Genomic DNA, 57,671 nt, shown 5'->3' with positions numbered 1-57,671 from the left:
CTTCATTAATTGCTTCAACGGTAAATTCTTGTGCAAGATCGGGTAATGAAAGTTTCATATTCCATTCCTTATAATTTATAACACTAATAATCTTTTTTAAGCTATTGGTTCCAAAAGGGTTATCCACTAAAATAACATCAGGCATTACTTCCAGTCTCCAAACCCCATTTTCTATTTTATCAAGAAAATATGCTCCTTTTCCTTGATATGTTACCAGCTCTGAATTTCCGAAACCTGCAATCTGTGTTAGCTTTTCTAACTCCTTTGGAACAATATTATTCGAGTTGGTATAGAAAAAAGAATTCTCGGTATTATAAATTGCCAGATCCTTGGTGTAATCTATAGTGAAATCTTCGAATTTTAAATTTTCAGGATAGGTACCGTAATCTTTATTCATTGGTAATTCATGAAACACCTTTCCGCTAATCATTAGTGCTATGGCTTTTTGCGGAGTATAGGACAAATTCATATAATGGGTATTATATTCGGTATTATGGGCTGCTAAAAATGTAGGATCGTACGCAAAATGGGTGGCTATTTGAATTCCAGCTTCTCTAAAACTTCTTGCCATTGCAGGATACATATACGACTTATTCACATCGGCTGCATCAAATTCGTATACGAGTTTTGCTCCTTTTGCTTTTTTGATCTTATCATCAAAAGGGATGTTATAATCATTCACATTAGGAAGTAAATTACCCGCGAGTTCCTTTCTAAATCCTAAGCCGGTTGGATACCACTGAAAAGTCCCTCCCTGTATTCCTGCATCAAAATAAGCATCAGCCAGTTGTACGCTATGACTAATATTATAAAAAATAGGCTTTTTAGTACCCGTACTTCTCATGGCCTTCACCATTTTTTTTATAAATGAAGTCACCTCCTTAGGTGTTCCTCTATGATGTGGCTCATTACTCACTTCAAAAGCAATTAGGCTAGGATCATTTTTATATGCCACTCCTGTTAACGGATTTACATGATTCAAGAATTGTTTCAAGTAATTTTGCTGAGCTTTAATAGCTTCAGTATTGGTCAAGCTGGCATCTTTTCCATATTTATGCGAAAATCCCGGTGTTTCTTCGTCTGGTTCAGGCCATCCATTTCCCCAAAATGCAATAGGAGTGATCACATAATTAATCCCTCTTTCTTTCAACTTCATCAATAAATAATCGAACATTTCTAAATGTTCATTTTCCAATAAATTTCCTTCGGCATCACTAATTTCGGTATCCCAAACATGAATTCTATAAAGGTCGAAACCTAATCTGGAGAAGTGATACACGTCGTTATCAATAGCTTCTTTCAGGTCTATTCCCAGTTTACCTGCATTTCTATAAGCATGAGCAAAAGGAGCTGTATAATTCACTCCAAACCCCTGTACCTCTTCCTTAGTATCTCCCCAACGCATTATGCCTTGATTATCTACAAATACATCCCCTGTATGCTTATTTTTTTGAGCACTGGCAGTGAATGTCTGCAATAATAGAAATGATGCTATAATACAGGTATTAATTAAGGTGTTTTTATTCGCGTATCTCATATACTGGATTTATATTTTTAAATGTGTCGATTCTAAATTTTCACTTTCAGCATTTATTTCGATGCTTCCTGTTTTTGAGGTTGTTCTAAGCAAGATCGTGGCAATCCCCGCCTCTGCTTTTACAGGATTCTCTCCTATAAGTTCAGCTGAATTTCCTTTTACTTTGAACAACACCCGGTTTGTTGCACCCGGCACCAATGTTCCATTCTTGTCTGTTATTTTTGCATACACAAAAACAACATCTGGATGATTTTCTGAAATCGCGATATTTTTAACATCTGCGCTTAGTTCCAACTTCACGGCTTCTTCTGGAGTAATAATTTTATGTGTTGTAACCTCTTTTCCGCCTACATATCCAATTGCTTTTAACTGACCTGACTTAAATTCAGAAAGATCAAATTCGAAAGGTGGATGTGGTAATTTTTCAGAAATGCTATTAATCGTTGGTTTCTTTCGGGCGATTAAACTATCATTCAGGTAAAGGGCTACTTCTTCCGCATTGCTGAACACCTTTATTTTAGGAGTTGATTCTTCTGTCCAATAACTTGCTATAAATACCATGGGCTCACCGAACTCTTTCATCCCAATATCCTTCTGGCTCTTATAAAAGTAATAACTGAATTTTGGGATTCTGAAGATATCGGAAATTCCCGAAGTTTCCAGATCGTCGCTATAACCTCTATTATAATCGAACATCAACCAATTAGCGTGACCAATACTCTGTGCACCTTTTAAGTTTGAATTGAAGGCTTCCTGATAATTTAAAGCCTGTTGTAACAATCCTTTTTCACCTGAGTTTCTAGCCTGCCGACTACTGCGCTCAGATTCTTTAAGATCACTGAACTCCTTTTGATTAAAACCGGCATTTTGCGCATAATATTCCCAGTCGCCATATTCTGCAATCACAATTGGTCTCCCTTTCTCTTCAAAATTATTCCAGTAGAATGGTGGCTTGGCATGTTGCCTGGCAGGAATGAACAAATCGTAAGAACTATCGTTTATCCAACCCGCGCTATAGGTGTCTTCATAAGGTAGTTCGGCTTCCAAAACTTCATTTACCAACTGCATATATTCGTTGGTCATTCCCGATTCATTCAAAGAATTTTCCCAAAATATTACCGATGGATGGTTTCTATCTCTTCTCGCCAGATCTTTTACATCTTGAACAGAATTCTTTACAAATTCTTCTCCCCCAATAAACTGCCATCCCGGAATACAATTCATAACCAACAAACCTAATTCATCACAGGCTTTCATAAAAGCTTCCGCATGGGGATAATGGGAAAGTCTTACAAAATTGAATCCGGCTTCCTTAATTTTATAGGCGTCTCGATATTGAGCTTCATCAGAAAGCGCATATCCAACATAAGGATATTCCTGATGACGGTTGGTGCCGTTCAAAAACAACTTTTCCCCATTTAAGTAGAATGCGGTATCAGTCAGTTTTATATTTCTGATACCTATGCTCTCTATTTTAAAATCTATAGGAGTTTCCCCTTCTAGAATACTGACTTCAACTTTATACAAATTAGGTGCATTTGGCGACCATAATTTTGGATTAGCAACCTGTATTTCTTCTACATGCGAGATATCGGAGTTTGCAGCTATTTTAAGATCGGTAATAGAGGTGTGAACTTCATTCTTTTCAGCATCCTTTAAGGATACTTGAAGTTTAATAGCACGCTCTTTATCAGAATCATTTCTAAGATGCGTTTTCACAAAGCCTGAAGCGAGTTCCTTATTAATAGTATCAAATTTTACCAGCAATCCGCCTCCATTCACTTTATTAGCCGCAACTGCATCAGTAATATAGATTTCATTGGTTTCAATACTATACACATTTCTGTATATCCCGCCAAAAAGGTTAAAATCTAAAACAGAAAGTGCCTTTCCGGGCGGAATTGTAGCATCATCTACGTTAATAACCTTCACAGTAATAGTATTCTTAGCATTCTGCATTAAATAGTTAGTTGCATCTACTGTAAAAGGCAGATATCCCCCTTTATGATCTGCCACTAAAGAATCATTAATATAGACTTTAGCTTCTTGCATCACCCCCTCAAAATAGAAGAAACGCTTCTTCCCTTTCAAAGACTTAACCTCATAATCCTTTTTATAAGTAGCGGTACCCTGCCATTGATCGTTTACTACAAGAGGCTCAATTTTGGCGGTGTGGGGTAAACTAACCGTATCCCACGGGGAATTAGGCGCATTATCCAATTTAAATTGCCAGTTATCACCAAAGGAGCTTACCTCCCTTAATGTTTTAGGAGATTTGCCACAGGATAGCACTAAAGTGAGCATTGTAATAACTATCCCAAAAATTCTAAGATTTAGCATTCTTTATATTTTAGTAATTACTTGTATCATAAAAATCGAAAGCTGGTAGTGCCTTATCAGTATTAGCATCAAAGAAAGTAGCATTATCCCAGTGCGAACCCTGCCCCCACGGGGTAGAACAGTTGGTAGATATCCAGGCTGGCTCCCAGTAAACAACGCCTTCTCCGCCACCGGCGATGGTTTTCTTAACAAGATCTACCATATAATTTTTCTGCCCTTCAGGAGTTGCAGCATATCCATTAATCAAAGCAGCTTCTCCCAAGTTATTATTGGCAGCATCTGCATTCTCTAAAGTATGAGGATAAGCGGTTTCAACGATCATCACGCGCTTTCCAAAATCGGTTTTTAACTTTTGAATTGCTTCCGGAATTCGGTTTAAGCCATAAGTAGAATATTTTGGATAATAAGAAAGTCCTATCCAATCAAAGTCGGAAATTCCTCTGTCATTTGCTTCGTTGAACCACCATAGCGCATGCTCCGGTTGTGCGATATGCAGCATAATTCCCACTTCTTTATTTTCAGCAGTAGAAAAATCTTTTACCGCCTTGATCCCCGTATTCAGCAATTTGATATTTCTATCCCAGTTTATGTTATCTGAAGGATTTTCAGCAGGTTGTAAGATCTCTCTATTGATCTCATTTCCAATTTGTACTATCTCCGGTAGGAGACTTGCATCAGAAAGTTTTTTTAATGTTGAGTAAGTATAATTGTATAAAGAATCCTTTAAAATCTCAATATCTGTAATGTCCTTCCATGCTTTTGGAATGGTTTGATGACTGGGATCTGCCCAGGTATCGGAATAATGAAAGTCTAAAAGCACTTTTAAACCTTCATTCTTGGCTCGTGCTATAGATTTGCTAACATCTTGAAAGTTTGAATAATTGGTCCACTCAGGGCTGTGCCAGAGTCGAATTCTTACTAAGTTAGCCCCTTTATCGGTAAAAAACTCATAAGGATCTACCTCTTGGTCATTTTCATTTTTATACACTCCACCGCAGTCCTGCATTTCGTTCACATAAGAAAGATCGGCTCCTAAATATAAAGTTGCAGCGGGTTCAGGTTCAGGTTCCGGATTATTCGGACTTTCAGGATCAGGATTGGGTGGTACAGGTTCATTTTCAGGATCACTGGAAGAGCATCCTATTGCCACTATTAGAAAGCTGGAAAATAAAAAGGCACAAGTTCTTTTCATAACAAAAATATTATAAGCGTAAATTTTACAATTATTTTTTTAAGAACAAACTTTTTTCCTAATAATTTTGACAAATTATTAATTTAAGATTATAAAAATAACTGGTTATGAGATAATTAACTTTAAGATATTTCGAAGTTATATCCAGATTGCAGCAATTGCTGATAGGTATCATGATCAAATTTATAAAGAAAAGCACCTCTTCTCGAACTACTTTTATCCTTCTCCTCTAATTTGATGAGTACATTATGTGAAAGCACTTTCTTCCTGAAGTTACGAGCATCCAATTCCTTTTGATAGATAGCCTCATAAAGTTGCTGTAACTGTGGAATTGTAAACTTTTCAGGTAACAACTCAAAACCTATTGGTTGATATCTGGCTTTTCGCTTTAAGCGTTCTAAAGCATCAGCTACCATTTGATTGTGATCCAAAACTAGGTTTGGGACTTCTTTCATATCGTACCAGTGAGCCCCATGTTTTTCTACCAGCTCCCTATCGTAATCTTCTACTCTAATTAACGCATATTGGGCGATTGAAATACAGCGGTACCCGGGATCCCTATCTGCCACTCCATAGGATTTGAGCTCTTCCATAAAGACATTTTTAAGACCGGTTATCTCTGTAAGTACTCGTTGTGCGGCCTCACTTACATTTTCCTCCAGTTTTACAAAACTACCAATTAGAGACCATGCTCCTTTTTGCGGTTCGACCCTCCTTTTAAAAATGAGAAGTTTAAGCTTACCTGCATCAAAACCAAAGATGATACAATCTGTAGCAACATACATCTTATCTTGCTCTATATAAAAATCTTTAGTTTCGGCTTTCATTTTTCGGGATACTGATTTGTTCTACAAAAAAACTACTTTTTTCGGTATAATAAAATTAACGTATAAATTACATTTATTATCTTTGAAGACATTTAATTCCAAAATCTGATTCCATTGAGCACATCTAAATCAAATACCAACAAGGAAACAACTCCAGAAAAACAAAAGCATATTATAAAAGTTGCGTCCCCGGGAAGAATAAATCTTATTGGTGAACATACCGATTATAATAATGGGTTTGTAATGCCAACCGCTATAGATAAGAAGATTTACTTTGAACTTAGTAAGAATAGTTGTGTGAGTCAATGCAATATTTTTAGTGAAACCTACAATTCCTGGGTTCAATTTGATTTAAACGACTTCAGCAAAAGCAATGAAAGTTGGGAGAATTATATTTTGGGAGTAGTAAATGAACTGTTAAAAAGCGGTAAAGAACTGGATGGCTTTGATTGTAAAATTAGAAGCGAACTACCTATTGGAGCTGGAATTAGCTCTTCAGCAGCATTAGAATGTGGACTAGCCGCGGGGCTGAATGAACTTTTCAATCTCGATTTATCGAAACAAGAAATTGCTGAATTATGTCAGGCTGCTGAAAATAATTTTGTAGGCTCGCAATGTGGTATCATGGATCAATACGCCTCGGTAATGAGCAAGAAAGATCATCTCATTCTTTTAGACTGTTTAAGCCTTGATGCCGAATTTATTCCTGCAGACTTTAAGACCTGCAAAATATTACTTGTCAATACTAAAGTTTCACATAATCTAGCTGAAGGTGAATATAATAACCGTCGGAAAGAATGTGAACATGCGCTATCAATAATTCAATCGAGGTATACGGAAGTTAAGACCCTGCGCGATGTTACCATAGATTTACTTCAAGATTGTAAATCTGCTTTAACCAAAACAGAATACAATAGAGTACGCTATGTGCTGGAAGAGAACAATCGTGTACTTAATGCATCCCAGCTTATTAAAAGTGGAGAACTGCAAAATTTTGGAGCCTTAATGTATCAGTCTCATTATGGCTTAAAAGACCTCTACGAGGTAAGTTGTAATGAATTGGATTTTCTAGTAAAATTCACCGAGGAAAAAGACTACATCTATGGTTCCAGGATGATGGGCGGCGGATTTGGAGGTTGTACCATCAACCTAATTGAAGAAGCTGCTATTGAAGGTTTTATTGAAGAAGTTACCAATGCATATGAGAAAGAATACAATATTACCCCGGAAACCATTACGGTAGTGCCAAGTGAAGGCACTGTAGTGAGTTAAATAAAAATAATCGTACTTTAAAATTAAAGAAATGAATAAGGAAATCTATTCCAATCCACATAGAAGATATAACATTTTGACCGGAGAATGGGTGTTAGTATCACCACAACGCACTAAACGCCCCTGGCAAGGAAAGACCGAAAAAACCATTGAAGAAAAGAAACCTTCTTATATGGAGGATTGCTATTTGTGCCCGGGGAATACAAGAACCGGAGGTGCGGTAAATCCCGAATATAAGAAACCTTTCATTTTTGAAAATGATTTCCCAGCCTTACTGCCCGATGGACCTCATGCCCAGGTAAATGATAATTTACTAAGAGCTGAATCGGAATCGGGGATATGTAAAGTAGTTTGCTTCTCACCAGACCATTCGCTCACCTTACCTTTAATGGAAATTGAAAATATAGTTGAAGTAGTACAGGCCTGGAAATCGGAATATTTGGAATTAGGAGCCAAACAAGATATAAATTACGTACAGATATTCGAAAATAAAGGCTCGATGATGGGATGTAGTAACCCTCATCCTCATGGCCAAATTTGGTCACAAAGATCTATTCCTACCGAGATACTTAAAAAATCACAGCATTTAAAAGAATACTGGGAAGCTAACAAAAAAAGTTTATTGCAAGCCTATTTAGAACAGGAACTAGAATTAGATGAGCGAATCCTCCATAAGAATGAGCATTTTGTAGCGCTAATCCCCTATTGGGCGGTATGGCCTTACGAAGCGATGATCATTCCACGAAAAAATTATCAGCACATTGGGCAATTAAACCAAGACGAAGAGAAAGCTTTTGCCGAAATCATAAAGAAGTTATGCATTACCTACGATAATCTTTTTGAGACCTCCTTCCCCTATTCCTCTGGAATTCATCAACAACCAACAGATGGCAAGGAGTACCCGGAATGGCATTTTCATATGTCTTTTTATCCACCTTTGCTAAGATCGAAGAACATAAAGAAATTTATGGTGGGGTACGAGTTATTTGCGAGTCCGCAACGAGATATCACTGCCGAGCAAGCAGCAGATACCTTGAAGAGTCTTTCAGAAGTTCATTATACTAAACAATAACAATGGGGGGCAAAAGCACATTAAAAGATCTCGCCAAGATCCTTAACCTTTCGGTTTCAACCGTTTCAAAGGCTATAAATAATAGTCCGGAGATTAGCGATGTTACCAAAGATAAGGTACGCAGTATTGCCCTTTTAAATAATTACTCTCCCAACAAGTTAGCGCAAAGCTTAAAGTCGCAGAGAACTAAAACCATAGGAGTTATCATTCCAGATGTGCTCATGACTTTTTTTGCCATGGCTATTCACGGGATAGAGCAAACTGCAAATTCCTATGGTTATAAGGTCATCATCTGTTTATCGAATGAATCATTAGAGAAAGAAGCAGAGAGCATCAACACTTTGGTAAATGGCAGTGTAGATGGGCTAATTATGTCCTTATCGAAGGAAACTCAGAGCACTAATGATTATGCTCATTTTGAAGAAGCAATTAGGTATAACACTCCTATCGTTTTATTCGACAGAACTTCCGATTTACTTATTTGCGATAAAATAAAAATAGATGACACTCTTGCTGCAAAAGAAGCAACCGAACATTTATTAAAAATAGGCTGTAGAAATATAATTTTTCTAACCACTATCTACGGAACCAGTGTAGGTGAAAAAAGAAGACTCGGCTACTTGCAAGCCATAGAAAATACCGGAGTTGAAGATACGATTATCAATATTAAAGACTATGCTCAATTTGAATGCATTCTAATTGAGGCATTGAAACAGGGAAAAATAGATGGGATAGTTGCTGCAGACGAACTTTCAGCTATTTCTACAATTAAATATTCGATTAAACATTCGTACAAGATCCCTGAAGACATTTCTGTAATTGGTTTTACCAATGGTGTTCTGGGAGAGAATTTTGTACCATCTTTAACAGTGGTAGACCAGCATGCTACTATGCAAGGTTCTTTGGCTGCAGAAACATTAATTAAAAGACTAGAAAAGAAGATTCCCGTTGAACCCGTACACAAAGTCTTGAAAACTTCAATTATAGAACGAGAATCTACCCTTCCTTTATTTTACGCGAAGTAAATATAAATAGCTACCACCAATAAACATATTCCAACTCCCACAGGTTTGGCATATTTCCAAGAAGTAATATCAACTTGTTTTGTATAGTTCTGAATATAGAATTCAGGTCTTGGTTTCCATTTTCCAATAGCCATCATTATTCCAACATTTAGCACAAAGATAATTGCCATTACATGAAGGAAATGAGGAAGCGATTCTGGTCCAACCACAAAATATTTCAGTAATAAATAGAAGATATACAAACCTACCCCACTAAAAATTGCAACTTTAGCTCCTAAGGCTGGAATACGCTTATTAAGATACCCCATCACTACAATGGTTAGAATTGGAATACTGTAGCATCCATTAACTTCTTGTAAATATCCGAAAAGACCATGAGGCGCGTTAGCAATAAATGGCGCAATAAACATAGAAAGTACAGCTAATAGTACACCAAAGCGTTTTCCATACTTTACTACGGTAGCTTCAGAAGCATCTTTATTGAAATACTGTTTGTAAATATCTATACCGAATAAAGTTACAGAGCTATTTAAAGCACTGTTGAAAGAACTAAGAATAGCACCAAATAAAACTGCTGCGAAGAAACCTACTAAAGGTTTAGGTAAGACAGCATTTACTAAAGTTGGATATGCCTGATCTGGATTATCTAATTGTCCCTGAAACATATGAAAAGCAATTACTCCGGGAAGCACCACTATTATTGGTCCTAAAATCTTTATAAAAGCAGCCAGCATTAAACCTTTTTGCCCTTCTTTTAAATTTTTAGCACCCAACGCACGTTGAATGATAGCTTGATTGGTACCCCAGTAAAAGAGATTTACCAGCATCATTCCGGTAAAAATAGTAGTAAATGGAACCGAAGCGCTAGGACCACCTAAGGAATTGAATTTTTCTGGGTGTGAAGCAACTAGAGTTTCGAGTCCGTTTAAGATCCCACCATCGCCAATAGCCATTAGTCCGAATACAGGTATAAAAAGTCCACCAACCAACAAACCTATAGCATTAATGGTATCAGAAACTGCAACGGCTTTTAAACCTCCAAATATCGCATAAATAGAGCCTATTATTCCTATGGCCCAAATACATAACCATAATGCCTCAGTATCACCAATTCCTAATAGATTAGGAATATCGAACATTGTACTTAATGCCAAACCTCCCGAATACAATACAATTGGCAGCAGAATGACCATATATCCCGATAGGAATAAAGCAGATACAATGGTCTTGGTAGTTTTATCGAATCGTCGTTCTAAAAATTGTGGTACGGTAGTAAGCCCTCCTTTTAAGTATCGGGGTAATAAGAAGAGTGCAGTAATAACAATAGCAATAGCTGCCAGAGTCTCCCATGCCATTACCAAAATCCCTTCAGTAAAAGCCTGCCCATTTAAACCTACAATTTGTTCAGTAGAAAGATTAGTGAGAAGTATTGATCCTGCAATTACTCCTGCAGTAAGGCTTCTGCCCCCTAAAAAATACCCATCGCTGGTGGTTTCATCGGTTTTACGCGTTGCTAAATATGAAATAATTGCTACTAAAGCAGTAAACCCAACAAATGATAAAATACCAATCATAAAATGCTATTACTAATTTTGCGTTAAATATAGAATTTTATCTAATATAAGCGTAGCTTTTACATTTATAATTTTTTTCAACGTAGGTTAAATTGAAAAATGCTTTTATTTCTATACCTCTCATTGGGTGCCAGTATTGAATTTGGAAAATTATCATGATTAGGAGCATCAGGAAAATTTTGAGTTTCAACACATAATGAAGGAAAACTATCTCCTATTTCGGTTTGATATTCCCAAGCTTGAGATAAATGAGGCGGTACAAACACTACTGCAGCCGCTTGATTGGTAAAGATTTTTAGCTCAATTCCTGTTTCAGTAGAATATAAGCGTACCACTTCGTCCTTTACCCCCGTTTTAAAGATAAAAGTATCATCCAGCAAAATTGAATTGATTTTTTTTACTGCAGAAAAATCTTTTTCATCTTCTTTTAGTAATTGAAATTTTCCCGTTGGTCGTAGTTTTTCATCTACTTCCAGAATTGCTTCAGATGCAATGAAAAGATCATGATTGCTAACGCTTCCTTTTCCATTTAAATTATAATAAGCGTGATTCGTAAGATTTACCGGAGTGCGCTTGTCCGTTTCCGCTTCATATTGAATAACAACCTCATTTTCCTCGGTAAGTGTGTATGTTACCTGTATTGTTAAATTACCCGGATATCCTTCTTCTCCATCTTCGGAAACACAACTCAACACTATCGATGGATTTTTACCCAAATCTATAGATTCTACTTTCCATATTTTATGATGAATTCCTCTAAACCCTCCATGTAAATGAACTCCATCTTTTTCATAAAGCTTGTACAAGTTACCATCAAGAAAGAACTTACCTTCCGATATTCTCCCGGCATATCTCCCTATGGAAGCTCCAAAACATTTATTTTCATCGGTATAGGCTTTTGATATATATTCGTTTTTATCCTTTGGGCCAACAATCACATTTACCTCATCTCCATTTTTATCTTTCATAAATAAGCTGAAGATACTGGCTCCAAAATTTAGGATTCCCAATCGGGTGCCGTTGGAGTTAGTTAAAAAATAAACTTCTAAGTTCTCGGAATTCATAATAAATTATTGAATAATGGAAATTTCAGTATGAATTCCCTTTTGATGTTTTCAAAGAAAAGGATTTTTAAGAAAATTAAAAATTAAAATGCACAAATGGAGAATTATAAAAAAGTTGCTATTCTCGTAATTAACATAAAACAAATAAAAAGTCCGGGAGATACTAATCGTTCCGGACTTTTGTTTAACCAAAATTAAAAATTCACAAAACTATACTCTTGGAAGATCACCTTCGCCTTTAAGCGGCAAGTTGGAAACTCCCATTAGGTATTTATCTACATAGTGAGCAGCTTGTCTTCCTTCAGAAATTGCCCAGACTATTAGGGATTGACCTCTTCTCATATCACCTGCCACAAAGATTCCGGGAACATTGCTCATATAATTTTCTATTGAAGCTTTTATATTAGTTCTCGCATCAATTTCTAAACCTAGTTGCTCGGGCAAACTGGTTTCACTTCCCGTAAACCCTAATGCCAGTAAAGCCATATCGCAATCCCATCTTTTCTCGGTTCCGGGCACTTCCGATAACTGAGGGCGCTCGCCTAATTTATGTGTCCATTCCACCTGAGTTGTAATTAAACCTACTAAATTACCATCTTCATCTCCCAAAAACTCTTTTGTAGAAATACTCCAATGCCTTTCTGCTCCCTCTTTATGTGAAGAAGTAGTACGAAGCCTCATTGGCCAATACGGCCATGGCTGATTTTGGGGTCGGTCCAGAGTTGCTTTACCCATTATTTCAAAATTAGTAACGCTAAGCGCTCCCTGCCTAAAGGAAGTTCCTATACAATCACTCCCGGTATCCCCTCCCCCAATTACAATTACGTTCTTGTTTTTTGCTGAAATTTCTTTTCCCGAAAATGGTAAATTATCCACTCTCCTATTGTTTTGAGGTAAAAAATCCATCGCCTGATGCACTCCCTTTAAATGCGCGCCTTTAATGGGTAATGTTCGGCTTACGGTTGCTCCGCCACATAACATTATTGCATCATGATCCGCCTTTATTTCTTCTACAGATATATTTTCACCTACATGGGCGCCGGTAACAAATTTTATACCTTCTTCTTCCAATACTTCTAGACGCCTATCAATTACCGATTTTTCCATCTTAAAATCGGGAATACCATATCTTAGCAGCCCTCCTACCTTTTCATCTCTTTCATATACGGTAACAAAATGCCCTGCTCGATTAAGTTGTTGTGCTGCGGCAAGACCCGCAGGGCCCGATCCTATTACTGCCACTTTTTTACCTGTGCGGCTCTCCGGAAGTTGTGCTTGTACCCACCCATTTAAAAAAGCCTGCTCTGCAATATTCTTTTCAATATTCTCTATAGTTACGGGGTCTTCATTAATATTCAACACACAGGCTTCTTCGCAAGGAGCTGGGCACAATCTACCCGTAAACTCAGGAAAATTGTTAGTGCTATGCAATATTTTAGCAGCTCTCTCCCACTTACCTTTGTAAACAGCATCGTTAAAATCTGGTATCAAATTCCCTAAGGGGCATCCACTATGGCAAAACGGAACTCCGCAGTCCATACAGCGTGCGCCCTGATCCTTTATTTCTTTTTCTTCAAGTGGAATGGTGAATTCCTTATATTCTTTCAATCGCTCCTGGACAGGAGCATAGGCTTCTACCTTTCTTTCATATTCTAAAAATCCGGTTGGCTTTCCCATTTTCTCTATTCCGTTAAATCGATTAATTTTTCTTCTTCTAACCTTATCAATGCCAGTCTATACTCTTCTGGTAGGACCTTTATAAAGTTTGGTAAACATTGCTCCCAGTTTTCCAAGATCCTTTGAGCTAATCTACTCTGTGTGTAATTATAATGATTGGTAATCAACTTTTTAAGAAGTAACTTATCTTCCTCCTCCTTTACTTCTTCAAGGTTGAGATCTTTAGCAAGACAATTCTTTTTGAATGAATTCTTCTCATCAAAAACAAATGCCAAACCTCCACTCATTCCTGCCCCAAAATTTCTACCTGTCTCTCCTAAAATTACTGCTACTCCTCCTGTCATGTATTCACATCCATGGTCTCCAATACCTTCGGCTACGGCCAGAGCACCACTATTTCTTACACAAAAACGTTCCCCTGCAACACCATTGAAATAAGCTTCTCCACTAACAGCTCCATATAAAGCAACGTTTCCAATAATGATATTGTCTTCTGCTTTTAGAGTAGATTCCTCGGGAATCTTTACAATAAGTCGGGCCCCGGATAAACCTTTTCCTACATAATCATTTGCATTTCCATCAATTTTTAAACTGAGTCCTTTAGTAGCAAAAGCTCCAAAACTTTGACCTGCCGATCCCTTAAAATTGATCTTCAAAGTATTATCTGGCAAGCCTTGCTCCCCGTATATCTTAGAAATTTCATTACTTAAAATAGCTCCTACCGCTCTATCGGTATTATGGATTTCAAGATCCAGTACAGTTTTTTCCTTTCTGAATAAAGCTGGATGGGCCAATTCTATAATTTCAAAATCTATTGATCGCTCTAAATGATGATCCTGTCCTCCGGTATTATATACCGAAACATTTTTAGGAACCTTAATTTTATGAAGGATTGGACTAAGATCTACGCCGGCAGCTTTAAAATGCTCAATAGCTTTTTGTCTGTCTAATTTATGAACCTGTCCTACCATTTCATCTACCGTTCTAAATCCTAACTGCGCCATGATCTCACGCAGCTCTTCTGCAATGAAATACATGTAATTTACCACATGCTCGGGTTTTCCTTCAAACTTTTGCCGTAGCTCCGGATTTTGAGTTGCTATTCCAACCGGGCAGGTATTTAAATGGCAAACTCTCATCATTACGCAACCTGAGGCCACCAATGGCGCTGTTGCAAATCCGAACTCTTCTGCACCAAGAAGACAGGCAACCGCAACATCCCGACCGGTTTTCAACTGCCCGTCACATTCCAATTTTATCCTGCTTCTAAGATCGTTAAGCACCAACGTTTGCTGAGCTTCGGCAATTCCCAATTCCCAAGGTAAACCAGCATGACGAAGCGAAGTAAGAGGTGATGCTCCCGTCCCGCCATCATAACCAGAAATAAGAATGACATCTGCCTTGGCTTTTGCCACTCCCGCAGCAATAGTTCCTACTCCAACTTCAGAAACAAGTTTCACGTTAATTAGAGCCTGTCGGTTGGCCGATTTAAGATCGTATATCAACTGAGCTAAATCTTCTATAGAATAAATGTCGTGATGCGGGGGTGGAGAAATAAGTCCAACATACGGGGTGCTGTTTCTCGTCTTAGCAATTTGCTTATTTACTTTTGGCCCGGGTAAATGTCCTCCTTCTCCGGGCTTAGCACCTTGCGCCATTTTTATTTGGATCTCTGAAGCATTGGTAAGATAGTTACTCGTTACTCCAAAACGACCTGAAGCCACTTGCTTTATGGCACTATTTCGCCAATCGCCATTGGCATTTTTATAAAATCTATCAGCGTCTTCACCTCCTTCTCCACTATTGCTTTTTCCTCCAATCCGGTTCATGGCAATCGCCAAATTCTCATGTGCTTCCTTGCTAATAGAACCATAGGACATTGCTCCAGTTTTAAAACGCTTTACAATTTCTGTCCAGGGTTCCACTTCATCTAAAGGAATTGGATCGTAATTTGAGAATTCAAATAAACCACGAATGGTCATTAATTGTTTGGATTGCTCATTCACTAAGGCAGCATATTCCTTATAAGTAGCCGGGTTATTAGTTCTAACCGATTCCTGAAGCTTAGCAATGGTTAAAGGGTTAAACATATGCTTTTCACCGTTACGCCTCCATCGGTACTCTCCCCCAATTTCCATATCCAGATCACCAGGAATATGCTTGGTTTTAAATGTCCGCTTATGTCTTTTTGCAACTTCCTTTTCAACTTCATAAAGGCCAATTCCCTCAATTCTGCTGGGAGTACTCGGGAAATATTTATTTATAAGTTGAGAATTGAGTCCTAAGGCTTCAAATAACTGAGATCCGCGATAGGAGTTGAGAGTAGATATCCCTATTTTATTCATTACTTTTACTACCCCTTTTCCAACAGCTTTATTATAATTTCCAACTGCTTCCTTAAAATCTACACCATTTAAATTCCCTTCGTCTATTTGTTCTTTAATGATCTCATTCACCATATAAGGATTGATAGCACTTGCTCCATACCCAAACAAGAGGGCGAAATGATGCACTTCCCGAGGTTCGGCAGATTCTATTATAAAGCTCATTTTAGAACGTTTCCCTAGTTTGAATAAGCCACTATTTAAATACGAACAAGCTAATAATGCGGGAATTGGCGCCATAGTTTCATCTACACCTCTATCTGATAAAATAAGTATCGTCTTACCCTGCTCTATAACCTTGGCTGCCGTTTTCAACATCTCTTCCAAGGCTGCTTCCATTCCATTTAGTCCTTGATCTATTTTGTATAAAATAGGAATGCTGGTAGATTTAAAATCGGGATGGTCAAAATTCTTAATCTTGTCCAGATCTTCTTTTGAAATCACCGGATTCTGAATTCTAATCTTCTTACAAAAATCTGGAGTAATCTCCATTAAATTGGTATCTCCTCCTAAAGTTAAACTTAGATCTGTAATAAGCTCCTCCCGAATACCATCTAGTGGCGGATTGGTAACCTGCGCAAATAATTGTTTGAAGTAATTATATATAAGTTGTGGTCTTTCAGAAAGCACTGCGAGCGGAGTATCTGTCCCCATCGAGCCAATAGGTTCTTTAGCACTACCAGCCATGGGAAGGATAATGGTATTTACATCCTCCTGAGTATATCCAAAAGCATTTTTACGGTACTCTATTGGTGTTAGATCTACTTCTAAAGGTTCATTTCTATACGGAATATCCCTTAGATGAACTCTATTTTGATCCAGCCATTTCTCATAGGGTTTACGAGTAGCTATTCTTTCTTTAATCTCTTCATCATTAATTATTCTACCTTCATTCATATCTACCAGAAACATTCTTCCGGGCTGTAACCTCCCGTGAAATGCAATATTCTCTGGTTTTAGATCTAACACCCCAGTTTCTGAAGACATGATCACGTAATCATCTTTAGTAACTGAATATCGTGAAGGCCGAAGACCATTTCTATCCAATACAGCGCCTATATAATCTCCATCAGTGAAAGGTACCGATGCCGGACCGTCCCAAGGCTCCATGATACAGCTGTTGAATTCATAAAACGCTTTTTTAGCCTCACTCATTTCCTGATGCTTCTCCCATGCCTCAGGCACTAGCATCATCATTATTTCCGGCAAAGATCTGCCCGACATTAATAAGAGTTCTACTACCATATCCATAGAAGCAGAATCTGATTTTCCGCTTAATATAATTGGAAATAACTCTATTAGATCGTTATCAAAAAGTTCGCTTTTCAGCAATTCTTCTCTACTGCGCATTCTGGCGATATTCCCTCTTAAGGTATTTATCTCACCATTATGACACATATAACGAAAAGGCTGCGCCAGATCCCAAGTAGGAAATGTATTAGTTGAAAACCGCTGATGTACCAGTGCCAAACGTGTAACAACTTTCGGGTCTAAAAGATCTCTATAGTAGAATTTAATATCCTCAGGCATTAGAAGTCCTTTAAATATTAAGGTTTTAGTAGACAAGCTGGGAAGATAGAAAAATACGCGCTCAGATAATTTAGATTTAAGAATAGTATGTTCGGTAATTTTTCTAGCAGTATATAATTTAATTTGGAACAGCCGCTCTTCTAAACCTTCCTCCGGTTTCCCAATAAAAATCTGTTCAATTACAGGCTCTACATCTGCGGCTATAGCTCCAAGGTGGCTAGCGTCTACTGGGACCTTGCGCCATCCTAATACTTTCAAGCCTTTTTCTCTGATTTGTTGCTCAAAGATCGCCTTACAATACTCTCGTTGATTCTCCTTTCTGGGAAGAAAAACATTTCCCATTGCATACTCTCTTTCCGCAGGAAGATCAAAGTCACAGTTCTCCACAAAAAAATCATGCGGAATATCTATTAATATACCGGCACCATCGCCGGTCTTTCCATCACTACTTACCGCACCCCTATGTTCTAATTTTTGTAATATTTCAAGAGCCTTATGTATAATGTCATTAGACTTCTTTCCTTTTAGACTACAAATAAACCCTGCACCGCAATTTTCATGTTCAAATTCGGGTGAATATAATCCTTGTTTTTCCTTCATGGCACGTCAATTTTTTCGACTTAATATTCCTAAATCTATATAATAAAAAATCAATTGCATAATATTCAATAAATTGTTTTTTACATTTAATAATTTCTCAAAAAATAGATTTTAAGATATTAAATTCACAATAATAAGCTCCTTTTTTACCAAATTAGCAACAAGTTTTTAGTCAGTTTTTCTAAATAATTAACTTTTTCTACTCCTGTTCAAAAGATTAAAAATCAGAATCTGACGTTTTTGACAATTTTTGAAGGCGTTTTATCCGTCATTTTCACAAAAACGGATCAAATTTTATCATTAAAACAATAATTTCAAGCTTTTTTTTATAACAAAAAATTAACACCCCTAAAATTTAGGGGGTATTAATTATTAAATGTATAAATATTTATCAATACCCCCTATTTTTTAATAGGGGTGTTCAAAATATACATAGATTAGTACTCAACTAATTATCTGTATATCAATATGAAAAAAATCTATCTACCCTTCGTTTTACTTTTTGCACTCAATTCTTATGCACAAGAAGAAGATGCTCCGACAAAAAAATTCAACATATCTGGTTCAGCAGATGTCTATGCGCGTTTCAATTTAAATTCCTTCAATAGAAATTATGATGATATAGATGCACCGGCTCCCGCAACATCTTTTGCTAACCACCCCGGCTTTGCGCTTGGCATGGCCAATGTTATTATGAGTTATGAAACAGGGAAGGTAGGAGCAGTTGTAGATCTGGCATATGGTCCTCGAGGGGAAGATGCGGTTTTTAATTCTATAGGGAGTTCCAATATTATAAATCAGCTTTATGTATACTGGAATGTAAGTGATAAAGTAACATTAAGCCTAGGTAACTGGAACACATATTTGGGGTATGAGGTGATATCACCCACAGCTAACTTTAATTATTCCACTTCCTATATGTTCTCTTATGGGCCATTTTCTCATACGGGGATAAAAGCAGATTTTGCTTTAAGTAATGAGTTTAGTGCCATGGTAGCAGTTATGAATCCTACAGATTATACCGAATTCAACCCTGCAGGCACTTATACACTTGGAGCGCAGCTTGGATATGCTAAAGATGCGGGAAGTGCGTATTTAAATTTTCTTTATGGAGATCAAGACGGAAAACTTGACGGAAAAGGTAATAACGGTGGAGATGTTTCTGCAGGTTCTACATTTCAGGTAGATCTTACCGCAGGTCTAGATGTGTCAGATGAATTTTATTTAGGCTTCAACACTACTTACAACACCACCTCTACAGGCGAAACCTTTACAGATACCGGTATACAAGATGTTGATGGAGACGATTATGGATTTTACGGAGCAGCGGTATATCTACAGTATAGCTTAAGTGAAACCTTTGCGCTAGGAACCAGAGCTGAATATTTCAAAGAATTTAACGGCGGTGCTGGAGCTTTAGGTGTTTATGATAGTGATGGCGATGCCGGCGTTTTTGCCGTTACGCTTTCAGGAAATATTGTCTTAGGTGACCTTATGCTTATCCCGGAGGTTCGCCTGGATTCAGCCGATCAGGATATATTCACAAATACAGACATAGATGGAACTCAAGAAAGTCTAGCGTCTCTTCTTCTTGCAGCAGTGTATAAATTTTAATCTAAACATATAAATCATGAAAAAAATAGAAGCTATCATCAGAAAGTCTAAGTTTTCTGCAGTTAAAAAAGCTTTGCATCAAAAAGGTATCAACTTCTTCTCCTATTGGGATGTTACCGGTTTAGGAAATGAGAAACAAGGAAGTGTCTACCGGGGAGTGTCTTATAGTACGAGTGATATTCAACGCAGGTACTTATCGATAGTTGTGGATGATTCGTTTGAACAGGCTACTATTGATGCTATTCTTTCGGCAGGACGCACTGGAGAAGTTGGTGACGGAAAAATATTCGTTTCCGATATCGTGGAAGCTTATAGAATTCGTACCGGTGCGAAAGGAAAAGAAACTCTAAACTAATTACTAAAGAAAAAATATTAATTATATGGACTCAGGATTATTTACAGCAAACAATGTATGGATGATGATATGTACGGGGCTGGTATTTTTTATGCACCTCGGATTTTCATTTCTGGAAATTGGACTTACTAGACAAAAGAACACTATAAACATACTTTTCAAAAATCTATTTATCATTTGTGCCGGTTTACTTATGTATTATATAGGAGGTTTCAATTTGATGTATCCGGGATTTGAAGAAGGATCTGCAGGAATCTTAAAATTTGCCGGTTTTGGTATAGCAGCTCCCGAAAATGGAATGCTACCCGAATATGCCAGCGGAGGTTATACCTGGTGGACAGATTTCCTTTTCCAGGGAATGTTTGCTGCTACTGCAGCCACCATTGTCTCTGGAGCTGTTGCCGAGCGTATCAAGATTGGAGGCTTTATGATTTTTGTTGTTATTTATGTAGGGCTTATCTACCCAATAGTAGGTTCATGGAAATGGGGTGGTGGATTTCTTGACTCTATGGGGTTCTATGACTTTGCCGGATCTACCTTGGTACACTCTGTGGGCGGTTGGGCCGCGTTGGTAGCAGTCTTTCTATTAGGGCCACGTATTGGAAAATTTAATGAATTCAATAAACCTCAACCCATCCCAGGACACAATATTCCATTTGCAGCAGCAGGAGTTTTAATATTATGGTTAGGATGGTTTGGGTTTAATGGAGGCTCTGTGCTCTCTGCCGACCCTGCCATTACCTCTTTAGTATTAGTAACAACCTCTTTGGCGGCTGCAGCCGGTGGAATTGCAGCGTTTTTAGTTTCTACCTTGATGTATAAAAATTATGATCTTACCATGTTCTTGAATGGAATTTTAGGAGGATTAGTAGGTATTACAGCCGGTGCCGATTTAATGTCGCCTAACGAAGCCGTAATTATTGGCTTAATAGCCGGTGCTATTATTGTTCTTGGAGTTGCTCTAATCGATAAATTAAAATTAGATGATCCTGTAGGTGCCGTTGCTGTACACTTAATTTGCGGAATTTGGGGTACACTTGCCGTTGGAATATTTGGAACTATGGCAGGCTTAGACCAATTCTTTATTCAATTGGCAGGTGTTGGAATTGTTGGAGCATTTTGCGTGATAACTGCATTTATCATCCTTATAATCATCAAATCTACTGCAGGGCTAAGAGTTTCTGAAATAGAGGAATTAGAAGGATTAGACCGCCATGAACACGGAATGGATGCTTATCCAGATTTTAGATCTAACGAGCATTAATTATTAATAAGTATCTGAAAAAAGCCTGCTCGATGAGCGGGCTTTTTTATTTCCACAAAGAATATTTTAGCTAAAGTGAATTAATCCCTATTTTTGCAGCTATGGCATTAACAAACAACGACATTTTCAAAAAATTACGAGTTGCGCTTAAATTGCGTGATGACGAAATTGTAAACATCTGCGCATTAGTAGATTTTAAAGTAACAAGAAGCGAATTGGGAGCAATCTTCAGAAATGAAGACCATCCTAAATATGTAGAATGTGGAGATCAGTTTCTTCGGAATTTTTTAAACGGTCTGGTTATACACATGCGTGGCCCCATGCCTAAGAAAGAAAAGAAGGATACTTCTTCAAAAGAATAACATTTTCACAAAGAAAAATAGTAAGATCAATTCTTTCTAAAAAAGCTACCCAGTTATAAATTATATAAAACAAAAAATCCCGGGCAATACCCGGGATTTTTTATATATAAGATCAAAAGCTTAAGCAAGTACTGCCTGAACTTTATCTGCAGCTTCCTGAAATTCTACAGCACTCTGTACATCCAACCCACTGTTATCTATTAATTCTTTTGCAATATCTGCATTGGTACCTTGTAAACGTACAATAATTGGCACATTGATATTACCCATATTCTTGTAAGCATCTACAACCCCTTGTGCCACACGGTCACAACGTACTATACCTCCAAAGATGTTGATAAGGATAGCTTTTACATTCTCATCTTTCAAGATCAAACGGAAAGCTTCTTCTACTCTTTTAGCATCTGCAGTACCACCAACATCCAAGAAGTTAGCTGGTTCTCCACCTGCTTGTTTAATAAGATCCATAGTTGCCATAGCAAGACCCGCACCATTAACCATACATCCAACGTTACCGTCAAGATCTACGTAGTTAAGTCCCACTTTTTTAGCTTCTACTTCAACAGGATTTTCCTCACGAATATCACGCATTTCTGCATAATCCTTATGGCGGTATAATCCATTATCATCTAAAGATACTTTTGCATCTACCGCTAATATTTTATCATCACTTGTTTTTAAAACAGGGTTGATCTCAAATAAAGAAGAGTCAGACTTTTCGTAAGCTGTGTAAAGAGCTATTACAAATTTAGTCATCTCTTTAAAAGCTGCTCCACTCAAACCAAGGTTGAAAGCAATTCTTCTTGCTTGGAATGGCATAATACCAACAGCAGGATCAATTTCTTCAGTAAAGATTAAGTGTGGAGTATTTTCAGCTACAGTTTCTATATCCATACCACCTTCGGTAGAATACATTACCATATTACGCCCTGTTGCTCTATTTAAAAGAACAGACATATAATATTCTTCCGGCTCGCTATCTCCAGGATAGTAAACATCTTCAGCAACTAATACTTGGTGAACTTTTTTTCCTTCAGCAGAAGTTTGCGGAGTTACCAGGTTCATCCCAATAATTTGTCCTGCAATTTCTTCAACTTCTTTAAGGTTCTTGGCAAGCTTCACTCCCCCACCTTTTCCACGGCCACCAGCATGAACTTGGGCCTTTATTACGTGCCAGCCGGTTCCTGTTTGCTCGGTAAGTTCTTTGGCAGCATCTACTGCTTCTTTTGCATTATGAGCAACAATACCACGCTGAATGCGCACGCCAAAGCTGTTCAAAATTTCTTTTCCTTGATACTCGTGTATGTTCATATCTGCTTTTCTTCAGTATTAATTACGGTTGACAAAAGTAGCAAATGTAATAGTATTGTACCAATCTTTTTTGGGGAATAACTTCAGAAGACGTAATCGCTGCAAATAAAGCCTTTTTCTCATTGCTTTTCAGGCCTTACAACACTAAAACGAAATAGTGGTTTTAACCTAATTTTCACCTTTAAAACGAGAATTCTCCTTTACTTTTGCCCCTTAATTTTTTCGAAATGAATAAAGCATTAATTGCACTGGCTATAGGCGGATTTGGTATAGGGATGACAGAATTTGTGATCATGGGAATTTTACCTGATGTTGCTGAAGCCTTAAATATTAGTATTCCGAAGGCGGGACATTTTATCTCGGCCTACGCCCTGGGTGTTGTTGTGGGTGCCCCCCTACTTACAGGGATTGGAGGGAAATGGCCTGCCCATAAAGTCCTCCTGTTGTTAATGCTGTGGTTTACTTTTTTCAATACACTCTCTGCCTTTGCTAATAGTTATGAAACTTTGCTGGCATACCGGTTTCTCTCTGGTCTTCCTCACGGAGCTTTCTTTGGGATTGGAGCTGTAGTAGCCGGGAAACTCGCAAAACCGGGAAAAGCTGCAAAAGCCATTGCCACTATGTTTACCGGTTTAACATTGGCAAATGTACTGGGGGTGCCACTTGGAACTTACTTAGGACATACCTATAGCTGGAAAGTATCCTTTCTTATGGTAGGAATTATTGGAATCTTGGCAATGCTGAGTATCAAATTTTGGATGCCGCAACTGGATAAATCATCACCTGAAGGACTTAGAAAAGATTTTAAGGTATTAAAAAAGCTGGAACTATGGATGGTCATCCTACTTACAACTATAGGAACAGGCGGGTTCTTTGCATGGTATAGTTATATTGCTCCGCTAATAACCAACGTAGCAGGACATCCTGAAAGTGTAGTAAGTTATGCTATGATAATTGCGGGAGTGGGCATGGTTATAGGAAACCTGTTAGGCGCAAAATTAGCCGAGCTGTTTCCACCTATCTCTGCGGTTATAATAACGTTGCTTACCATGGTTACCCTTCTAGTTGTAAATACCTATTTAGCCACCGACCCGGTATTTATTCTAATAATGACATTTTTAATTGGAATGGTAGCCTTTTGCATTGCCACACCAATACAAATGGCGGTAATTAATTCATCAAAAGGCTCGGAAATGTTAGGCTCTTCTCTTAATCAAAGTGCATTTAATATGGGAAATGCCTCTGGAGCATATTTAGCAGGATTACCAATAGCCATGGGGTTTGGATTTACTTCTGCTACTTTAGTAGGAGCAGCTATGGCCGGATGTGGTGTGTTTATAGCCCTCGCGGTTATCATCATTCGAAAAAGACAAAATGAAACGGTGACAGCCGAAGCGTAATTCAGGTTAATTTTCTATCTTCCTAACTTTTTATGAACATATAACACATTCCACTAATGTGTTATATTTTTATATTACTTGTAACTAATTAAAAATCTCAATTATTTTTGCATTTTAAAATCATCAAAGAATGAATGATCAAGACCTAATTAAAATAGCTAAAGAATTTGGAAGCCCTGTATATGTATATGATGCTGAAAAAATCATTGGACAGTACAAACGATTAACCAATGCGTTTTCCGGAATAAAACAACTAAAAGTTAATTATGCAGCCAAAGCACTTTCAAATATCTCTATTTTAAAACTGATGAAAAGCTTAGGTGCCGGACTGGATACTGTTTCCATTCAGGAGGTAAAGCTTGGGCTAAAAGCGGGTTTTGAACCGTCACAAATTATCTATACTCCAAATGGAGTTTCTCTGGAAGAAATAGAAGAAGTTGCACAGCTAGGTGCACAAATAAATATTGATAACCTCTCTATCCTCGAGCAATTTGGAACACGACATCCAAAAGTTCCGGTTTGTATAAGAATTAACCCTCACGTGATGGCTGGTGGAAACACCAATATTTCAGTAGGACATATAGATTCCAAATTTGGAATTTCTATTCATCAAATTCCGCATTTACTCCGCATAGTAGAAAATACAGGAATGAATATTAATGGAATCCATATGCACACAGGAAGCGATATTCTAGACATAGAGGTCTTCTTATATGCATCAGAAATATTATTTAACACCGCTAAACAATTTAAGGATCTTGAATTTCTTGATTTTGGTAGTGGTTTTAAAGTTCCATATAAAGAAGGAGACATTGAAACCAATATTGAAGAATTGGGCGAAAAACTGACTTTAAGATTCCACGAATTCTGCGAGGAATATGGAAAGGAATTGACACTTGCTTTTGAGCCTGGAAAATTCTTGGTTAGTGAAGCCGGCCAGTTTGTAGCAAAAGTAAATGTGATAAAACAAACTACCTCTACTGTATTTGCAGGAATTGACACCGGTTTCAATCACCTTATAAGACCAATGCTGTATGGTGCAAATCACAGTATTAGAAATATTTCCAATCCAGGCGGTAAAATCCGTTTCTACTCGGTGGTGGGTTATATTTGTGAGACCGACACTTTTGCCAGTAACAAGCGTATCTCAGAAATTAGTGAAGGAGATTTGCTAAGCTTTAGCAATGCAGGTGCGTATTGCTTTACAATGGCGAGCAATTACAATTCAAGATATAGACCAGCTGAAGTATTATTTTATAAAGGGGAAGCTCATTTAATTAGAAAAAGGGAAGTTTTTGAAGATCTTCTTAGAAATCAAGTTGATGTAAGTTTAGATGTTAATGACAAGAAAAAAGTAAGTGTCTCTAAAAGCTAGTTAACTCTATATTTTTGAATTTGAAACAGAAAAGGTGGTAGCAACTAATCTAAATACTTCTCGGTTAGAATTAAGATTAGTTGCACTTTCTGATCTGGAGAGTGTGCATACACTGCTTTCAAGACCCGAGGTAGATGAGTTTAACACCTTGGGAATACCAAAAAATATTGAAGAAACCCGATCTATACTTCAAGACCATCTTGCAGACCTGGATAACACTCCTATTAAAAGGTTCACCTTTGCTGTTGAATTAAAAAGCAATAAACAATTTATTGGAATGGTGGCAATAAATCTTGGTAGTGAGAAATATAATGCTGCCGAGCTTTGGTTTAAACTCCATCCATCTTACTGGAATAACGGCTATGGAACAGAGGCTGTAAAGGCCTTAGTCGATTTTGGCTTTAAAATTTTAAAGCTTCACCGTATTGAAGCGGGTTGTGCAGTTCAAAATATAGGTTCGCTAAAAATTATGGAACGAGTTGGAATGCACAGGGAAGGAAGAAGAAAAAAAGCACTGCCTTTAAAATGTGGCTGGAGCGACAATTATGAATATGCCATTCTAAATCCTGAGCACTAATAGTGGTTTAAATAGTCTTTATTCGTTTTAATAAAACCTCCCTATAAGTCTTACTAACCGGAATAACTTTCCTCTTGATCTCTATATGACTTTCTGCCACGACATCCAACCGGGAGATATTGATTACATACGATCTATGCACTCTAATAAATAAAGACGTAGGTAATTGTTCTGATATAGACTTTAAAGTACTACTTAGCAAATAACTCTTTTCTTCTGTTACCACATTGCAATAATTTCTTTCAGCCTCGATATAGAGAATAAATTTTAGAAGAAGTTTTATCCTTTTTCCATTTTGCCGTACAAAAATCCTGTCATCCATAAATTCAATCTCAGGATCCCTATGCTCTTTTTCCTGTTTATGCTTCCTCACTTGGGCTTCAACAAGTTCAATAGCCCGTTTAAGCTCTAACAAATTGAGAGGTTTGGATATAAATGCCATAGGATGCGTTTCGCGTGCAATAGAAAATGTTGCGTCATCACTGTTGGCAGTAAGATAGATAAGGGAAAGCTCATTTTTGGACTGGATCAACTTTGCCGTTTCAATACCATCTAATTTCCCTTTTAAATGAATATCCAATAGCAAAATATCAGGTTTATTCTCCTGTACGTGTAAAATGGCATCTTCCCCCCTGCATACAATTCCGGTAATCTCATACCCTAAATTGGTAAGTTGTAAAGAAATATTAGCTGCAATAATCATATCATCTTCAACAATCAATATTTTGGTTTTATCGGTCATATCATGTTGTTTTATGTAACAAAAATTCAAAATAAAGCGTTGTTCCAGAAGTCATGTTCTTCGTCATTCTACCATCCAACTGCTTGGTAAGCAAATCGATTAACTGTGTTCCAAATCCCGTTTTCTTTCGATTTATATTTTCACTCCCTACTCCATTGTCGCTAACAAGTAGTTGAAGTCTGGATTTATATTCCTTTAAACTGATGATTATTGAACCCTCTCGGTTTTCAGGAAATGCATATTTAAGGGAATTGGTTAAAAGCTCATTTACAATTAACCCGATTGGAAGTGCCTTTTCTACATCAAGTTCTAAAACACTCATATCATAATTCACATTTACTCGGTTTTCCAGGCCGAAAGAATGTAGAATATAATTGCCCAAATTCATGAAGTAATCTTTCATTTCAATAGCTGCAAGATTTTTTCCTTTATATAATTTCTTATGAATCATGCTCATACTTTGTACTCTGTGCTGACTCTCTTTCATTACATCTACAACATTGGGGTCGGAAATTTGTGAAGATTGCAGCGCAAGTAAACTGGAAACTATTTCCAGATTATTTTTTACACGATGATGAATCTCTTTCAATAAAAACTCTTTTTCTTGATTTTGACGTTGAAGTAGTTTATTCTTCTTTCTATTATCGCGTGTGATCTTGTATAACCCCAATAAGATGAACAAAAGCAAGCCGGAGATAATACTGATGAGGACTTGCCGAATTTGTTGCTTTTTAAGTAGATCTTGCTGTAGTTGAATGGTATTCTCTTTCTGCGCAACATCAAATTCTGTTTGTAGAAGTGCAATTCTCTCATCGGCTTCTGCTGTAAATATCATTTTTACCAGTTTGTCATATTCAAGGTAAGCGATATAAGCTTTTTCATAATTTTCCATTTCGGCGTGTGCTTTCGCCAGATATTCATAAGCCTGACTTAAATAATATTCATCACCAAAATCAGCAGTAGCAATCACAATGCTTTTAGTTAAATTCTCGATGGCCTGCAAATATTTTCCTTCCAGAAACTGAAGTTTCCCAATGGCAAGCCATGATCGCATCAACATGAAATTGTTATCCAGGAACCGGGCATATTTAACCGCCTGCATTCCCGCAAATGAAGCTTTATCAAAATCATTTAAGTAAGTGTACAATTCGGCCAGGGAAATATATACATCACTCAAATTATTATAGAAACCGTAGCGTTCTCCTATTCTAATAGCATTGTTGTAAAATTTTAATGCATTTCTGGTATTCCCTAGGGCCAGGTAATTATTGCCTACCACATATAGTGTAAAATCGTAATCCAGATCCTGAATCCCTCTTTCTTCGAAGATCTTAACCGATTTGAGTCCGTATTGTAAACCTTCATCAAATTTCGATTGTTTCCAAAAAATGTTACTCAGGTCGCTATAAGCCAACGCAATTGCTTTCTTATCATCAAGTTCTTCACCTAAATCAAGGGATTTAAGAGCATAATCTGCAGCTTTCGATAGATCTCCTTTTCGTTCGAAGACATAACCTATTTGCGTATTAAGAAAAGGAATATCCTCCTTATGAACTAAGGGACGCGCCTGAGTAAGTACAAGAAGCGCCGAATCTAACTTTTCCATTCTTAGCAAAATAGCTCCTTGCGTAATTTTAAACCTACCGTTCCATAATTCATCTTTCTGAGTGGCTGTTTGCTGCAAGCCGAGATTGGTAAAAGTCATTGCCTTATTAAGATTTCGGGTATGCCAGTAATAAGCTAGATCGTTTAGCATAGAAAAACGGGTAGTATCGGCAGGAGCATTGTTGAGATTCGTTTCCAAAATATCTAAATACGAGGAGTCGAAATTATCGGTTGTTACAAATACTTTGTTGTAGAAAGGATTTTGTTTATGAGATATAATTTGAGCAATTATCACATTGCCAATTAGCATCATAAAAGTTGTTAGGAAACAAATTTTCAAAGCAGGCACCCTCATTTTACAAGTATTAGTTTAAGCTTAAAAATGGAGGGTCTTAAATATACAATTATTCTATGCAATGCTCATTCGGGTAATAAAAGAAGTAGCACGGACAATTTTAGCTATCACTCACCACAAACTACTTTATAATAACAGTTTAAAGACATTACTTAGAGGCATAAATCAGTTTAACGTTTAATATTAAAACTGCTAATTGGTTTATAAAATCGCTCACCTTAGCTTGGACAACTGCCTATTATGCATTGGAGAAATAGGGGAAGCTCTAATCTGGCAAAGCTTAAGGTGGGCGATTCTATAATTTTTTATATAACTATTCTTTTAAAAAAAGCAGGTAGTAATTACTTCTTTCACATCCTAATACACTGCTTTCATCAACCCATCTTCAAAAATTATACTCACTCTATATCTAAAATTAATTGTAATTGTTTATATTAATCGTAAGAATTAAAAAGATTGTTAACAATACTAGAAATTAATTCCTATTTTTATAACAAACCTACATTTTTAGAATAATCCCCTACTTTGTAAAATCTTAATTAAGATATATTTACCGTTACCTATAATGAATTACCTTAGAAAAGAGCTTTATGAACTAATTAAAGAAGATGAATCAATTTTTGATTTCATTCAAGATTCTGCTTTAGATGGAATGTGGTTTTGGGATCTGGAAAATCCGGAAAATGAATGGATGAATCCTAAATTCTGGATCACATTAGGCTATGACCCCAATGATATGCCACATAAAACTGCTTCATGGCAAAACATTATCAATAAAGATGATTTGGAAGCAGCGGTGACCCAGGTTAAGGCTCATTGTGAGAATCCATCAATACCATATAATCAAACCGTTAGATACAAACATAAATCAGGAGATACAGTCTGGATCCAGTGTCGGGGGATGGCTATTCGCAACCATGAAGGAAAGCCAATTAGAATGCTTGGAGCGCATACTGATATATCTAACTTAAAAATCTCAGAAATAAATCTACAAAGGGAAACTGTACGTTTCAAACACATTATAGAGGGAACCAACTTAGGAACATGGGAATGGAATATACAAACAGGAGAAACTATTATTAATAGAAGATGGGCAGAAATTATTGGCTATACTCTGGAAGAATTGGAACCTACCACTATAAACACTCGGGATAAATTCTTACATCCCGATGATCTTATAAAATCAAAACAGCTCGTTCGGGATCATCTTAATGGTAAGATACCATTTTATGAATGTGAGCTACGAATGAAACATAAATCCGGAAAATGGGTTTGGATAGCTGATAAAGGAAAAATTGTAAACTGGACTAAAGACGGGGAGCCAAGATGGATGACGGGATCCCACTTAGAAATCACTAAACGTAAAGAACATGAAATATTACTTACAAAATACAAAGACCTTTTAGAGAGAAGTAATGAAGCCGCTGTTATTGGAACCTGGGAAGTAGATTTAGTTCAGAATATAGTTGAATGGAGTAAGGTTACAAAACAAATACATGAGGTACCCCCAAATTATTCTCCTGAAATGGCGCAAGCATTAAATTTTTATCCAGAAGGTGAGCACAGGGACACTATTTTACATGTAATTGACGAGGCTATTGAAAAGGGCATAAATTACGATGTAGAATTACAGATATTCACTTTTAAAGGTCATCTAAAATGGGTTAGAGCAATAGGGATAAGCGAATTTGAAAATGGAAGCTGTGTTAGACTATATGGACTTTTTCAGGACATTGATGAACGAAAAACCACTTCTTTAGAAATTGAAAAACTATCTCTTGTTGCCAGTAAAACTAATAATGCCGTAATAATTACAAATGCAGCGGGTTACACCACCTGGGTAAACGAGAGTTTTACCAGAAGTACCGGTTATAATCTGGATGACATGTTAAATAAAAAACCGGGAGAAATACTTCAGGGAAAAGATACTAATCCTAAACACGTTGAATGCATTAGAAAAGCTTTAAATGATAAGCTACATGTTAGCCAGGAAATTCTAAATTATAAAAAGGACGGCAGTATTATATGGCTTCATTTAAATATAACTCCGGTGTTCAATAAAGTGGGAGAAGTTTATAAATATATTGCTATTGAAAATGATATAACAGAAAGAAAAAATATTGAAAAATTAAATCAAGAAAGGCAAACCTTATTAGAGACAATTCTAGACAGCATTGATGTTGGAATAGTGTCTTGCGATAAAAATGGAAATTTGACCTTATTTAACAATGCTACCCGAGACTGGCATGGCTTACCTGTTCAATCTATTCCATCTTCTAATTTATCTCAATATTATGGACTTTTCAAACCCGACGGAGTTACTCCTCTTAGTGAGGAAGAAATTCCTTTAATAAAAGCACTACAGACCGGATCGGTTAAAAATGAAGAATTGGTAATAATCCCTGAAAAAGGAATTCCACGTACTGTAACGGTAAATGGATCTAAATTAATTGGGGAAGAAGGAGAGCTGTTTGGTGCTGTAGTGGCCATGCATGATATTACAAAAAGAAAAGCAACCGAGGAAAAATTACGGGAAACCCTGGCGAAACTTGAAGGTCTGCTGGATGCAAGTGCATATGTAAGTATTATTGGAACTAATGCTTCCGGTCTAATTACTACATTTAATAAAGGTGCTGAAAATCTATTGGGCTATTCTCGAGAGGAGATGATCTCTCATAAAACCATGGAAAGCATACATTTAAAAAGTGAAATAACCCAAAGAAGTAAAGATCTCTCCGATCTTTTAGGTAAAAATATTAGAGGTTTTAGTGTGTTTACGGCTCTTCCTAACAATGGAACGTATGATACCCGAGAATGGACCTATGTAAAAAAAGACGATACACATTTCCCGGTTCAGTTAACCATAACTTCCATTAAAGATAACAACGAAATAATAGGCTATTTGGGAGTAGCAGCTGAAATTTCAGAAATCAAAAAAGCTGAGAATGAAATTAAGTCGCTTTTAGAGGTTACAAAAGATCAAAATCTACGCTTAAAGAATTTTGCACACATAGTATCTCATAATCTACGATCACATTCCGGAAACTTTGCGATGCTGTTAGATCTATATAAAAGGGAGAATCCTGAGGCTGCTGAAAATGAAATGATAAAATTGCTTGGTACTGCTTCTACAAACCTTAAAGAAACAATAGCACACCTTAATGAAGTGGTTTTAATGAACTCTTCGCTTAAAGAAAATATGGTCTATCTCAATTTAAAAGATGCCATCGATAAGGCCATTAAAAACGTTTCTGCCTTAGCTGAAGATGCAAATGTAAATATCCAGAATTCTGTAGATCCTAAAATTAATATTGAAGGGCTTCACGCTTATATAGACAGCATCATACTAAATTTACTAACCAATGGTATTAAATACAGGTCTCCTGAAAGAAAAAGCTTCATAAAATTCTCTTCAGAAGTAAATGATCAGAATATCCTTCTAAAGGTAGAAGATAATGGGTTGGGTATAGATCTAAAAAAATATGGAACCAAATTATTTGGAATGTACAAAACATTCCATTTAAATAAAGATGCCCGTGGTGTGGGCTTGTTTATCACCAAAAATCAAATTGAAGCTATAGGTGGAAAAATTGAAGTTGAAAGTACTGTAAATAAAGGAACAACCTTTAAAATAAATATGAATTATGAAAAAAATTGATGTCGCTTGTATCATCGATGATGATCCAATTTTTGTGTTTAGCGCCAAGAAAATCATGCAACTGTCAGATTTCTGTAACAGTTTTATGGTTTTTCATAATGGCGAAGATGCTTTAAATAATTTGAAGGCGGTGATTACTGCAAAAGAACAACTACCCGATATTATATTATTAGATCTTAATATGCCCATAATGGATGGCTGGCAGTTTCTAGATGAGTTTATACAAATTCCTTGCGATACAGAAATCACAATTTACATTGTTAGTTCTTCCATAGATCCAGCCGATGTTATTCGTGCTAAAACGTACGACAGGGTGAACAACTATATTGTGAAACCCATTACTATAGAACGACTTAAAAAAGTACTTATGGAAGAGTAATACTATAAATATCAATAGGTTGTTTATAATTTCATTAATAAAACTATAAGATACAATTAACCCTAAAAATTTTCTTTAACCTTTATTTTTTCATTTTTTAGAGCTTGCTAAAATTTAATCCAAAAAAGAAAAAGATGAAATTAAAAAATAAAGTTGCTGTGGTAACCGGAGCAAGTAGCGGAATTGGGAAAGCAATTGCAAAACAACTTGCCTCTGAGGGTTGTAATGTGGCCCTTGCAAGCCGAAGCACCGATAAACTTGAAGAACTTGCGAAAGAGATAGACACCAAAACCTTGGTTGTTAAAATGGATGTTAGCCAAACTGCCAGCGTTAATAAAGCATTTGAAGAAATTCTTGATAAAATGGGAAGAATTGATATTCTGGTTAATTCGGCCGGAGTAATGCCTCTTAGTTATTTAAAAAATAGACATCTTGATGAATGGCTTCAAACCATTGAGGTTAATGTGAAAGGTTGTTTAAGGTGTATATATGAAGTTCTTCCAGCTATGAAAGCTCAAAAAGAAGGGCATATAATAAATATTGCATCGGTAGATGGAAAAGAATTGTTTGAAGGTGGTGCTGTCTACGGCGCATCAAAAGCGGCAGTCATTGCACTTTCCCAGGCTATGCGTATGGAGCTTTCTCCTGAATTCAATATACGGGTTACAGCAATAGAACCAGGAACGGTAGATACCGATCTACGGGAAGATATAACAGACGAAGAACTCTTAGAAGATAAAGATTACGGGGGTGACGAGCCAAAATTGGAAGCTAAGCATATTGCTAATGCAGTACTATATGCGGTTGAGCAACCAAATGAGGTGAATGTAAATGAAATACTTATAAAACCTACCGGTAAATCGTAAGCGTCTAATGTTTTCCACCAATATAATTTCAATATGGGGCTTTAATAAAGTCCCATATTTGTTTAATAATGAGCTATTTAAAAAAATAGTAGTATATTTAATTCTAATCTTTTATAATAAAACTTCCTCCTTATTTAAAAGACATTTCTCCCCTGTTGTAATTTTGTAGTTCTTTCCCCGGAATTTATAGATTATTTAAATTGAATAATAACCATTTAAATATATAATTTATGAAATCCTTATTTTACTGGATGTTACTCGTACCTTTATTAGTAATATCTCAAGAAAACCAAGAGTATGGTGTATTGGAAAATGCCATGCTAACAGCAGCACCTGCCAAGATCCAGCAATTTGAATCTGGAATTGCTGCACACAATAAAAAATTTCATGCATCAGGTCCATACGGAGCAAGAGTTTATTGGATATCCAACGGACCAAACGTGGGGAAATATATTTGGGTCATGGGACCTCTAACGTGGAGTGCATTTGATTCCAGACCTGCCGCAGAAAATGGGCATGATGCCGATTGGAACATGAACGTACTACCATATATACTTCCGGAATCGGACCAAACCTACTGGAAATTTGAAAGTGGTCTCTCTAACTTCTCCCAGGGTTTTACCATCAAAAACTTATTGGTAGACATGTATGATATTAAAAGGTTTCAAAAGGAAAAAGTAATGAAGATGATGGAGAAAATTAAAAAGGTTATGGTTGAAAAATTCCCGGAGGAAACTTATGGTATGTACACCAATATTCTACCTAGTACCAAAGATGGAAGAGATCTCGCCTATGTTTCCTTTTTCGAAAAATCTGCATGGATGGGTGAGGATGGAAAATTTCCTGAAAAATATAATGAAGTTCACGGTGCTGGAAGTTTTGAGAGCTTCTTAAAAGAATGGGGGGAAGTATCCCAAGGACAACAATCGGAATTATGGATTTTTAGACCGGATCTTAGTGGTCTTAGTGGAGAAGTAAAAGCTGGAAATTAGTCAGCTAATTAATTGATATTAAATCCTGGAGCAATCCGGGATTTTTTGTGCATACTATTGAAGATAGACCTTAAATTTTCCTTCTGTAACGGTTTTAATACTTTTATCTTCGAGATTATAACCTTTAAATATAAAATTACCTTGAATTACATTGCCATCATCACTTATAATTTCAAGTGTATTATAGCTTTGGTTTAGAAATTCGGTAAAATCTGTACCCCAATCTCTACCAGATTCAAGATCCATATAATGTATAGAACTCATTTTCCAAAGATCTGCCCCCACTAAGTAGGTTTTCACGCCCGTGTAGTTAGCAATTATAAGCTCTATAGCCTTATTGGTATTATTTGTACATTCTACCTTTAAACTAATAGTACCATCACTATTGGTAAATTTACTGGCCTTAATGTTTCCCTCCATTTGATTTGCATCAAAATTAGCGCCGTCAACTTTAGCTGTCAGAAATTCTTCACCTGCATAGCTACCACTTCCATCATCATTAGTACTACAGCCCATAAAGGCTATTCCTATAAATAATAATGAATACAAAAATGTTTCTTTAAACCTTTTCATCATATTATATATTAGAAGTTATTAATACTACAAATTTACGAATACTCATGTGCTTAATTACGGGGAATTTCCCCCTAAATCATATCTAATTATTTGATTTTCAAATAATTAGATATTACTAATTTGATGTTTTTTTAACAAGGGTTTCATGATATCCAAAATGAGTCAACTTATATTTAATCCTGTATTACGGTTTGTTCAAAATAAACCTCTTTTCAACATAACTTATACCACGAAAGAGCGTTTAAAATATTATATGAAATAATTATGAAAAAGATTTTTTTGCTTAATATCTGCCTTTTGTTCTCTGTATTTCTGGTAAACGCTCAAGAATGGGAAACCGACCTTGAGCAGGCAAAAAAAATTGCAGCTCAGGAAAATAGAGATATCATTTTAGTCTTCCAAGGGTCTGACTGGTGCGCCCCATGCATTAAATTAGATCATGAAATATGGAGTAGTAAAACTTTTAAAACTTATGCTAACGAGCATTATGTACTTTTAAAAGCTGATTTTCCCAGAAGACAAAAAAATGCATTAGACCCCGAACAGCAGGCGAAGAATAATAAGTTAGCTGAAATATATAATAAACAAGGTTATTTTCCATTCGTGGTTATATTAGATAAATCGGGAAAAGTTCTTGGTAAAACAGGTTATAAAAAAATGACTCCGGAAGAATATATAAAACATCTTAATGCTCTTAAAGGCTAAATTTTGAAAAGATTTTTAATTTCTTTCTTCCTTATATTCCTCTCGGGACAAATCTTTTCTCAAGAGATTCATAAGCGCACTATTAAGTTAATGGGTAGCCGTTTTGATATTACTGTGGTTGCTGATGATACTCTTCAGGCTGAAAAAGATATCGATTTGGCAATAGCTGAGATTACAAGAATCGAAAAGCTCATCTCCTCATGGGATTCCAACTCACAAACTTCAGAAATTAATAGAAATGCGGGCATTAAAGCGGTAAAGGTAGATAAGGAATTATTTGAATTGATACAGTGCGCAATGGGAATTGCAAAACTCACCGATGGTGCCTTTGATATTAGTTATGCCTCTATGGATAAGATCTGGAAGTTTGATGGTAGTATGACTGAAATGCCTTCACCTAGCGAGATTTCCCGATCGGTTGATAAAGTGGGCTATCAGAACATTATTTTAGATAATAATAACCATAGTGTCTATTTAAAATTACCGGGTATGAAGATCGGTTTTGGGGCAATAGGAAAAGGATACGCAGCCGATAAGGCAAAACAACTTTTAATAGAGAATAATGTGGCTGCAGGTATAATTAATGCTTCTGGCGATATGAACACCTGGGGAAAACAACCGGATGGCTCCGATTGGAAAGTTGCTCTTACCAACCCTTTCAATAAAGACAAAGCTTTTGCATTATTGCCTTTGAATGAAGCTGCCGTAGTTACCTCTGGCGATTACGAGAAGTATGTTAATTTCAACGGGAAAAGATATGCCCATATCATTAATCCTAAAACGGGATATCCCGCAACGGGAATTATTAGTGTGACTGTATTTGCTCCAAAGGCAGAATTAGCCGATGCACTGGCAACTTCTGTTTTTGTGATGGGAATAGAGGTAGGCTTAAACAGAATTAATCAACTTCCCAAAGTAGAATGTATTATTATCGATGAGAAAGGTGATATCCATACTTCTCAAAACATAAAAATTGATACTCAATGATCAAGAAAATATTATTAGGAGGTTTCGTGATGGTTGCGCTGCATTCCTGTGTAGCAGTTAAAGAATACGAAAAAGTTAATTTGAGTGACCCGGATATGGAGTTGGCCTCGAAGAAAGTGGACAGATTTGAGACCAATTTCCAGGCTTATCGTGAGGCAGCATCGGGAGCTAATGGAGGAAAGACCGGCGGTGGCTGTGGGTGTAATTAAAAAGTTAAGATGAGAAAAATATTTATAATCACAGGATTATTGTTTGCAACAGTAATTTCACCTGCACAAGAGGCCGATCAAGATTCCACACTTATATATAAGAAACGGGTGCTGGAAAGTACAGAAGTCGATTTTCTAACGAGCTATTATTCGCAGGATGGAGATAATGCCGCGGTAAGTGGAGGAATTGGTACGGAAGAATTAACCGACTTCACTCCTACTTTTGTGGTGTCAATACCATTGAATGCCGATGACGTATTGAGTATTGACGCGGGAGTATCTGCATACACGTCGGCATCATCAAGCAATGTAAATCCATTTGATGGGGGCAAACCTGCAGATCCTTTTGTAGCATCTTCCGGTGCATCTAGCAGCGACCTTTGGGCGAATATGAATGCATCCTATAGTCATAGCTCAGATGACAGGAATAAAATTTGGTCGGCTAAAGCCTCTTTATCGTCAGAGTTTGATTATTTCTCTATCGGTTTGGGTGGAAGTTATACCAGATTATTTAATGAGAAAAATACCGAACTAAGCATTAATGCGAACGTATATCTGGATACCTGGAAAACGATCTACCCATATGAACTGAGACCTTTCGGTAAAAATGGAAATGGCTTGAGCAATAGTTTATTCAACGATATTACAGGGGATACCAATTATGACCCAATTTTTCAGGAATTTGAAAGTAAAACCAGGAATTCATATTCGGTAGGACTAGGTTTCTCTCAAATTCTATCCAAGAATCTCCAAGCTTCTTTAGCATTAGATGTTGTTCAGCAGGAAGGCTTATTATCCACCCCTTTCCAAAGAGTGTATTTTAAAGATGTAGAAGATTCTTTTATTGAAAACTTTCAATTGGCCGATGCTATTGAACAGCTTCCAGAAACTCGATTTAAAGTTGCTCTTGGTAGTAGGTTGAATTACTTTATCAATGAAATTTTCGTTGTTAGAACCTATTACAGATATTACAATGATGATTGGGGTATAAAATCGCATACTGCCAGTATAGAACTACCTATTAAGATCACCGATAAATTCACATTATATCCCTCTTATAGGTATTATACTCAAACAGCAGCCGATTATTTTGCGCCCTATGAGGAGCATCTTTCCACGGAAGAATATTACACTTCCGATTATGACCTTTCTAAGTTCAACGCTAATCAGTATGGTTTTGGAGTGAGTTATACCGATATTTTTACCAAATTCCATATTTGGAATTTCGGGCTAAAAAGCATCGATCTAAAATTTCATCAGTATAAAAGAAACACTGGGTTAAAGGCAAATATGATAGCAGGAGGATTTAAATTCATTTTAGATTAAATGAAAGAGAAGATCTAATAGAAATTCATAATTTTCTATCTTTATAAGATGGAAATAAATGTAAAAGTTTCTAATCAAATTGCCAGCTCACCAGAGGAGGTATTTGATGCCATTGTTAATCCCGAGAAAATAATACGTTATTTTGTTTCTAATACCAGTGGCCCTATTATACCTAATGCAAAACTTCACTGGGAGTTCAAAGATTATTGTGTCTCTTTAGATGTTGATGTATTAGAGGTTATAAAAGACAAACACATTTCTTTTGAATGGGAAGCAAGTGGGAAACGAAGCAGTGTCCAAATTTCAATAGATAAGAAAGAGGAACAGCTTACCCAAATAACTATTACCGAATCTCCTTTCAGTCTTATAGAAAGTGATGTTAAAAAAGCTTTGCAACAAACTCAGGGTTGGACAGACTTTATTTGCTCTTTAAAGGCATTTTTATACACCGGTATAAATTTAAGGTCAGGTAAATATCCTTCAGAAATAAGCTGAATAATGAAGATAGAAGCGAATACCCCCGAAGAATATATAGCACAATTACCGGAAGATCGTAAGCTAGCAATTACAAAGTTAAGACAGATTATTCTGGAAAACCTTCCTGTTGGTTTTGAAGAAACTATAAGTTACGGTATGATCGGGTATGTGGTTCCCCATACTGCTTATTCCCCAGGATATCATTGCAATTCAAAACTACCACTCCCCTTTATAAATATAGCTTCTCAAAAGAATTTTATCGCACTTTATCATTTCGGTATTTATAACGATCCAGCACTCTATAACTGGTTTGTAGAACAATATCCAAAATATTCTTCAAGAAAACTCGATATGGGAAAGAGTTGTATAAGATTTAAAAACCTGGATGCTATTCCCTACAAGTTGATAGGCGCATTAGTAAGGAAAATAAGTATGCCACAGTGGATTGAAAATTATGAAGCTACTATAAAACGCTGAAGCCATTTAACTTAAACCAAATTACGGATATTTACCTATATACTTGGTAATCTATAATTTCTTAAATTAGTGTTAAACCCTTAAACCTAACTTGAGATGAAAATTTTAAAGAATATTCTAATTGTAGCCGTTGTTCTAATAGCCGTTCCTTTAATTGTAGCACTATTTGTAAATAAAGATTATGCTGTAGAAAGGGAAATTGTGATTAATAAACCGAAACAGGAGGTTTTTGATTATGTGAAATATTTAAAGAATCAGGACAACTATAGCAAGTGGGCCCAGATGGATCCAAGCACCAAAAAAAACTATACGGGTGTAGATGGCACCGAGGGATTTGTAGCGAAATGGGAAAGTGAGAATAAGGAAGTGGGAGTTGGAGAACAGGAAATTAAAAAAATAACTGAAGGAGACCGAATAGATTTTGAGTTGCGTTTTTTTGAACCCTTTAAGGCTACATCACCTGCATATATGACTACTACCAGTATCGATGAGAACTCAACCAATATAAAATGGGGTTTTAACGGACATATGAATTATCCAATGAACCTGCTCATCTTAACGATGGATATGGAAGAGGTAATAGGAAATGATTTGCAAACCGGTTTAAATAACCTTAAAGAGGTTTTAGAGAAGCAATAGTCAACTATTAAATTAAAAAAGCAGCCTTGATAAGGGCTGCTTTTTTAATTATGGGTATTTCTAAAATTACCAATCAAATTTATAGGTGGCACCTGCCATAACCTGAAGTCCCTGTACAGGATAATCTGACCAACGTTGGTAATTGTCTCCTATCAAATTATTTCCTTTTACAAAAATGGAAAGCTGCTCATTAAAGCGGTAACCCACGTTTGCATTAAGATCGGCATAACCATCTAAAGTTATAGTTCTTATCTCGGTACCATCAGCAGGATTCATGAATCTCTTTCTGTCCTTACGCTCTCCTGTAAAGAATAAATTAGCTCCGGCAAACCATTTATCGGTAATCTGATAATCGGCCAATACAGATGCTTTAAAATCGGGTAGATTCCATGCTTCCGGCTGGAAGTCTGAAGAATAACTGAAGTAAGTGGCATTCATCCCTAATTTGAAATCTCTATTCACATCTACATTAATTTCTCCAAAGAAGGAAAGCGTTTTTAAATCATCATAGACTACGTCAAAAGAATTTCCATAAGTGTAATCTTCCGTATTTGCAGGCTCTTCTAAATTATTAACGAATAAAGATCTATTTGTTTCTGCTACATAGCTCCCTTTCAGGTTATAAGAAATGCTATTAGACAATTTTCCTTTAGCTCCTAATGAGGCGTCATACTGCTTATCGGTTGGAGTAATAGTAAGGGTAGGCGAAACGTATGGGTTTTGCTGTGCTAACTTATAATAAGTGTTCTGATTTAAACCACCCTCTAAACCGGCATAAGCAATAAAATAATCGCCCGCCACGCGATAGCTCGCTGTAACTTGAGGATAGATATAAAAATTACTGTCGCTGTTTTCGGTGTCCAGACCATACACGAACGAGGCTCCTAAATTTACGGTGAGGTCGTCTCTTAAGATTAACAGACTTGGAGTAAGAGCGAAATTCATTTGAGAATATTTCAACTCTTCCGGAGTTTGATACCCCCTGTCGAATTTACCATTTAATACATCTGCACTAAGCTTGGTAGTAATTAGTTCATCTGCAATGTTCACCTCAAATTCGGCATCTGCCGTAAAGTTATTTTCTGAAGACTTATAAGAATCTCCAAAATAGCGGTAATGAGCAGAAGCTTTATCGAAGAAAGAATCATATAACTCTATTTCTCCACCCACGATCGCTGAATAATAATTTTGTTGCGGATCGATATCGGCAATATCCGGACGCGTAAATATTGAATTTTCCGGAAGACCGTACCAGTTAAATAATTGATGTTGTAACCCAAGCTCTGTGGTCCATGAACTGTTCCTATTACGAGAGTTATAATTTAAATTTAGTGCGGTATTATAGAACTTATCGGCTAATTCTACTCCATCTATCCCTCCCTGAGAAGAATTATGAGTAAGGAACACTCCAAAATTATCACTTCTGTTTACCTCTAAATTGCTATAGAATTCTGCCAGGATATTTGAATAATTCCCAAAGCCTAAGGTGGCGTAGTTATTAAACAATTTAACTCTTTTAGCTCTTTCTACCTTGGTAGCCTGACCTTTTGAAGGAGTAAATGTAGAAGCTACAGGTACTGAAAAAATACTGTATTTCACAGGTTTTTTCTCTAAGCTTATAGAATCTGTGACCACAGGAGTTTCCTTGATCTTGAATGCATCATTCACCGATGGAGTGTATGGTTTTACCACGATAACGGTTTCTCCTCCCAGAGGTTTATCTTGAGCAAAGAGAAATCCGCCACAAAGAAATGATAGTAAAAACAGGTTTCTTTTTATTGAAAGAATTTGCATATAGAATTTCTTAAAAGTTATATTGATTGATTATTAGTTGGTTTCAACAGAAGCGTTCGTCTTTGCTTCCATAGCTTTTATTTTGCTAAGTTCTGCCTGTGCTTCCTTTACCACTTCCGGATATTCCTTAAAGTTCTTTATAACATTGTCCAGAATATAAGTAGCCTGGTAAGCATCCTTTAAGGCATAGAAATTCTTAGCCATGATCACTAAACCTTTAGCTCCGTATAATTTGTATCCTGAATAATCTTTAGCTAGTTTTTGAACAGATTCGTTCGATGCCTTAAAATTCCCAGCCTTATTTTTGAAGTAAGCATCATAGTAAAGTGCTTCTGCTGCCAACTCTCCGGTAGCTATTTTCAAAACTTCTGCATATGCTGTTTTCGCTCTGCTCTCATTTCCTGTTTCAAAAGCAGCACGGGCAATAATCACCTGCGCATCACTCTTCACATTATTTTCAATACTTGGTGTTGCCAATACTTTTTCTGCATATGAAACCGCCATATTAAAATCTTTTAGTTCATAATAAGACTTCATGAGGTTAGATTGTGCGTAGATGGTATTTTGAGCAAAATCGGCTTCATTTTCCAATCGTTTCAATAGTGGTAAAGCATCTTTATAATTCCTCTTTTCTAAGTAAATTTGAGATAATCTAGCCAAAGCTTGTTCAGAGAATTCACCTCTTGGTTTGGCGATCACAAATTTATAATGAGGTACCGACTTATCTTTTTGATCATCTCTAAAGTACAGCTGTGCTAAATAGAAGTTACTCTTAAGTGAATTCAAACCATTTGGAAAGCTTTGTAAATACTTTTCAAATCCGGTTTTGGCAGCGCTGGTATTGTTGTTCAGGTATTGTTTTTCTGCTGCTTCAAAAGTGGTATTATCAAGATCGGCATCTGTAACTTCTACAAAATCTACATTCTTCACCCAGGCTGCATATTCATCGGTTCTTCCAAGATCAATATAAATAAGTCTTGCCGTACTTACCGCCTGCATAGATTCTGGAGTATTAGGATAATCGGAAACTACCTTTTTAAAACGTTCCAGGGCTTTGTTTGATTGATCACTATTATAATAGATAAGACCCTGTTTTAACATTGCCTGGGGTACAAATGCACTACCGGGAACATCTCTAATCAATCGGTTATAAGTTTCTATACCCTTTTGCGTGTTTTCCATCGCAACGTAGGTATTTCCTAACTCATAAAGAGCATCATCCCTGTAAGAAGACCTTGGATATTTATTCATGAAGCTACTAAGGTCTTCGATCTTACTGTCGTTTCTATTTACAAAACCATAGCTTATAGCTTTTTGATAAGCAGCATAATCCTGATTTCCAATATTCATATCTATAGCCGCATTATAGGCATCCATAGCCGGCCAATATTTACTGGTCACAAAATAAGTATCTCCTAACCTGGTATAAGCATCATTTCTTCTGGCTTTATCTTTAGCCGAATTCTTCGCATAACGATTGAAATAATCGATCGCTCTGTTGTATTCCTTTTGTTTGAAATAAGAATAGGCAATATTATAATCCAGGTTTTCCATTTCAGGAGTCCCCTGTGCCCCACTCATTCCGGCAAATTCTTTATAACCAACCAAAGCTTCGTTCATTCTGTTAAGATTGAAATCGCTTTCTGCTTTCCAGAAAGTTGCTTTTGCAGTAATAACCGCATCTCTTCGTTCGGTTAAGGATTTATCGAAATTCACCGATGCATTTCTATAATCTCCTCTATTATATAATTCTAATCCATACAGATAAGCCACTTTTTGATAAGCCACCTTATCGCTGAAATTTCTATTGTTCTCTAATAAGTTCATGGCCTCTTCATAATTCTTAGAAGTAATATAAGAATCGATAAGAAGGCTTTCCATCTCCGATTTCACCGGTGAGTTAGGGTATTTTTCCAAATACTCTATTAACACCTTTGAAGGACTGGAATAGCTATTCCCTATTTGATAACCTAGTTTTGCATAATTTAAAAATGCATCTTCCTGAATTTTAGCGTCAAAATTCATTTCACTTGCATTCTTAAAAGCATTTAAAGCTTGTTGTTTCTGATCTAAGTTTAAATAAGCTTGTGCAAGATGATAGTATGCATTTTGAGCAATGGCGTTATTACCATCTATAATCTTGTTGAATTCTGCTATAGCACTTTCATTATCTCCCTGTTTGAAATAAGCATATCCTAACTGATAATAATCGGTATTCGTCCATTTTCCACGCAGTCCTTTATATTCCTTTAAATAAGGAATAGCTTTCTCATACTGCCCAAGGTTGAAATAACTTTCACCTATAATCTTATTTAATTGAGAAATTTCATTTCTATCGGCAGTTGGTAATTGTTCTAAGCCCAGGTCTATCGCCTTTTGAAAATTCCCTAATTTAAAATTCATATCACTTTGGAAATAAGATAGATTTTCAGAATATCTATCATTCTCCTTTACTTCCTCAAATAAGGTATTAGCCTCCTCATAATCATCTCCTTCATAGGCCATATAACCTAGGTAATATTTGGCTTGCGACCCGTATTCTTTTGAATCTCTTACTCTGTTTAGATATTTGGCAGCATCATCATACTGTTTTGAAGCAAAATAAGCATACCCATTATTAAAATAGTAGCGATCCTTTTCTTTGCGACTCATCCCCTTTTCATCTACCCTGTCATACCATCTTCTGGCTAATGAATATTTACCATTTTCAAAGTAATAATCGGCTACATCAATAAAGGCAGTATTCCGCTTGGTACTGGTAGGATAGCGTTCCACAAAATCCTGCATGAGCTGATCTGCTCCGGGTTGTCCAAGTCTTACCGCCGCATTAGCAATGTAATACGCACAGTCGGATGTTATTTTCTCATCATTGGTTTCATCCTTAACATCATCAAAAATAGTTTGGGCTGCAAGGAACTGTCCATTGTTATACAATTCCAGTGCTCGGTTGAATTTTACGAGATCATTAGTATAAACCGCAGTTTGCTGGGCAAATAATGAAGTAGAAAGAAGTAAAAAAGCAACGAGGAATAAGGCTTTATTTCGTGTCATTAATTTTTTTATTAGATTGATCAATCAAAGATAATTAAACGCTTATTTCATAACGCAAGTAAGTTGTGATAATTATGTTAATATGAAAAAAAGTAATCGGGCAGTACATGAAAGATGTATATTTACCGTTATTTTCATACTCTAAAATCAGAAATATCATTTTATGTCTCAACCCGTTCTAGAACTTAAAAATGCTGCGATCTATCAAAGAGAAAGTCTTATTCTTTCAGAAGTTGATCTTACCATAAATAAAGGTGATTTTGTTTATTTAATTGGTAAAACAGGAACCGGTAAAAGTAGTTTTATGAAAACCCTATATGGGGATCTTCCCTTAACTGAAGGGGAAGGAACTATAGTTGATTATAATCTTAGAACTTTAAAGGAAAAAGATATCCCATTTTTAAGAAGGAAACTGGGCGTGGTATTTCAGGATTTTAAATTACTAAATGACAGAAATGTTAGAGACAATTTATTATTTGTTCTTAAAGCTACCGGGTGGAAGGACAAACCTGCAATTGAAAGAAGGATAGATGAAGTTTTAGACAAGGTGGGAATGAAAACCAAAGGTTTTAAATTTCCCTATCAACTCTCCGGTGGAGAGCAACAGCGAATCGCTATAGCAAGAGCATTATTAAATGATCCTGAGCTTATCCTAGCCGATGAACCTACAGGAAATTTAGACCCTCAAACCTCTGTGGAAGTAATGGAAGTTCTGCAGGAAATAAGTAAAAATGGAAACACCATTTTAATGGCTACACACGATTATGCCTTGTTACTAAAGTATCCTTCCAAAACCTTGAAGTGCGACGGAGAACGTGTATTTGAGGTAGTACAAAAATCGATCTAAATTTTCGCCAATACGTTTCAAACTTTTCAGTTTATAAAAATAAAAAGCCCGATCTAAACGATCGGGCTTTTCTATATGTTTAAAAAATAAGATTAAACAATCTTATTTCTTTTACGTTCATTTTCGGTAAGATAGATCTTACGCAAACGGATATGTGCAGGAGTAACCTCAACATACTCATCTTTTTGAATGTATTCCAAAGCTTCTTCCAAAGAGAATTTTATTGCCGGAACAATCTTCGCTTTATCATCTGCTCCAGAAGAACGTACGTTCGATAATTTTTTAGTTTTGGTAATGTTTACTGCCATATCATCCTGACGAGAATTTTCTCCAATTACCTGACCTTCATAAATATCTTCTCCCGGGTCAACGAAGAACTTTCCTCTGTCCTGTAGTTTATCGATAGAATAAGGAATAGCTTTTCCTTTTTCCATAGAAACTAAAGAACCATTTTGACGCTCAGGAATTCCTCCTTTTAAGGGCTGGTATTCTTTAAAACGGTGCGCCATAATCGCCTCACCTGCAGTAGCAGTAAGCAACTGGTTACGCAAACCAATAATTCCTCGAGAAGGGATCATAAATTGTATGTTCATACGGTCTCCTTTAGATTCCATACTTACCATTTCCCCTTTTCTCATAGATACCATTTCTACAGCTTTTCCAGAAACATCTTCCGGTAAATCTATAGTCAATTCTTCAATCGGTTCACATTTAACACCATCAATTTCCTTGATGATAACCTGTGGCTGACCAATTTGAACTTCATATCCTTCTCTTCTCATCGTTTCAATAAGAACAGATAAGTGAAGTACCCCACGACCAAAGACCATGAATTTATCAGCACTATCTGTAGCTTCAACTCTAAGAGCCAAGTTCTTTTCAAGTTCTTTTGCTAAACGTTCTCTAATGTGTCTAGAGGTAACAAATTTACCATCTTGACCAAAGAAAGGAGAATCGTTAATAGTGAAAAGCATACTCATAGTAGGCTCATCGATAGCAATAGTTTTTAAGCCTTCAGGGTTTTCTATATCGGCAACAGTATCACCAATTTCAAAACCTTCCAAACCTACGATCGCACAAATATCACCAGCCTGAACCTCTTCGATCTTTCTTCTTCCTAAACCTTCAAAAGTGTGCAATTCTTTAATTTTGGTCTTTTTGATGCTTCCATCACGCTTCACCAAAGAAACCTGCATTCCTTCTTTTAATGTTCCGCGTTGTAAACGTCCAATTGCAATTCGTCCTGTAAAAGATGAAAAGTCAAGAGAAGTAATAAGCATTTGCGGAGTTCCTTCTTCAATTTTTGGAGATGGAATATGTTCGATAACCATATCTAGTAATGGTTCGATATTTTCAGTTTGATTTTTCCAATCGTCACTCATCCAGTTATTTTTAGCTGAACCGTAAACAGATGGGAAATCAAGTTGCCACTCTTCAGCACCCAATTCAAACATCAAGTCGAAAACTTTCTCATGAACTTCATCAGGAGTACAGTTTTCTTTATCAACTTTATTGATAACCACACATGGCTTCAATCCAAGATCGATTGCTTTTTGAAGTACAAAACGCGTTTGTGGCATTGGTCCTTCAAAAGCATCTACTAAAAGTAGTACTCCATCGGCCATGTTCAATACTCGTTCAACCTCTCCTCCAAAATCGGCGTGACCAGGAGTATCAATAATATTGATCTTTGTCCCTTTATAAACTACAGAAACATTCTTAGAAGTAATTGTAATACCTCTTTCTCTTTCTAAATCGTTGTTATCTAGAATAAGATCACCCGTATTTTCGTTCTCACGAAAAAGTTGGCAATGGTACATAATTTTATCAACCAAGGTAGTTTTACCGTGGTCAACGTGTGCAATAATTGCGATGTTTTTAATAGCTGTCATATAAGCGCCTCATTTTTAAGGCTGCAAAGGTACGTTTTATTTTATGAAATACACTATGTTAGTATATCTATAAAAATTTGTTTAATGTTCTCTTAACTTTCATCGGCAGACGGGCCGTAACTAGCCGGTACGGGGATATCCAATAATCTGAAATACACTCCTAATTGCGCCCTATGATGCGGAATTTGATTCATCACCATAGTTCGTAACACACTGAGTTTTGGCATTTCCATCAAAATTTGCCCTTTTTGAGTCATTTTCCAATTTTTCTGAAAATCTTCATCCGGTTTATTAAGAGCCTTTGTAGCTTCAGTTACATTCTTTTGAAAGGCCTGTTCAAGATCTGTGGCCGATTTAAATCTTGTAGGTTCATACCCTTCCATGTCCATCTCGTCGGTTTCCATAGTACCGGTTATCCAACCAGGAATTTCGGCTAAGTGATTTCCCAACTCTCCCATGGTCATCGATTTAGGGTGAGGTCGCCAATCCATTTTATCATTAGGAATTCTTTTTAAGAATTTCTGAGTAATAGCTGCCTCATGTTTTAGCTCTGGCACTAAAATTTCTTCTATTTTCATTTTTCCAAAGAATTGATTTACAGCTATTAATTTACAATATTTTCCGCATGAAAGCTCACCTCAATGTTAAATGAAGTAGTTTGTAATTCCCAACGCCTATATTGCTGTACACAGATAATTGAATTATCTTTGCAATCTTAAATTCGTAACTATGAAGCTGAATAATATTCCTCAAATAAAACATATTGATTCTAATAATTTCTTTCTTCTTTCCGGGCCATGCGCCATCGAAGGGGAGGAAATGGCTCTAAGAATTGCAGAGAAAGTTGTAGAAATTACCAACAAACTGGAAATTCCTTACGTTTTTAAAGGTTCTTTCAAAAAAGCCAATCGCAGTAGAATTGACAGCTTTACCGGAATTGGAGATGAAAAAGCCTTAAAGATATTGAGAAAGGTTTCTGAAACTTTTCAAATTCCTACAGTTACAGACATTCATGAAATAAGCGATGCTGCCATGGCTGCAGAATATGTAGACATCTTGCAAATACCTGCTTTCCTTGTTAGACAAACTGATCTTGTAATGGCAGCTGCTGAAACTGGAAAAACGGTCAATTTGAAAAAAGGACAATTTATGAGTCCTGAAAGCATGAAACATGCGGTTACCAAAGTAATTGATTGTAAAAACGACAATGTTATGGTGACCGATCGCGGTACCATGTTTGGGTATCAGGATATGATAGTCGATTTTAGAGGGATTCCAACCATGCGCGAGTTTGCTACCACAGTACTTGATGTAACTCACTCTTTACAGCAACCTAACCAAAGTAGTGGTGTAACCGGCGGAAGACCAGATATGATCGAGACAATAGCACGCGCAGGTATTGTTAATAATGTCGACGGACTTTTCATTGAAACACATTTCGACCCTGCAAATGCAAAAAGCGATGGTGCTAATATGCTGGACCTTCAATATCTAGAAAAACTACTATCTAATTTGGTGGCAATAAGAAAAACAGTTAACTCGCTGTAATCACACACATCTTCACATATAAAAACCCTTACTCTAAGTAGGGGTTTTATGTTTTATTAAGGTCATTCTCCTTTAAAAGAGCACTCATATTTCTTATGCTTTTTGAGCTTAATTATGTTATAGCTTTCATAAATAGGCCTAAAAACCTTTATAGAAGCCATAAATTGCCGGTTCTGGGATTTCCCCCTTACAATCCGCAAAAATTCAACTAACTTCAAAACACCCTACATGATAGACAAGACTACTCATTTAATTTTTTCACAAAAACTTTATTTGTTGCTCTTGGCAATATGCTTTGCATTACCTGCAGCAGCACAGGATACCCCTCAATTAAAACTGGGAGGCGCGCTACGGTTCAATTACAATCTATCTTCCTGGAAGGACGGACAGAAAAAGCGTGGCGGCGATTTTGGTTACGATATGTTTAGAGTGAATGCTGAAGCTGCCTACAAAGGAATATTTCTTAACGCAGAATACCGATTATACTCTGATGGATTTGGGGGAGGATTTTTAAAGCAAGGTTGGGTAGGCTATAAATTCAATGAACTGGATCAAATTCATATTGGACTTACTCAAGTTCCCTTCGGAATTCAGCAATACAATTCCCATAACTGGTTCTTTAACCTTACTTATTATGTAGGAATGGAAGATGATCACGATATGGGTGTTAAATACATGCATACCGGAGAAAAATTTGAATATCAATTCGCTTTTTTCAAAAATGCGGAAGAGCTCAAATTTGGAAACAACACCGAAACTTCTCCCAATAGATATTCTTATGATATTACCGGAAGAAATAAAGAGGTGAACCAATTCAATGGAAAATTCATTTATAAATTCGGAAAAGAAGCCGCACATAGGTTCGGCCTTTCTGCTGAATATGGAAAGTTATACAATTTAGATACTGAAGAGCTGGGAGATCATTCTGCTCTTGCTGCTCATTATGAGATCACCCAAGGAAAGTGGAACGCCAAAGCACAATTTATTACAGCTTCTCATGATCCTGCAAATGCCGAAGGAGAATCCCGTGATGTGGTCACCATGGCTGCCTATGGTGCACCTTATGAGGTTGCTGCCGATTTCAATATGTATTCTTTAGCGATTTCCAGAAATGTTCCGGTAAAATGGGGTCCAATATCCAACTTACAAATCTATAACGACTTTGGTTATATGCAAAAGAAAACCCAAGGCTTTGAAGATTCCTACATGAACGTTACCGGAGTTCTTGTTAGTGCCGGAAATGTTTATACGTATATAGACTATGCCGCCGGTTATAATCACTCTTGGTTAGGTGGGAATTTTGTAGACGATTTTTCTACCGGAAATCCAGATGCTAAATGGGAAGCGAGATTCAATATCAATATTGGTTACTATTTTTAGTAACTCCCCTAATAAGATAGGAAGTTAAATTCCTAAAAAATTAATTCACCACCAATTTAAAAATCTAATTTATGGCTAAGAAAATTATAAGAAGTGATGAAAGAAAATCCATTTTTGGATTAGAAGTAAATGGCCCCGTGTTCTTCACTTCATCCATTATCATTATTTTGATAATAACCTTAACCCTGTTATTTAAAGACAGAGCAGAACAATATTTTACCGCAACTCAGGATTTTGTAGCAAATAAGGCTGGATGGTTTTTTGTGCTGAGTGTAAATATCTTTTTGATATTTATGGTATATCTGGCACTTAGTAAGTTCGGGAATCTAAAAATTGGTGGTCAATCTGCCAAACCGGAATTTAAAACTCTCTCCTGGTTCGCTATGCTATTTAGTGCAGGGATGGGAATAGGTTTATTATTCTGGAGTATCTCTGAACCTATCTACCATTTTTTAAGTCCGCCAATGGCTGAAGGTCAAACAGCCGAAGCCGCGAAAGAAGCCATGAAATTCACTTTTTTACACTGGGGTTTCCATGCCTGGGCCGTCTATGCGCTGGTAGGATTATCCTTGGCATATTTCACCTATTCACGCGGACTACCATTAACCATACGATCTGTTTTTTATCCGTTCTTAGGAGATAAAATTTATGGAAAGATTGGTGATGCTATTGATATTTTTGCAGTATTGGCTACGCTTTTTGGATTAGCTACTTCATTAGGAATGGGAGTACAGCAAATTGCCGCAGGCTTAGATCATTTATTTGGAATAGACAGTGGCGTTCAAACACAAATCCTACTAATTGCAGGGATAACCTTAGTTGCTACAGTTTCTGTTGTGCTGGGTGTAGATAAAGGAGTGAAATTTCTAAGCGAATGGAATATGAGAGTAGCTGTCCTATTCCTACTACTAGTGGTAGTACTGGGCCCAACCATTTTCATTTTCAAATCCTTTGTACAGAATACGGGGAGTTACTTCTCCAGTTTCCTTGATATTGCCAGCTGGACAGAAAGCTACACTGGTACCAAATGGCAAAATAGCTGGACGGTATTTTACTGGGGATGGTGGATAGCCTGGTCTCCTTTCGTGGGAATGTTTATCGCGCGAATCTCTAAAGGTCGTACTGTAAGAGAGTTTATTTTGGGAGTACTTTTGGTACCATCATTAGTAACGTTCTTTTGGATCTCTGCATTTGGAAGCTCCTCATTACATATGGCACTTCTGGGGGACGATTCTATCATAAATGCAGTAAACGACAATGTTGCTACTGCCTTATTCGTATTCCTTGAAGATTATCCTTTTGCATTTATTTTAAATATTATAGCCATCATTTTAATTGCTGGTTTCTTTGTAACTTCTTCTGATTCAGGATCTTTAGTGGTAGACAGTTTAACTTCCGGAGGGAAAATTGATGCTCCGGTTGGGCAGCGTATTTTTTGGGCTATTGCTGAAGGAACTGTTGCCGCTGTATTATTAGTGGGTGGAGGCTTGCAGGCCTTACAAACCGCTTCAATAGTTACAGGACTCCCCTTTGCTTTAATTTTAATAGTAATGTGTTATTCGCTCTACAAAGGTCTAAGTGAAGATCATCAAAAATTACAAAAACGTGAATCCCAGAAAGAATTGGAAAATTACGAAGAAATTGTTTCCAACATCGTTAAGAAAAGAAATACAAATCAGCAAAACACTTTAAAATAGTCTGCTATGTACAACATTAAAAATATTCTAGTTGCCCTCGACTTATCTGATATTGATGATACTTTAATAAACTATGCTTCTTTCATCGCTGAAAGTTTGAAAGCGGAAAAGGTTTATTTCGTGCATAATATAAAGAAATATGAGATCTCAGAATTGTTTGAAGAGCAATTGAAAGATCTTAACCTAGACGAGATAATTGGTGATGAACTGAATGAAAAAGTAGAGCAAAATTTTAAGGCTCCGGCTGAATGGGAAGTACTTATTTCAGAAGATCCTTACTCAGAATCCCTCATAAATTATATCGTTAATAAATACGAGATACAATTAGCCATTATTGGGAATAAGAATAAGGCTGGAGGAACTGGTGTCGTAAGTGGGAAGTTGCTGCGTATGCTTAAATGCAATATTTTATCGGTGCCACAAAATGCAAAACCAGAAATAACCAATATTTGGGCGGGAGCCGATTTCTCAAACGCTTCTAAAAAAGTCTTTGAGCTTACTGAAATATTACAAAACAGTACCAATGCGAACGCAAAAGCTGTGCATGTATATAATGTCCCGGTGCAATTCTCTCCTTATGTGCCCAAAGAAAATCTAGATCTTAAAATTGAAAAGCACTTAAAAGAACGTTATAATAAGTTCGTTAAAAAACTCCATTTACAAAAAGAATTAGATCTTGAGATTATTCCTGGTAGAGATACCGGTGTCGCTGAAAAATTAAGAACAAAAGCGAATAACTCGAAGGTAGATCTAATGGTGGTGGGAGATAAAGGTGGAAATACCTTTTCTTCACTGCTGGTGGGTAGTGTTACCGAAGAACTTTTCAATCAGGATCTTGAGGTACCATTATGGATAACTAAATAGTAAAAATATAACCATTATTAAGAAAAGCTTGCAATTAGTAGTTGCAAGCTTTTTTAATGTTCTTTATTACCGATTGGTGCCGTCTATATAAGACTGGAGATACTTGAACCTTTCTGTCAACTTGCCATTTTCTGACATTTTTGCCCGTTTCAGAGCTCCATCCTTGTCACCATTAAAAAATGCAGGAATAACGTGCTCCATGAACATTTCACCAAATCCCTCACTGGCATCTTTAGGCAGTTCACAAGGCAAATTATCTACTGCCATTACCGTAATTGCGCCCGGTTCTTTAAAATCTACTTCTGACCCATTTTTTGGATTATATCCATAAATTGGCGCTGCGATAGTAGAAGGTCGAATAGTACTGGCTATTGGTCCATTGATATCGCATGAAATATCTGCTACTAAATTTATTTTGAAATCTGAAGCAGCAGCTTGTTGCTGAGTAAAGAATTTTGGAGCTCCATCTCCATAAAAATGTCCTGCTATAAAGACATCGCTGACCTTTGCGAATTTCATGAAATCTGACTCAAACTGTTCAGGGTGTTGATAGAAATCTTCATTTTTAGCTTCTCCCCCATCCTTTTTTTTGTTATAATCCAAGACATCGATAATCGTGTATACAGGCACGCTAAATTCTTCGGAAAGATATTCTTGAACAGCAACTTCTTTTACTTGTAGATGATCTAAAATTTCTTTTGCACCATGAGCAACTTTCCCGCTTCCCGTAAGAACTATCTTTAAATTAGGAACTTTAATTTTATCCAACTCTGCCAAAAGCTCATCGAGATCTGACAAATTTTCTGCCTTTGGCAACACAAAAAGCCCATCTCTTAATCCTAAAGCCCTAAAACAATTATAAGCACCTACTAAACCAGCATACCTGCCAAATCCTATTAGCCTGGCGCCATTTTCCTTTACAATTACCTCATGATCGTAAAGCTCAATATTCTTGTCTAAAACCGCACGCAATAAATCGCGATTATATGGTTGTTTTTTAATAGTATGTGAGAAGAAAAAATATTTTTTGTTTGGAATAAGATTAGGGATTGGAACTTCTTTCACCCCTAGAAAAACATCACAATCTGAAACATCATTGGTAACTTCAAAACCCGCATTGCTATATTCCTGATCGGTAAATATCCTTATTTGTGAACTTTCCACCTTGAAGCTTACATCGGGATATTTTTGAACGATCTGGTTAAGTTTTTTGGGAGAAAAAACCACTCTCCGGTCTGGTGGAGTCTTACGCTCTGTAATTAAGGCGAATTTTATCATATAATGGTATAGCTTTTGTTTAATGTATGAAGCATCGTAAAGATATAAATTTAAATGAGTATCTTTGCAGCCGCGTTAGGGATAGCAGCGAAAATCCTTTTTGTGAAGTATGATCAAAAAGATTGCAGCGAATAGCCCGCCCCGCTTTTTTAAGCGGGAAACGCACAGAAGTTCATAATTTTATGGGGTCGACTTGGATTTGACAGCGAGTCTAATTGGGTTGTAAGCACGTCGAGCGCTGGGATATAGCTCGTTAATCTCATATTTCACACTTTTTTAAACGGCGAGAATAACTACGCCTTGGCTGCATAATCTGAATTACAGTAAGATTATCTTTATCCCTACAAGGTAGGGAGCCGAGATGCCTCGTGAAAGCCTTGATTTACGGCGTTCACACCCGAGGTATCGATAAAGTAAATATAGGAATCGCAGGGTCTTGATGCGGTTTTGAAACTTAATTGAGAATACGTGTAAGATTGGTGGTTTTCGGCCGGTCTTGCATCGACAACCAAGTGAAAACTAAACGTGAAGAAAGCAGCTGAATTGCTTGTTTGGACGAGGGTTCGAAACCCTCCGACTCCACTCTATAGCCCCGAATCGGCAATGATTTCGGGGCTTTTTATTTTTAGGTGACAAATTAGCTTTGGTATAAAGACATCAAATTTTTGAATCTTATAAAATTACTTCCGATACTTTAAACTGCGTTTATCCCGGTACGGATAATATTATTGTTTTAAACCCATAGTTTCGGGTTTTCCATTTAATCCTAATCCCAAAACATTTCCCTCTTTATCTAAGAAAAATTCCCATTCCATTGCCTGATCAGAAAAATAAAAGGTAGTGTTTGAAGAAGGGATTAATTCTTCTTTACCAGGAATGGGATTTGGACGGAGGTACAATTTTCCATCCTCCTGTGTAATGTGAATTAATCCAAATTGGTTCGAAAGGTATTTTCCAATATACCTAGAGTATAAATCTTTATCAATAGAGTAAACAGTACGTTTTTTAGGAACTTCAAAAGATTTGCCCTCCCATATCTTTCTAACTGCTCCATAGACTCCTTTCCAATTAGAACCGGAATTATTATGAATATATATTAAAGTTTTTCTACTATTCAAATATCTTTGAATACTCGATCTAGTATCTGTGCCGTCTCCTACTACATATACTTCCTTTATGGAGTCGTTATCATAGATTCGCCATCCATAACCATAATTACTCAAACTATCATTTTTCAGGCGTGTATACTTGTAAGATTCTTTTATTAAATCAGGAGAGAGTAATTTATCTCTATATAAACCTTGATCAAATTTATATAAGTCTTCCGCAGTAGAAAAAATATAGCCGGCACCCAAAGCCGGTAAATCTTTTGAAGTTATATCCTTTTGAAATATATAACTATGGTCCATTTCTAAAGGTGTAAATATTTTTTCCTTAAGAAACTGTGGATAAGAAACACCTGAAACTTTTTCCACTATGCCAGCTAATAAAATATAGTTGTCCCCGTTATAACCGAATTGGGTCCCTGGTTCTATTCCCTCAGGTTTGTATTCAGCAATTAATTCTATTGTTTTATTCGTAGTATAAACTTGCGAGGTATCACCATATTTAACAATCGTGGGTTGAAATCGCGGCAACCCACTAGTCATATTTAGAAGACTTCTAAGTGTCACACCATTATAAGGTAAGTCTGGATAGTATTTGGTTAATTCGTCATCTAAACTTAATTTCTTTCGATCTTCCAAGATTAATATAGCTGCTGCGGTAAATGCTTTACTCACCGATGTTATAGCTAAAGGAGTGTCTTTTTGAATAATAGTACCATCACTTTTATCACCATAAGCCTTTGAAAATAGTATTTTATTTCCTTCAGCTATCAAAACCTGCCCATCAAATAAATTATCTCTTGATACGGTAGTTAGTAATGAATCCATCGTAATTGCCCAATCCTGACTATATAAACTTAAAGAGCTTAGAATATATATCAGCGTATAAATGTAAACACGCATAGTTTAAGAATGATTTAAATCAAAATTGGTATTTTACATTTAATCCTAAAAGAATTGGGTATAGATTTCAAATAGACAGGTTTAAAATCTTTGTAAAAATTCTATCAAATCTGTTTTGGAAGACAACTTCATTTTTTTTCTTAATCTGTACCGGGCCGTATTGGCACTAGCGGAAGAAATATTCAATTCAGAAGATATTTCCTTTGTAGACAGTCCATCAAAAAGCATCTCGGCTATCAATAGATCATTTGAGGTTAAAGAATCAAATTTCTCCTTAAGTCTATTTTGAAAATTAAGAACTTCCATGTCTGAATTGGCAAATCTTTTCTCAATTCGATATTTATAGCCCATAAAATTAATCCTTCTTTTCCCTTGATTTGATAGGGTGATCCAAATACCAAGAGATAAAGCCAAACAGGCCAGTACAATGAAATTCCATCCCCTCTCTTTCATAAATAAGATTTGCATCCTATTTTTTTCGATCTGATAAAAATCACTATTATTTTTCTTTTTGATTTGCTCTAAAATTTCCGGAGAAATTGGTTCACTTATCAAATTGACATACATATATGAAAGTAATATCATAATAATGATTGCTAAAAAAATATGATAAAACTTAAATCTATCAGGAAAACTTTTAAAAAAATTAGGCCTCAAAATATTAGAATTAAATAAAACATTTTAATCTATGAAATATATTACTTAAAATGAATAGACAAAATATAGATAAATTGAATTATTCATGAATTCTTATAAGTATTAAGTTCTAAAACTGCCACCAACATCGGTTAATCGCAAATAACGGGTTTTCATGTAAAAGTTATATTTTAGTCATCAAGAAACAAACAACTAAACCGACAAGAACGCGTCCCTACTCCCGCAACTTGCCTTAACCACGACCGTTGTAGTGCATTTTGACTCGTCCTGAATAAAGGCTACATAATTTTAAATAGTTATGTATAAAAA

General features: G+C 36.4%; 45 protein-coding genes and 1 other RNA gene (1 of these 46 running past the window's edge). 27 read left to right on the top strand and 19 right to left on the bottom strand.

Annotated elements, in window-relative coordinates:
• The 4 genes from L1I30_RS12850 to L1I30_RS12835 form a co-directional block, all read right to left on the bottom strand.
• Positions 1–1,537, bottom strand: the 5' portion of a protein-coding gene (locus L1I30_RS12850; protein WP_236134700.1) for a glycoside hydrolase family 5 protein. Its footprint begins 1,067 nt before the window's first position; the window shows 1,537 of its 2,604 coding nt (coding positions 1–1,537); the start codon lies at positions 1,535–1,537; the stop codon falls past the left edge of the window.
• 9 nt (positions 1,538–1,546) lie between these two features.
• On the bottom strand, positions 1,547–3,877 hold the full coding sequence (locus L1I30_RS12845) for a glycoside hydrolase family 2 protein (protein WP_236134699.1): 2,331 nt from the start codon (positions 3,875–3,877) through the stop codon (positions 1,547–1,549).
• A 10-nt stretch (positions 3,878–3,887) separates the two neighbouring features.
• Complete coding sequence (locus L1I30_RS12840) at positions 3,888–5,069, bottom strand: glycoside hydrolase family 53 protein (RefSeq protein WP_236134698.1); 1,182 nt, start codon at positions 5,067–5,069, stop codon at positions 3,888–3,890.
• A 122-nt stretch (positions 5,070–5,191) separates the two neighbouring features.
• Positions 5,192–5,896, bottom strand: coding sequence for an NUDIX hydrolase (locus tag L1I30_RS12835; protein ID WP_236134697.1), 705 nt, complete (start codon positions 5,894–5,896; stop codon positions 5,192–5,194).
• A gap of 114 nt (positions 5,897–6,010) precedes the next feature.
• On the opposite strand from L1I30_RS12835, the gene galK reads away from it, so the two are divergent.
• From galK to L1I30_RS12820, 3 genes are read left to right on the top strand one after another with little or no spacing between them, the layout of a single operon-like run.
• Positions 6,011–7,168: a galactokinase gene (gene galK / locus L1I30_RS12830; protein ID WP_236134696.1), complete on the top strand. Its 1,158-nt coding sequence runs from the start codon at positions 6,011–6,013 to the stop codon at positions 7,166–7,168.
• Between the two features lie 31 nt (positions 7,169–7,199).
• A complete protein-coding gene (locus tag L1I30_RS12825) occupies positions 7,200–8,240 on the top strand; it encodes a UDP-glucose--hexose-1-phosphate uridylyltransferase (RefSeq protein WP_236134695.1) in 1,041 nt (346 codons plus the stop codon).
• 2 nt (positions 8,241–8,242) lie between these two features.
• Positions 8,243–9,265 (top strand): LacI family DNA-binding transcriptional regulator, encoded by a 1,023-nt coding sequence (locus tag L1I30_RS12820; protein ID WP_236134694.1) that lies wholly within the window; start codon positions 8,243–8,245, stop codon positions 9,263–9,265.
• On the opposite strand, the gene L1I30_RS12815 is transcribed toward L1I30_RS12820, so the two are convergent.
• The 4 genes from L1I30_RS12815 to gltB all read right to left on the bottom strand — a co-directional run bounded on the left by L1I30_RS12815 (position 9,253) and on the right by gltB (position 18,094).
• A complete protein-coding gene (locus tag L1I30_RS12815) occupies positions 9,253–10,839 on the bottom strand; it encodes a solute:sodium symporter family transporter (protein WP_236134693.1) in 1,587 nt (528 codons plus the stop codon). The genes L1I30_RS12820 and L1I30_RS12815 overlap by 13 nt on opposite strands.
• Before the next feature lie 77 nt (positions 10,840–10,916).
• Entirely contained in the window at positions 10,917–11,903 is a 987-nt protein-coding gene (locus L1I30_RS12810; protein WP_236134692.1) for an aldose epimerase family protein, read from the bottom strand.
• Between the two features lie 210 nt (positions 11,904–12,113).
• Complete coding sequence (locus L1I30_RS12805; RefSeq protein ID WP_236134691.1) at positions 12,114–13,580, bottom strand: glutamate synthase subunit beta; 1,467 nt, start codon at positions 13,578–13,580, stop codon at positions 12,114–12,116.
• Between the two features lie 5 nt (positions 13,581–13,585).
• A complete protein-coding gene (gene gltB / locus L1I30_RS12800; RefSeq protein WP_236134690.1) occupies positions 13,586–18,094 on the bottom strand; it encodes a glutamate synthase large subunit in 4,509 nt (1,502 codons plus the stop codon).
• A 468-nt stretch (positions 18,095–18,562) separates the two neighbouring features.
• Between gltB and L1I30_RS12795 the strand changes: the two genes are divergently transcribed.
• From L1I30_RS12795 to L1I30_RS12780, 4 genes are all read left to right on the top strand, one after another.
• The gene (locus tag L1I30_RS12795) at positions 18,563–19,708 is read left to right on the top strand and encodes a porin (protein WP_236134689.1); all 1,146 of its coding nucleotides are present in this window, start codon (positions 18,563–18,565) and stop codon (positions 19,706–19,708) included.
• Positions 19,709–19,724: 16 nt separating this feature from the next.
• Entirely contained in the window at positions 19,725–20,063 is a 339-nt protein-coding gene (locus tag L1I30_RS12790) for a P-II family nitrogen regulator (RefSeq protein WP_236134688.1), read from the top strand.
• A 25-nt stretch (positions 20,064–20,088) separates the two neighbouring features.
• Positions 20,089–21,327 (top strand): ammonium transporter, encoded by a 1,239-nt coding sequence (locus L1I30_RS12785; RefSeq protein WP_236134687.1) that lies wholly within the window; start codon positions 20,089–20,091, stop codon positions 21,325–21,327.
• 101 nt (positions 21,328–21,428) lie between these two features.
• The gene (locus L1I30_RS12780; protein WP_236134686.1) at positions 21,429–21,689 is read left to right on the top strand and encodes a DUF1456 family protein; all 261 of its coding nucleotides are present in this window, start codon (positions 21,429–21,431) and stop codon (positions 21,687–21,689) included.
• A gap of 120 nt (positions 21,690–21,809) precedes the next feature.
• Here the strand turns inward: L1I30_RS12780 and sucC are convergent, their stop codons facing one another.
• Positions 21,810–23,000 carry an ADP-forming succinate--CoA ligase subunit beta gene (sucC, locus tag L1I30_RS12775; protein WP_236134685.1) on the bottom strand — a complete coding sequence of 397 codons (1,191 nt, stop codon included), beginning with the start codon at positions 22,998–23,000 and terminating at the stop codon, positions 21,810–21,812.
• A 227-nt stretch (positions 23,001–23,227) separates the two neighbouring features.
• On the opposite strand from sucC, the gene L1I30_RS12770 reads away from it, so the two are divergent.
• The 3 genes from L1I30_RS12770 to L1I30_RS12760 all read left to right on the top strand — a co-directional run bounded on the left by L1I30_RS12770 (position 23,228) and on the right by L1I30_RS12760 (position 26,352).
• Positions 23,228–24,400: an MFS transporter gene (locus L1I30_RS12770; protein WP_236134684.1), complete on the top strand. Its 1,173-nt coding sequence runs from the start codon at positions 23,228–23,230 to the stop codon at positions 24,398–24,400.
• 130 nt (positions 24,401–24,530) lie between these two features.
• A complete protein-coding gene (gene lysA / locus L1I30_RS12765) occupies positions 24,531–25,775 on the top strand; it encodes a diaminopimelate decarboxylase (protein ID WP_236134683.1) in 1,245 nt (414 codons plus the stop codon).
• Positions 25,776–25,809: 34 nt separating this feature from the next.
• The gene (locus L1I30_RS12760) at positions 25,810–26,352 is read left to right on the top strand and encodes a GNAT family N-acetyltransferase (RefSeq protein WP_236134682.1); all 543 of its coding nucleotides are present in this window, start codon (positions 25,810–25,812) and stop codon (positions 26,350–26,352) included.
• Positions 26,353–26,359: 7 nt separating this feature from the next.
• On the opposite strand, the gene L1I30_RS12755 is transcribed toward L1I30_RS12760, so the two are convergent.
• Complete coding sequence (locus L1I30_RS12755; RefSeq protein ID WP_236134681.1) at positions 26,360–27,094, bottom strand: LytR/AlgR family response regulator transcription factor; 735 nt, start codon at positions 27,092–27,094, stop codon at positions 26,360–26,362.
• 1 nt (position 27,095) lies between these two features.
• Positions 27,096–29,048, bottom strand: coding sequence for a sensor histidine kinase (locus L1I30_RS12750; protein WP_373314956.1), 1,953 nt, complete (start codon positions 29,046–29,048; stop codon positions 27,096–27,098).
• 571 nt (positions 29,049–29,619) lie between these two features.
• Here L1I30_RS12750 and L1I30_RS12745 point away from each other — a divergent pair.
• The 4 genes from L1I30_RS12745 (at position 29,620) to L1I30_RS12730 (ending at position 34,949) form a co-directional block, all read left to right on the top strand.
• A complete protein-coding gene (locus tag L1I30_RS12745; protein WP_236134679.1) occupies positions 29,620–32,712 on the top strand; it encodes a PAS domain S-box protein in 3,093 nt (1,030 codons plus the stop codon).
• Positions 32,699–33,091 (top strand): response regulator, encoded by a 393-nt coding sequence (locus L1I30_RS12740; protein ID WP_236134678.1) that lies wholly within the window; start codon positions 32,699–32,701, stop codon positions 33,089–33,091. The genes L1I30_RS12745 and L1I30_RS12740 overlap by 14 nt, the downstream gene beginning before the upstream one ends.
• Before the next feature lie 134 nt (positions 33,092–33,225).
• Positions 33,226–33,957: an SDR family oxidoreductase gene (locus L1I30_RS12735; RefSeq protein WP_236134677.1), complete on the top strand. Its 732-nt coding sequence runs from the start codon at positions 33,226–33,228 to the stop codon at positions 33,955–33,957.
• A gap of 230 nt (positions 33,958–34,187) precedes the next feature.
• Positions 34,188–34,949, top strand: coding sequence for a hypothetical protein (locus L1I30_RS12730; RefSeq protein ID WP_236134676.1), 762 nt, complete (start codon positions 34,188–34,190; stop codon positions 34,947–34,949).
• Positions 34,950–35,003: 54 nt separating this feature from the next.
• Here L1I30_RS12730 and L1I30_RS12725 read toward each other — a convergent pair whose 3' ends face one another.
• Positions 35,004–35,498: a hypothetical protein gene (locus tag L1I30_RS12725; protein WP_236134675.1), complete on the bottom strand. Its 495-nt coding sequence runs from the start codon at positions 35,496–35,498 to the stop codon at positions 35,004–35,006.
• Between the two features lie 291 nt (positions 35,499–35,789).
• Between L1I30_RS12725 and L1I30_RS12720 the strand changes: the two genes are divergently transcribed.
• The 7 genes from L1I30_RS12720 to L1I30_RS12690 all read left to right on the top strand — a co-directional run bounded on the left by L1I30_RS12720 (position 35,790) and on the right by L1I30_RS12690 (position 40,345).
• Complete coding sequence (locus tag L1I30_RS12720) at positions 35,790–36,230, top strand: thioredoxin family protein (protein ID WP_236134674.1); 441 nt, start codon at positions 35,790–35,792, stop codon at positions 36,228–36,230.
• A 3-nt stretch (positions 36,231–36,233) separates the two neighbouring features.
• Positions 36,234–37,217 (top strand): FAD:protein FMN transferase, encoded by a 984-nt coding sequence (locus L1I30_RS12715; RefSeq protein ID WP_262911065.1) that lies wholly within the window; start codon positions 36,234–36,236, stop codon positions 37,215–37,217.
• Complete coding sequence (locus L1I30_RS12710) at positions 37,214–37,426, top strand: DUF4266 domain-containing protein (RefSeq protein ID WP_236134673.1); 213 nt, start codon at positions 37,214–37,216, stop codon at positions 37,424–37,426. The genes L1I30_RS12715 and L1I30_RS12710 overlap by 4 nt, the downstream gene beginning before the upstream one ends.
• A gap of 9 nt (positions 37,427–37,435) precedes the next feature.
• Entirely contained in the window at positions 37,436–38,752 is a 1,317-nt protein-coding gene (locus L1I30_RS12705) for a DUF3570 domain-containing protein (protein ID WP_236134672.1), read from the top strand.
• 48 nt (positions 38,753–38,800) lie between these two features.
• Positions 38,801–39,247, top strand: a complete 447-nt coding sequence (locus L1I30_RS12700; RefSeq protein ID WP_236134671.1) for an SRPBCC domain-containing protein — start codon at positions 38,801–38,803, stop codon at positions 39,245–39,247.
• A gap of 3 nt (positions 39,248–39,250) precedes the next feature.
• Entirely contained in the window at positions 39,251–39,706 is a 456-nt protein-coding gene (locus L1I30_RS12695; RefSeq protein ID WP_236134670.1) for a DUF1801 domain-containing protein, read from the top strand.
• Between the two features lie 96 nt (positions 39,707–39,802).
• Positions 39,803–40,345: an SRPBCC family protein gene (locus L1I30_RS12690; protein ID WP_236134669.1), complete on the top strand. Its 543-nt coding sequence runs from the start codon at positions 39,803–39,805 to the stop codon at positions 40,343–40,345.
• Positions 40,346–40,411: 66 nt separating this feature from the next.
• Here L1I30_RS12690 and L1I30_RS12685 read toward each other — a convergent pair whose 3' ends face one another.
• On the bottom strand, positions 40,412–42,139 hold the full coding sequence (locus L1I30_RS12685; protein ID WP_236134668.1) for a porin family protein: 1,728 nt from the start codon (positions 42,137–42,139) through the stop codon (positions 40,412–40,414).
• Positions 42,140–42,172: 33 nt separating this feature from the next.
• Entirely contained in the window at positions 42,173–45,190 is a 3,018-nt protein-coding gene (locus tag L1I30_RS12680) for a tetratricopeptide repeat protein (protein ID WP_236134667.1), read from the bottom strand.
• 163 nt (positions 45,191–45,353) lie between these two features.
• On the opposite strand from L1I30_RS12680, the gene L1I30_RS12675 reads away from it, so the two are divergent.
• Positions 45,354–46,037: a cell division ATP-binding protein FtsE gene (locus L1I30_RS12675; protein WP_236134666.1), complete on the top strand. Its 684-nt coding sequence runs from the start codon at positions 45,354–45,356 to the stop codon at positions 46,035–46,037.
• Between the two features lie 92 nt (positions 46,038–46,129).
• Here the strand turns inward: L1I30_RS12675 and typA are convergent, their stop codons facing one another.
• Both typA and L1I30_RS12665 read right to left on the bottom strand, forming a co-directional pair.
• The gene (typA, locus tag L1I30_RS12670; protein WP_236134665.1) at positions 46,130–47,929 is read right to left on the bottom strand and encodes a translational GTPase TypA; all 1,800 of its coding nucleotides are present in this window, start codon (positions 47,927–47,929) and stop codon (positions 46,130–46,132) included.
• Positions 47,930–48,021: 92 nt separating this feature from the next.
• Positions 48,022–48,507, bottom strand: a complete 486-nt coding sequence (locus L1I30_RS12665; protein WP_236134664.1) for a DinB family protein — start codon at positions 48,505–48,507, stop codon at positions 48,022–48,024.
• A gap of 151 nt (positions 48,508–48,658) precedes the next feature.
• Between L1I30_RS12665 and kdsA the strand changes: the two genes are divergently transcribed.
• The 4 genes from kdsA to L1I30_RS12645 all read left to right on the top strand — a co-directional run bounded on the left by kdsA (position 48,659) and on the right by L1I30_RS12645 (position 53,418).
• Positions 48,659–49,477: a 3-deoxy-8-phosphooctulonate synthase gene (gene kdsA / locus L1I30_RS12660; RefSeq protein WP_236134663.1), complete on the top strand. Its 819-nt coding sequence runs from the start codon at positions 48,659–48,661 to the stop codon at positions 49,475–49,477.
• Positions 49,478–49,705: 228 nt separating this feature from the next.
• Positions 49,706–50,857 (top strand): hypothetical protein, encoded by a 1,152-nt coding sequence (locus L1I30_RS12655; protein ID WP_236134662.1) that lies wholly within the window; start codon positions 49,706–49,708, stop codon positions 50,855–50,857.
• Positions 50,858–50,928: 71 nt separating this feature from the next.
• The gene (locus tag L1I30_RS12650) at positions 50,929–52,554 is read left to right on the top strand and encodes a BCCT family transporter (protein ID WP_236134661.1); all 1,626 of its coding nucleotides are present in this window, start codon (positions 50,929–50,931) and stop codon (positions 52,552–52,554) included.
• A gap of 6 nt (positions 52,555–52,560) precedes the next feature.
• Positions 52,561–53,418 carry a universal stress protein gene (locus L1I30_RS12645; protein ID WP_236134660.1) on the top strand — a complete coding sequence of 286 codons (858 nt, stop codon included), beginning with the start codon at positions 52,561–52,563 and terminating at the stop codon, positions 53,416–53,418.
• Between the two features lie 66 nt (positions 53,419–53,484).
• Here L1I30_RS12645 and L1I30_RS12640 read toward each other — a convergent pair whose 3' ends face one another.
• Positions 53,485–54,696 carry an NAD(P)-dependent oxidoreductase gene (locus tag L1I30_RS12640; RefSeq protein WP_236134659.1) on the bottom strand — a complete coding sequence of 404 codons (1,212 nt, stop codon included), beginning with the start codon at positions 54,694–54,696 and terminating at the stop codon, positions 53,485–53,487.
• A gap of 184 nt (positions 54,697–54,880) precedes the next feature.
• Between L1I30_RS12640 and ssrA the strand changes: the two genes are divergently transcribed.
• Positions 54,881–55,281: a transfer-messenger RNA gene (gene ssrA, locus L1I30_RS12635) on the top strand.
• A 140-nt stretch (positions 55,282–55,421) separates the two neighbouring features.
• On the opposite strand, the gene L1I30_RS12630 is transcribed toward ssrA, so the two are convergent.
• Together L1I30_RS12630 and L1I30_RS12625 are read right to left on the bottom strand one after the other, a co-directional pair.
• Positions 55,422–56,705 (bottom strand): serine hydrolase, encoded by a 1,284-nt coding sequence (locus L1I30_RS12630; protein ID WP_236134658.1) that lies wholly within the window; start codon positions 56,703–56,705, stop codon positions 55,422–55,424.
• Between the two features lie 81 nt (positions 56,706–56,786).
• The gene (locus tag L1I30_RS12625) at positions 56,787–57,290 is read right to left on the bottom strand and encodes a helix-turn-helix transcriptional regulator (protein WP_236134657.1); all 504 of its coding nucleotides are present in this window, start codon (positions 57,288–57,290) and stop codon (positions 56,787–56,789) included.
• Positions 57,291–57,671: the final 381 nt, after the last annotated feature.

The sequence above is a fragment of the Gillisia lutea genome (assembly GCF_021568705.1).
GTDB classification, from domain to species: Bacteria; Bacteroidota; Bacteroidia; order Flavobacteriales; family Flavobacteriaceae; genus Gillisia; species Gillisia lutea.
The sequence above is the reverse complement of the archived record's forward strand: the minus strand, read 5'-3'. Positions and strand labels throughout refer to the sequence as shown.

Excerpts from the sequence above, each read along its gene's own strand:
- L1I30_RS12735 (WP_236134677.1), top strand. The coding sequence starts at position 33,226 with ATGAAATTAAAAAATAAAGTTGCTGTGGTAACCGGAGCAAGTAGCGGA.
- gltB (WP_236134690.1), bottom strand. The coding sequence starts at position 18,094 with ATGAAGGAAAAACAAGGATTATATTCACCCGAATTTGAACATGAAAAT.
- L1I30_RS12700 (WP_236134671.1), top strand. The coding sequence starts at position 38,801 with ATGGAAATAAATGTAAAAGTTTCTAATCAAATTGCCAGCTCACCAGAG.
- L1I30_RS12665 (WP_236134664.1), bottom strand. The coding sequence starts at position 48,507 with ATGAAAATAGAAGAAATTTTAGTGCCAGAGCTAAAACATGAGGCAGCT.
- L1I30_RS12675 (WP_236134666.1), top strand. The coding sequence starts at position 45,354 with ATGTCTCAACCCGTTCTAGAACTTAAAAATGCTGCGATCTATCAAAGA.
- sucC (WP_236134685.1), bottom strand. The coding sequence starts at position 23,000 with ATGAACATACACGAGTATCAAGGAAAAGAAATTTTGAACAGCTTTGGC.
- L1I30_RS12780 (WP_236134686.1), top strand. The coding sequence starts at position 21,429 with ATGGCATTAACAAACAACGACATTTTCAAAAAATTACGAGTTGCGCTT.
- kdsA (WP_236134663.1), top strand. The coding sequence starts at position 48,659 with ATGAAGCTGAATAATATTCCTCAAATAAAACATATTGATTCTAATAAT.
- L1I30_RS12690 (WP_236134669.1), top strand. The coding sequence starts at position 39,803 with ATGAAAATTTTAAAGAATATTCTAATTGTAGCCGTTGTTCTAATAGCC.
- L1I30_RS12790 (WP_236134688.1), top strand. The coding sequence starts at position 19,725 with ATGAAAAAAATAGAAGCTATCATCAGAAAGTCTAAGTTTTCTGCAGTT.
- L1I30_RS12625 (WP_236134657.1), bottom strand. The coding sequence starts at position 57,290 with ATGATATTACTTTCATATATGTATGTCAATTTGATAAGTGAACCAATT.
- L1I30_RS12820 (WP_236134694.1), top strand. The coding sequence starts at position 8,243 with ATGGGGGGCAAAAGCACATTAAAAGATCTCGCCAAGATCCTTAACCTT.
- L1I30_RS12835 (WP_236134697.1), bottom strand. The coding sequence starts at position 5,896 with ATGAAAGCCGAAACTAAAGATTTTTATATAGAGCAAGATAAGATGTAT.
- L1I30_RS12730 (WP_236134676.1), top strand. The coding sequence starts at position 34,188 with ATGAAATCCTTATTTTACTGGATGTTACTCGTACCTTTATTAGTAATA.
- typA (WP_236134665.1), bottom strand. The coding sequence starts at position 47,929 with ATGACAGCTATTAAAAACATCGCAATTATTGCACACGTTGACCACGGT.
- L1I30_RS12740 (WP_236134678.1), top strand. The coding sequence starts at position 32,699 with ATGAAAAAAATTGATGTCGCTTGTATCATCGATGATGATCCAATTTTT.
- L1I30_RS12845 (WP_236134699.1), bottom strand. The coding sequence starts at position 3,877 with ATGCTAAATCTTAGAATTTTTGGGATAGTTATTACAATGCTCACTTTA.
- L1I30_RS12810 (WP_236134692.1), bottom strand. The coding sequence starts at position 11,903 with ATGAATTCCGAGAACTTAGAAGTTTATTTTTTAACTAACTCCAACGGC.
- L1I30_RS12805 (WP_236134691.1), bottom strand. The coding sequence starts at position 13,580 with ATGGGAAAGCCAACCGGATTTTTAGAATATGAAAGAAAGGTAGAAGCC.
- L1I30_RS12815 (WP_236134693.1), bottom strand. The coding sequence starts at position 10,839 with ATGATTGGTATTTTATCATTTGTTGGGTTTACTGCTTTAGTAGCAATT.
- L1I30_RS12655 (WP_236134662.1), top strand. The coding sequence starts at position 49,706 with ATGATAGACAAGACTACTCATTTAATTTTTTCACAAAAACTTTATTTG.
- L1I30_RS12755 (WP_236134681.1), bottom strand. The coding sequence starts at position 27,094 with ATGACCGATAAAACCAAAATATTGATTGTTGAAGATGATATGATTATT.
- L1I30_RS12680 (WP_236134667.1), bottom strand. The coding sequence starts at position 45,190 with ATGACACGAAATAAAGCCTTATTCCTCGTTGCTTTTTTACTTCTTTCT.
- L1I30_RS12695 (WP_236134670.1), top strand. The coding sequence starts at position 39,251 with ATGAAGATAGAAGCGAATACCCCCGAAGAATATATAGCACAATTACCG.
- L1I30_RS12840 (WP_236134698.1), bottom strand. The coding sequence starts at position 5,069 with ATGAAAAGAACTTGTGCCTTTTTATTTTCCAGCTTTCTAATAGTGGCA.
- L1I30_RS12825 (WP_236134695.1), top strand. The coding sequence starts at position 7,200 with ATGAATAAGGAAATCTATTCCAATCCACATAGAAGATATAACATTTTG.
- L1I30_RS12785 (WP_236134687.1), top strand. The coding sequence starts at position 20,089 with ATGGACTCAGGATTATTTACAGCAAACAATGTATGGATGATGATATGT.
- L1I30_RS12640 (WP_236134659.1), bottom strand. The coding sequence starts at position 54,696 with ATGATAAAATTCGCCTTAATTACAGAGCGTAAGACTCCACCAGACCGG.
- L1I30_RS12710 (WP_236134673.1), top strand. The coding sequence starts at position 37,214 with ATGATCAAGAAAATATTATTAGGAGGTTTCGTGATGGTTGCGCTGCAT.
- L1I30_RS12685 (WP_236134668.1), bottom strand. The coding sequence starts at position 42,139 with ATGCAAATTCTTTCAATAAAAAGAAACCTGTTTTTACTATCATTTCTT.
- L1I30_RS12645 (WP_236134660.1), top strand. The coding sequence starts at position 52,561 with ATGTACAACATTAAAAATATTCTAGTTGCCCTCGACTTATCTGATATT.
- L1I30_RS12705 (WP_236134672.1), top strand. The coding sequence starts at position 37,436 with ATGAGAAAAATATTTATAATCACAGGATTATTGTTTGCAACAGTAATT.
- L1I30_RS12650 (WP_236134661.1), top strand. The coding sequence starts at position 50,929 with ATGGCTAAGAAAATTATAAGAAGTGATGAAAGAAAATCCATTTTTGGA.
- L1I30_RS12720 (WP_236134674.1), top strand. The coding sequence starts at position 35,790 with ATGAAAAAGATTTTTTTGCTTAATATCTGCCTTTTGTTCTCTGTATTT.
- L1I30_RS12770 (WP_236134684.1), top strand. The coding sequence starts at position 23,228 with ATGAATAAAGCATTAATTGCACTGGCTATAGGCGGATTTGGTATAGGG.
- lysA (WP_236134683.1), top strand. The coding sequence starts at position 24,531 with ATGAATGATCAAGACCTAATTAAAATAGCTAAAGAATTTGGAAGCCCT.
- L1I30_RS12630 (WP_236134658.1), bottom strand. The coding sequence starts at position 56,705 with ATGCGTGTTTACATTTATACGCTGATATATATTCTAAGCTCTTTAAGT.
- L1I30_RS12745 (WP_236134679.1), top strand. The coding sequence starts at position 29,620 with ATGAATTACCTTAGAAAAGAGCTTTATGAACTAATTAAAGAAGATGAA.
- L1I30_RS12795 (WP_236134689.1), top strand. The coding sequence starts at position 18,563 with ATGAAAAAAATCTATCTACCCTTCGTTTTACTTTTTGCACTCAATTCT.